Genomic DNA, 57,671 nt, shown 5'->3' on the forward strand with positions numbered 1-57,671 from the left:
TGAAGATGAGGAACATGACAAGGTCGTCTTCGACACCGCCCCCACAGGTCATACGCTCAGGGAGCTGTCGATGCCATTCGATTGGTCAGGCTACATCTCCAACCAGATCAGGAACCGAAGAGAGCTGTCCGAGGCTTTAGGATTCGTATATGATGAAAAGATGGTCGAGGACCTGGCGGCAGAGAAGGAGAGATACGACAGGTCGGTGAAGGGGCTGTCGGACGAGAACATCTCGGCCTTCAACATGGTCCTGCTGCCGGAGAAGCTCCCGATCGAGGAGACGGCCAGGGCCATCGAGGACCTAGGTAAGTTCGGGATCAAGGTCCCCGCCCTGATAGTGAACGAGGTGATCCCAAAGGATGTCCTTAAGGGAAACTGGTTCCTGGAGAGGAGGAGCGCCACGCAGGACAAGTACCTGGAGGAGATCCATAGACGCTTCGAGGGGAAGATAATAAAAGAGGTCCCGCTCTACGAGACAGACATATTCGGCATCGAGAAGATAAGGATGGTAGGGAGGGGGCTGTATGGCGAATAAGTTGAAGCTCACCGTCCTGTCGTTCTCCTGTTGCAACCCGCAGTTCGCGGCCCATGATGCCAGGTACATGAAGCTCATTAAAGATGTCCTGGAGAAGACGGGGATAGAGGCCGACATAGAGCTCGTCACGGTCACCGAGGCGATGATGTCCCTTACCTATGCGTACATGGCCCCGATACGACCATTGTTCCAGAAGTACGGATCGGCGGTGGCACCTGCGCTGTTCATCAATGAGACGTTGGCCCTTTTCGGCGGGGTCCCGACCGAGGAGAAGCTCATTGAGGTATTGAAGAAAGCGAGCCAGACCGACATTTGAGAAGGGCCATTATCAAGATAGTCCGATCCCATGCGTTCCTCTTTGTATTCAAATAGGAACGTCAAAATGAAGTTCATCTATTGCATTTTAGTTTCTGTCTTTATCCTTTAAAACGTCGATATGGATGTTTTATAGGGTGAGGGACATGAACATGTTGTGATGCGTAGGAGCTGCCCTTGGACCTTGCCCGTGACCACTGTCCCATTGGCTATCGCATTGTTTCCTTTCATATCAAGACGGCCATAAATGGGAACCGAAACTCCGATCTTATTTCGCAACGGTCGCTCCCATGTTGACGTTTCTAATTCTAAATAATCGAATTTTTCTCATCAATATCCATCTTCCCATAATTTTGAGCGCCCGCACCATCTTTCAAATCATGATGTTTAAGCTGTTTAAATTAATTATTGAGACCTTGCCATTATCTTTACTTTCTCCCCATGTTGAATATCGCACGCCAGAACCACATCAGACTGATGAACGAGATGATGCCCCAGAAGAATTCTGAGATGCGCTCCCGTTCCCGCTCCCGTCTTTCCTGTTCAAGTCTTGCTATGGCCCTTTGGCGCCCTCTTTCCACCACCGATGCCCAATACGCCTCTTCCGCTCGGTTGTCCTGTCTGGGGACCTTCGTCCCGCAATACGGACAAAAATAGGCATCGCCCACGGTCTTTAAGCACCGTGGATTGCCACAGATATATCTCGGCTCCTCTTCCTCTTTATCCATGCCCCCTCCCGTTAACAATATGAGTTCCTCTCTTTATTATATTCCACGACGAGGTCAATCCTTGTTTTTCTGGGTTTAAAAAAATGATTGCAATGTATCTTTAATCCCGATGGTTCTCTATCAAAGTCACAGTTGTATCTGAAAAATTGAATTTATGTATACATGCTAATATTTCTACCAGACCAACTCTTCAATCTGATTTGATTCCGATTAGACCGAATATATAAAAATTATTGATGATCAACAAGAGGTCATTGAATTTGGCAATAATAACGGGCGGGCCCGTCGGGATTCGAACCCGAGTCTTTGGCTTCGAAGGCCAAAAGGATAATCCAGACTACCCTACGGGCCCGTCAGGATGTGGTAATGACGGATTTCATTGATAAAGATGAGGTTCTAAAAAGGAAAGATTGTTTGGAAGGAGTTTCACCATTTGGTCATCATCGCCACTATGACCGACCCGCTGACAACAAAGGCCGCCGACAATGGTGTGAAGGATCTTTCGCCCATCGACTCTGCATCCATGCCAAGGTACCACAATGGTATGGATGTCTGTCCCTGCTGTGAGGATGTCTTGGCCTTGCCTTGGAAGAGCAGGACCGCGTCCATCGGGACCCAAACCTTTTGGACCTTGGGCGAGGCTATGATGACGCCGTTCAGAATGATGTCCTTGCCGTCGATGGTGATGACATCCTTGTGATAATGCAACCTCATGGTCTTAAGGCCTGGTTTTTCGACGACCAGCACCGGGTTGGCCGGGTCGCTCACATCGAACCTCACGGTCGCCCCCATGGACACGAAGGTCGCGTTCGCATCGATGAACAGATTCTTCGTTGCTTTCCCAAGGTCCAGGTGCAAGGCGGCCGCCGTCAGCTTTGCTATCTCGACGTTCTCGAACAGACCTATCGGTCTTTGCGGACCGTAGGAGTAGAGCGTCACATCCTCCCCAGTGTGACCTGTCGTGGTCCATCCTATGCTGCATCTCTTGCTCATCATCGGGCCGATGACATAATCCATGTTGTTCGGTCCCGCCCTCGCCGCCTTTATGGCCTGGACCTCTTCGACCGTCAGGTCGGTGATACCGTAATAGGCCGCGACCGTGTCCCTGACCTGTTGCTCGGTAGGATCGTTGGGCAGCAGATAGTATAGACCTGACCCAGTGACCTTGGCGCTCATGAGCGCCGGGGTCAGCATCTTCGTGAGGGGGAGCTTGGAATAGGTCGAGTCCGTGTAACCGTTCCCGATGCTCATCCCGCCATTGCCATGGTCCGTGAAGGCCAACAGCATCGTGTGCCTGTCCCTCTTTGCGAAGTCCAAGGCCACCTTCACGGCCGCATCGAAGGCAAGGGTCTCGCTCACCACGCCCACAGGGTCATTGGCGTGCGATGACCAGTCCACCTGACTTCCCTCGACCATCAGGAAGAAACCCTTCGGGTTCCGGGAAAGTATGTCTATCGCTTTGCTGGTCATTTCGCTCAAGGAAGGTTGTCCGTTATTCATCGGCAATGACCTGTCAAAGTCCTTGGCCATCGCATCGGGGGCAAAAAGGCCCCAGACCTTCTCCACATTCTCTGGGTCCAGTGACATCAGCTCATTTCTGTCATCGATGTAGAGATATCCCCTCGTGATCAGAACGTTCACAAGGTTCTCACCGTCGGTCCTCTTCCCTCCCTCACTGATAGGCAAGAGATATTGAGACCCGCCCCCGAACACAACGTCCAGGTCCATGTAGACCTGCTGCTCCGCAATGACGTTGTAGTTGCCACGGTCAGGCCAGTGTGCGGAGAAGCCCGCGGGGGTCGCATGCTGGATGTTTGCGGTGGCGACAAGGCCCACCGACATGCCCTTGGCCTTTGCCGCCTCGACCAGCGATGCCACGGGACTGTACATGAGGTCGCTGCTCGGGACCTCCACGCCCGGAACGGTGACCGTCCCTGGCAAGACCCCTACGTACTTGTCCGATGTCTTATGGCCTGTGGCGAAGGCCGTGGCAGCTGGAGCGGAATCGCTGATGATCGAATCGGCCCCATAGGTCCTTATCATACCAGATGGCATGGAGTCAAGGGCCAGAGGACCGCTGCTGTACCACCTTGCCAATGTGGTGTGGGCGTCCCCGCACCCGTCCGGTATCATCATTATGACGTTCCTGATGTCTGCGTTGGGATCGGGAGATGTTGCCGGTGCGAACATCATCAGCAATGCGGAGCAGAAGAAGACGGCGATGATGGCCATCGTCAGTATCTTCTGCATCCTGATCTTTGATCGTTCTCTAGGTTCGGTCATATTTTACCCGTTGAAAAATGACCAAAGATGGGCTGCATTAATCCTATCTTCATAGAATATAGACCATATTTTTCAGAATGACCGGCATTTCCCCTATTTTCCTAACAGGATAAAACTGATATTAATCACTCCATCGCACCATGAGACCATATATTGACCTGGTCTGTACGGAGAGGTCTGAAGATCCATCGACCGGTCTTCCTGACGTTCTTCTCGCAAGGTTTTAAAAGAGAATGTCCGATGTTCGCCCTCATGAAAAGGGTGACGATGGGGCATGGTGCTGGTGGGGAGCTCATGCAGGAGCTCATAACGAAGCACATCGCCCCTTTCCTTCCAAAGGTAAAGACCGAGGTCCCACTGGACTCTTTTGATGATTCGGCGGTGGTCGACGACGTCGTGTTCACGACGGACGCGCATACCGTAAAACCATTGTTCTTCCCAGGAGGGGACATCGGGTCCATCGCTGTGTGCGGTACCGTCAATGACATATCTGTCATGGGGGGAGAACCATTGGCGATCTCTTCTGCTCTGATACTTGAGGAAGGGCTCGAGCTCGAGGTCCTTGAGAAGGTAATGCAGAGCATGGGAGCGTCCTCAAAGCTGGCAGGTGTTCCCATTGTGACAGGGGACACAAAGGTCATGGAATCTGGTAAGATCGAAAGGATGGTGGTGACGACCTCGGCAATAGGGCGCCGCCATAATTGGCTGGACCACAACCTCGAGGTCGCATCTAGGTCAAGGAAGGTGGACTCCAGGTGGCTCACCGATGATAATCTGAGAGAGGGTGATGTCATCATCATATCTGGCAATGTAGGGGACCATGGGATCGCCCTGCTTTCTTTCAGGGAAGGTTACGGTTTCGAGAGCGAGGTACAGAGCGACGTCGCTCCCCTGAACGGACTCATCTCGGATGTGCTCAGAGTGGGCGGCGTGGTATGTATGAAGGACCCGACCAGGGGTGGCCTTGCGAACGCGATCAATGAATGGTCCTCGAAATCAAAGGTCGGCGTCGAGCTCGAGGAGACGTCCATCCCTATGAGCGAACCGGTAAGGAACGCGGCGGAGATGCTAGGACTGGACCCGCTTACCATCGGGAACGAGGGGAAAGTGCTCATCGGGGTCGTCCCTGAGATGGCAGAGGATGTGCTGAAGGTGGTCAGGTCACATCCGTATGGCAAGAACGCCGCCATGATCGGAAGGGCTGTCTCAAGCACCAAGCATGTATTGCTAAGGACCGAGGTAGGTGGGAAGAGGATATTGGAGCCGCCGGTCGGGGACCCGGTCCCAAGGATCTGCTGATCATACCGCACCGCCGATAATGTAACATATCGCGAAGGCCGCTAGCCCTATCACGGCCATCCTCGCGCCCTTCAGCAATGGGTTGCCCTTGCTGGACCTGCCCATGAAATACCCTGTCAGGAACAGCATGGTTATCGCCAGGACGACGGACACCTCTGCAGCCAGATCGATGTCCTTCTCAGATATCAGAAGAAAGGGTGTTATCGTTACAGCACCAGCCACGAGCGGGGCCATCGAGTTCACCATCGAGATCAGGTTTATGCTCATCTTCGAGGTCCTACCGATGGAGGTGTCCCTCACAGGTGTCAGCATCGCCCTCCCTATCTCCTCGATCCTCCTCCTCTGTTCCAATGTCTCCGCCTCATAGACGCTTGTGCCAGTGGATATCGATAGTGCGATGGCACTTGTCACCAATGTTGTTATTATGATCTCGAGCCTTGGCTCCGACGATAGGGCCGAGCCTATGATGATGCCGAGCATGACGAAGGTGGCATCGAACATGGTGTTCACGAAATATCTTCTCATGGAGGGCAACGTCTCAGGCATTTCCAGGGCCGCCCGTAACTTGCCCTTCAGACGATTCACTGGCAATTGTTCCGCTCCGGACTTTGCATGATATTACATGTTAAATAAGATTGCCCATGGCCAATGATATTATCCTCTGAGGAATGGCTGCGTCAAATTCTTATATTCCAGAATGGTGTATTGATTCTCAATGGCAGCTAGAGGAGACTATTTTCTTCAGCTGCAGGAACATAAGGAGGAAAGCATCGTGTCAAAAATGACATTGAAGATGGCTAGCTTCATGGTGGTGGCCTTGATGATGTTGGCAGGGATCTTGATCTTCGTTCCCTCGGCCGACGCAAAGCCCGTCGATGACCTGGATGGTCGGAGCAGGGCGGTACTTGAGCCTAATGCCATGACGCTTGCGCAAGAGGATCTTAAAACCATGATGACAGGCGGTCTGGACCTGGATGAGGGAGTGGATGTGGTGGCCTCGACCATCGGTGCCGATGAGACCGCGACCTCGGACCCGATCTACACCAACAAGACCTACATCGCTGCGAACCTGTACACTGGCAACTATCATTTGGTCAGCGTGATGAAGATGGGCGAGGGCGAGCATTGCGAGGTCTGGGTCGGAAAGAACCTTTATTTCCCGACGGGGGACCCGAGGAACGTCTACACCTCAAGGTTCAACATCTCCACCGACCAGGTCAACTATATAATGAACGAGTTCGACAACAACATCTATCCGAAGATGTCAGATTTCTTCGGTGTGCCTGGCGATAGGAACGGCTCCGCGGCGATGCTCGCGGAATACTTTGGTCCAGGTTGGGATTACTTCAACAACACAGATGGTGGGAAGGTCATGATAGTGATCTACAACATAAGGGATGAGAACTATTATTACCCAACATATCCGTATTATGTTGTAGGATACTTCTCCAGCACCCTTTCTGATGCATATGACAGGAACATCATCCACATAGACATGTGGGATTGGGCCAACAGGACCGGTGAGCAGCCGTCCAACCCTGCCAGGTCATATCTGTACGAGGCGACCGTGGCGCACGAGTACCAGCACCTCCTGCACAACTGGTATGACCCGCAGGAGGAGAGCTTCGTCAATGAGGGCTGCTCCGATTATGCCGAGCTCGTATGCGGATATGGGGAGATGAGCCTTGCCAGCCACATAGGCAACTTCCTGGACGAGCCCTCGAACTCCCTGACGGTATGGGGGGACGGGGACCAGCTTGCAGATTATGGTGCGGCCGCCCTGTTCACCATATACCTGAACGATAAGTTCGGAGGTGCTGAGACGATCCAGGCGTTGGTGAAGAACACCAAGACCGGCATCGCGGGCATTGAGGACACGCTTGCCGCCCGGGGCTATGGCGATTGGACGTTCAACAAGGTGTTCAAGGCCTGGCGTCTAACGAACCTCATCGATGGGAACCAACCTGGAAATGGTATGTACAAGTATGACACGCTGTCCCTCGCCGACATGGGCGCGCTGTTCATGATCTCTCACGATATGAACAGTGGCACGTTCAACAGAAACGATGATATGGGAGGGGAGATCGGCGAATATGGTACCGATTACATCCAGACCCACCGCGGGTTCATGAGGACCAGGGAGAGGTTCAACACCTATATGACTTTCTGGGGGGACCAGTACGATTACGAAGCCGGATGGCAGAATTTTGGGTCCTATTGGTGGAGCAACCAAGGAGACCAGATGGACAACAGCCTGCAGGGGACCATAGACCTGACCGGGACCATCGGAACCATACACGAGCTGACGATATTGACACGTTGGGACATGGAGGACTATTGGGACTTCGGATTTGTGCAGGTCTCGACCGATGGGGGAAAGACCTGGACCTCGTTAGAGAATGCATACACGACCTATGACCATGACCCGAATGCGATGCAGTCCATCGTCGACAACCTACCAGGGATCACTTCCTACAGCCCGTGGCAGTATGTGACCTGGGACCTGAGCGCATATGACGAGCAGGTCATCGAGGTGAGGTTCCGTTACATGACCGACTGGGCCACATCCTACTCAGGATGGTATATCGACGACGTCTACCTGGACGGCTATTGGATCGATAACGCTGGGTACGAGTACGTGTTCTCACCGGTCAGAGAGCAGACGGACTACCTTGTGACGATGGTTCTCTATAGGAACGACCTTGCGATAGGGATAATCGATGTACCAGTGGACTCATTGTATGATGATGGGTGGTACAAGCCCTTCAAGCTCCGCGCGGTCAACAGCATATGCACATTGATCTCGCCGACCGAAGGGTTCGTCAACTACTGGTACTATGTCGGCAATCTTGAGGTCGCATAAACACCTTACCTCAAACCTTTTTATCGTAACCTTTTTTTAAACGAGCATGGTTCACAGTGCATCCTGGGCTCATGGTCTAGCGGTTATGACAACGCCCTTACACGGCGTAGGCCGCCGGTTCGAATCCGGCTGAGCCCACCTTTTGTCACCGTCCATCAATCTTTGAACGATGTAAAAGGTTAAGATCAAGTATCAGACCATGGTTTGGATATTGTGCTTTTAAAAAGACTCGCTGCTAAAGACCATGTCGTATTTATCACAATCACATTGATCTGGAGCTGGACCTGTCTCTCGCTCGCCATAGGTGCTCAGACCGTAGGGATCGACCTGTTGGTCACGACCTTCAGGATTATGGCAGGGCTGGGGCCGCTATTGACCGCTATCGTCATGCTCCGGGCGGCAAGTTCCGATGAGCGAGCATCGTATGTAATGAGATTGAAGACCCTAAAAGGCATCGGCCCTGTCTGGCTTCTGGTCATCGTTGCGACGGCTCCAGGTCTGACGCTCTTGGCCATATCACTTGACCTGTCGATAGGCGGATGCGGTGGAATGATCGAGAAAGCAGCGTCAGAATATCTGATGTCGCCCTGGGGCTTTATCGGTTTTATCATGCTCGTTCTGCTCTTCGGACCTATGCCGGAGGAACTCGGATGGAGAGGGTACGGAGTATGGAAGGCACAAGAACACCATCCTCCAATTTCGACGGGTGTGATCATAGGCTTCGCATGGATGCTTTGGCATGTCCCTCTTTTCTTCATCGATGGGACGTATCAGGAAGGTCTTGGGCTCGGATCCTTGCTTTTCTATGATTATTTTGTTATGATGTTTTCTCAATCGGTCATAATGGTGTGGATCTATAACAACACTGCTGGTAGCATACCGGCCGCCATAATATTCCATTTCATGGTGAACTTCACGGGCGAGCTGCTCTTCCTCAGCATTACCGGCGATGTGCTCTTGACGTGCCTCTGGTCTGCGATGGCGCTGATCGTCGCCGTGAGATATGGATGTGGAAATATCAGGTCAAGGTCTTCTGGAATGAAAGTTAACCCTTATTGAAATCCTTGCCGATCTTGAATGCGTCCGCAACCTTCGCACCGAACGACATATATGGGCCGCCTGGAAATGAATATAGCAATGGATCGATCTTCCTGATGTCCACGTCATCCCCTGTGAGCGATGAGCTCTCGACATAGACGTCCTCGATCTTCCCTACCACCAGGTCCACACCTTCGAACTCGACGATCCTCTCGAGGGTGCAATCGACCGTGACGGGACAATCGTCGATCATAGGGCTGCCTGTCACACCATAAAATATTCTATCGAACACTTTTGACTTGTCCACATCATATCCAGAACACATCCCTACATAGTCTGTCTTGACGCAAGATGATGTGTCTGGGAGGTTAACACTGAAAGCTTTGGACGCAATGATGCCGTCCTTCGTTCTTCTTTTCTTTCCCATGACAACGCCGATCATCGGCGGTTCATCATCTATCATGGTGAACCATGCTATCGTGCAGAAGTTAGGTCTGCCATCGGTCATCGAGCCTACCATGCAGACGGGCATCACCATAGGAGGTAGCTTCCTTTTCACATTCCTCTTTACCATATGGACCGCTCTGAGATCACAGTGATAGATATTATATCATCCGGGCCCTATGCCTTCAGGATGACCGAGGCAACGAAAAGGACAAGATGCCTTTGGAGGGCCGATGATGGGAGATGTGCCAACTGCAAGGCAAAAAGGTTCAGGCACGATGTCCTTGGGATGCAGGATTATGACAATTGCATATCGGAAAGGGACTATCCATCTTGTGATTTTTTTAAGGAGAAGCCTGTCCCCCCAGGAAAGAGCTGATCTTTCAAAGGGCATGCAGGTCAAAGACAGCGTCGTCAATAAAGTTTAGAACCATAAAGGGATTAGGGTCCCAGAGGCTGAGTCATGGTCGAGTTCCTGCCGTTCAGAGGATTGATACCTTCATTGAAGGGAAACGAGAAGATAGATGACAGGGTCTCACCACCGTACGATGTCATAAGCCCCGAACAATTGGTCAGGTACAGGTCAAGCCCCTTTAATGTGACGAACATCACGCTGGGCGGGAATGATGGGGACTATTCGGAGGCGGGCAGAAGATTGGAGAGCTGGTTGTCAGGTGGTCATCTGGTGCAGGAGCCGGAGCCATATTTCTATCTTTATGAGCAGGAGTTCCTTGAAGATGGAGTGCTCTTGAACAGAAAGGGGTTGGTCGGCGTTCTCAAAGCCGAAGGTTACAGCCCTGATGGCGTCATCCCACACGAGGAGACTTTCTCGAACGTGAAGGAGGACAGATTGAACCTGCTCAAAGGAACCGAGACCCATTGCGAGTCTATCTTCGGGCTGGTCGATGAGATGAGCTTCTTGAATAGCATCTCACCTGAGAAGATGTTCGAGTTCAGGGACGAGGACGGGGTCTCCCATAGAATGTACAGGATACATTCCCAACATGACATCGATATGGTCAGGACGGCATTATCGAAAAAAAGAATGCTGATAGCTGATGGTCACCATCGTTACGAGACGGCATGCAGATATGCTTTGGAGAATCCAAGGGACCCATTGAAGGGCTACGTCCTTGCCACAATAGTTTCCACTGACGACCCAGGGTTGGTAGTGAGGCCCACTCACAGACTGGTGGGGGGGATGAACATCGAGGACGAGCAGCTCCTTGTCGCACTTTCATTGGACTTCGCTCTTTCAAGGGCCACCTCCCTCGATGACCTTTTGGAACGGATGAGGTCCTCTGGAGGACGGGACCTGGGCCTTTACACCAGGTCAGGCATGTCCATCCTCCTTCGACCAAAGTCGGATGGAGAGGGTGCTTTGGGATCGCTTGACGCTTACAAGTGTGAGGAGCTGATCATCAAACCTCTTGTCCATAGAAGGAAGGGGTGGCGGGTCGCATATGACCATGATTCGAAAAGCGCGGCAGAGAGGACGAGGAGGGGGGATTATGATTTTGCGATCCTCCTCAGCGCGCCGAGGCTGAGCACGATATGGGAGGTGGCCATGTCTAGCAAGAAGATGCCCAAGAAATCGACCTATTTCTGGCCCAAGATATGGTCTGGCCTGGTATACTACAGGATGAAATAAGGTCGGTCTGGAATCAACACATCAAGAGACATCCTGTCTCATCATGTAGTTACAGGACCAAATGATTGTCCCTCAATGGCCATCAGATTATAGAAAAATGGAGCCACTGGAGGGAATTGAACCCTCGACCTACGCCTTACCAAGGCGTCGCTATGCCTCTAAGCCACAGTGGCAACGAGCCCCTCCAATTGGATGGTGCTTCATAAACCTTTCTAATGGGGCCGCCGCAAGCATCATCTTCGCCCGTCGCCAGCTCCAAGCGCACATTTTTGAGCACGCCCGGCCTATCAGGTGTCGTCATGAAGAAAGAGATGAACGCGGTCGACATCCTGGCGATGTCCAAAGAGATGCAGGCGCTTGTCGGGGGCTTCGTGGACAAGGTGTTCCATTGGGAAGGCCGGAACGTGCTCATCAGGGTCAACGCTCCAGAAGGAAGGAGGGAGCTGCTGCTCAGAGATGGTAAATGGCTTTACATGCCCAAGGAGCGGCCAGAGACCCCTGATACACCGAGCAATTTCGCTGTCCACCTCAGGAAGATGCTCTCGAACGCCAGGGTCGTCTCCGTTGAACAGAGGGAGTTCGACCGGATCATAGTGATGAAGGTCACGACGAGGACGTCCACCTATGACATCATCTTCGAGGTGTTCGCTGACGGCAATCTTCTCGTCGTGGAAGATAGGAAGATAGTCAATTGTCTGGAGCAGAAGACCTGGAAGCATAGGGATGTCCGCATAGGTGCTCAATATCAGTTCCCTCCGTCCAGGTTCAACCCACTGAGCTCGGACCTGGGCACATTCCTGACAGCGGTCAAAGGAAGCACGGCCGACGTTGTTAGGACGTTGGCCACCAGCGCGAACCTGGGTGGACAATACGCAGAAGAGGTCTGTCTTCGCGCCAACATCGACAAGTCGAGAAAGGCAAGGCAATTGACCGATGATGAATGGGCCATCATCTTCAAGACGATGGCCTCGATGCTGGAAAGTGTTAAAGAGCGGCAGGAGCCTGTCATCTACTATGATGGGGATGTGCCGGTCGACGTCTCCCCTCAGCGGCTGAGCCAGCATTCATCCCTAGAGGCAGAGCCGTACCCCAGCTTATCCGAGGCCATCGACGAATATCTTTATGCCAGGCCATCTGACGAAGAGGAGCTCAGGGATGAGGAGCTCGAGAGGTTGAAGAGACAGCTTGAGCAGCAATCCGATGCGCTCATAAGGCTCGAGGCCGAGGCCCTTGCTCTGAGCGAGGTGGCGAATCTGCTCTACCAGCACTACCCCCAGGTGACCAAGTTCCTTGCATACATGAAAGAAAAGGCCTCATCCTCCTCTTGGGAGGAGCTCAGGGACGCCGTATCGAAGCTTCCTTTCTTCATTTCCTTGGAACCTCAGAAGGACCAGGTCGTGATAAGGATAGATGGGAAGAATGTCAGGTTGAACTACAAAGCCTCGCTGGAAGAGAATGCAGACATCCTTTTCAACGAGGGGAAGGAATTGAAGGAGAAGCTACGTGGGGCCGAGGCCGCCATGGCCGAGACCGAAAGGAGGATAGAGGAGAGGGCCAAGCAGTGCGAGGAGCAGCGCAGGGAAGCGAAGAAAAAGGTCAGGCCAACGAAGCAGTTCTGGTTCGAGACCTACCGATGGTTCGTGACCGTGGGTGGCAGACTGGTCATCGGGGGAAGGGATGCAAGGTCGAACGAGCAGATCGTAAAGAAACACCTCGGCCAGAACGACCGCTATGCCCATGCGGACGTGCACGGGGCCGCGAGCGTGATCATCAAGGACGGTTCTTCAGCAGATGAGGAGGAGATGAGGGAGGTCTGCATATTCGCCCTTGCCAGCTCAAAGGCGTGGACAGCGGGGGTGGGGGAAGGGAGCGCCTATTGGGTCCTTCCCGACCAGGTTTCCAAGACGCCTGTCGCCGGGGAGTTTGTCCCGAAGGGGGGGTTCATCATCAGGGGCAAGCGGAACTACTTCCATCATCTGCCCATGAGATTGGCCATAGGCGAGGTCCAGTACGAGGGGAGCAGGAAGATAATGACCGCGCCGGAGGCTACCATGAAGAGCATGTCCTCGAAGTACGTGGTGATCGAACCTGGTGAGACCGACAGAGGAAGGATCTCCTCACAGCTCTCAAAGGCCTTCGAGGTGCCCGAGGAGGAGATCTCCAGGATCCTTCCCCCTGGCAACGTGAGGACCGTCGAGGCCATAGGCATACAGCTCGAGGAAAAGTGAGGGTGGCGCCCGAGCTGGAATTCGAATCCAGGTCTAGAGGTCCGCAGCCTCTTAGGATATCCAAACTACCCCACTCGGGCCTGTTGCGGTAGGGGGTGCAATGCACTCCATATTAATAAACATCGCATGTAAGCGACTGGCCATATGTATAAATTACCATCGCGACTCCCTTAATAGGTGCTGTTCATGTCCAGCTTTCCCTTCTTCCGGGCAAGGTGGTCGGCATAGCCAAATATTGCAAGCGATACGGCATAGAACATGGCCGTGGTTATGGCCAGGAACATCAATATTTCTATGTCCGTGAACTCCTCAAGTCCGCTGATGCCCTCGAAGTCCATCAAAGGGGCCAATGTCCTCCTCAGAAGCTCCAGCCAGTAGGTGATCGGCAGCGCCATCCCTATCGTCTGCCCCCAGGATGGTAGGACAGATAGGGGATACACCACCCCGCAGAAAAGATAGAAGAGACCGGCGATCCCCTCGTTGATGCCAGAGCTGTGCCTTGCTGTGAGGAATGTGATGCCTGAGAGCGCGACGCCGATCATCGTTATGCACATCAGGCCGATGACCATGGCCGATATGAACAAAGGCCAATCGACCTTGAGCATGTCCACATCGACACCAAGCACCACGATGCCAAAGACCAGCGTTATGACGACCGCCAGTGCCGTTATGGCCATCTTGCTCAACGCCCTTCCTACTATGTAGAGATAGAAGCTCATGGGGGCGATGTAGACCTGCTTCAGGGTCTTGAACCTCTCCCTGTCCTCCTGGACGATGTAGGCGACCCCGAACATCACCTGCGCGACGAACATGTAGAAGGCGTTCCCGATGAACATGTAGGAGAACAACGTCGGGTCCTGCTCCACCCCTCCGGTGATGATGACGAACATGAACACCAGGATGAACGTGGCGAATATCGGTTTGATGATGGAATAGAGCAGGAACAGGAAAGGGTTGGTCCAATTGGATTCCATCTGCCAACCGAGCCATGCCGACCATTTGATCGTCCTCAGGTCCCTCCAGAGCCTCACTGCCATCTCAGGACCAGCCTCCCTTCCCTCTTACCAAGGAACTCCATGTACCTGAGGGCATACCTTGCAGCTGTGATGAACGCAACCGCAAGCATTGTCAGCACTGCAAGCTCGGCCCATACTGGCAACAACCCATTGGCCTCATCCCCGAACAACAGCTGCCTCATCGAATCCAGTCCAAGCGTCATCGGGATTATCGAGGCCGCTATGCCCACATAAAAACCAAGCTCTCGTACAGGAAAATAGAAGCCAGAGACCAGATAGATCGGCTCCTGCATGAGGTTCGAGAGATGCCACGCCCCCCTTCCCCATAGCATATAAAGGGAGGAGAAGAGCATCCCTAGACCATACAGCGCGAGCAAGGTCAACAAGAACGCGAGGACCAGGAGCCAGGGGGATGAGAAGGACATCCTGACATCGAATATGAATATACCAAGGACTATCGTCGATATCGCCCTTACGGATGTGAGGAACATGCCACCCAAGGCCATCCCTGCGAGCACGGACATCTTCGACATGGGGGCCATCATGTAGAGTTCGAGGTTCCCCGTCTCCTTTTCCCAATAGAACTGCGTAGCCATGCTCCAGAGGACGTTCAGCCAATAAGCTGTCATCGCACCCCCTATCACCACATAGCCCTCGTAGACCTCGGGGGCGCCAAGTGATCGATAGTAGTAGATGAACGCCGCTATCCCCAGCAAGGGCAGGAAGATGTCAAAGAACATCCACGATGGTTCTCTCAGCCCACCGACGGCCCTTGGGTACGCCCTTCCCTTGATGGCCCTGAGGTTCAAGACCAGGTCGCTCATTCCAGACCCCTTCCGACGAGGTGTATGAACACGTCCTCGAGCGTCGGCTCGCTCTTCCCTAAGGCCATTATCCTACCTTTCTTGGACTGGATATAAGAGACCACGTCGGCTATGACCGATTCGTCCTGCACGACGAACCTGGTGACGGCCCTGTCACCAACGGTCCTTACCTGGAACCCTTCAATGCCGGGAAGGGAGCCCATCCCATCTATCCCCTCGAACACCGATGTCTCGATGTCGAAGGTCGACGACCTTCTGATCATCTTCTTCAGGTTTGCCGGCGTGTCGCAGGCGAGGATCCTCCCCTTGTCGATTATGGCCACCCGGTCGCAAAGCTCGTCCGCCTCGACCATGTAATGGGTGGTCAAGAGCATCGTCTTCCCTTCCTGTTGCTTGACCCATCTCCTCAGGAAGTTCCTTATGGCGAAGCTGGCGTTGACATCAAGGCCCAGGGTCGGTTCATCGAGGAATATCAGGTCGGGGTCGGTCACGAACCCTCGTATGACGTTCATCTTCTGTTTCTGTCCTGTGGAGATGGTCCTCACCTTGGCATCGGCCTTGTCAGCCAACGAGAACCTTTCAAGAAGGTCGTTTATCCTCATCTTCGCGACCTTTGGCGGCACCCCATAGAACTGTGAGAACATCCATAGGTTCTCCCTCACGGTCAGGAGGCCATACCCGGACACATCTCCCCCAGATACCATGTTTATCCTCGGCCTGATACGGTCCGGGTCCTTTGCGACGTCATGACCGAGCACTTTGGCCGTCCCTGAGGACGGCAGCAGCAGTGTCGCCAATATCTTTATCAGTGTCGTCTTTCCGGCCCCGTTGGGGCCCAAAAGCCCAAAAAGCTCTCCCTCCTCAACATCAAGGGATATGTTATCCAGCGCTTTGGCCGGACCCTCCTTGCCCCTCCCCTCGAAAACACGTGTGACCGAGTCCACCTCAATGGCGTAGCGCATGGCGCTCACCACATCGCATGGGGGGCTTATGGACGTTCAGTTCTTCTGAACGTTCTGCCAGTATCTGGTTATGTAGCCCGCTATGCGGTTCCTCATCTTCACTGACTCGACCGTCGAGAGCTTGTTGACCATGGCCTTGTTGTTCTCGAAGTCCGCACTGAAGACGCGTGGATACTGCTGCACCAGATCTATTGCGACGCGCTTTATGTAAGTAGGACGGATGTTTCCCATTGACACACCCTAAGGTAAGGCGGCCAAAGTGTTCGGCCTATATAAAAGTTGTTCAGCTTGGGATCTTATCGTTGCCAGGCCGGTCTTTTCGGACCGCTATCACCAGATATGCCAAGGAGGATATGAACAGAACTGCCCCGGCCACGGTCCATGCCGCCCCGATCGACCATTCCTTGGCCACATATCCCAGGGTGAAGGTGCCGATCAGACCTCCTATCTGAAGGATCAAGGACTGGAAGGAAAGGAGGGTCGACCTCCTCTCGCTGGGGACCTCGTTGTTATAGATCGTTGAAAATGGCGAGGATTCCATCCCGTTCATCATGAAGGAGACCAGAAAGAGCGATGCGAAACCAACCAATGTGTCCTGGAAGGCAAGCAGGATGACCGATGAGGCCATCAACAGCCTTACAACCAGGAGCACAGGGGCGTATCTCTGCTTCGCCCTGGAACATACCGGGATGCTGACCAGGTTGCCCGCCGCGCCTGCCACGAAATATGCCGCGGCTAAGGCCCCAAAGATCCAGGTGTCCGACCCCTCGCCGACTATCCCCGCCAACCTAGGCTGCCAATAGGTCTCTATCGCCATCAGGGAGAACCCGAGGGCGGCCGTTGCGATGAGAAGCATGAGCACGGTCCTGTTCCTGACGCCATATTCCAAAGACGTGGACAGGATATCCGGCAGATTCTTGGCCCCTTCGACGACCTCTCCATCGATCTTGTGCCTGTGCTCAACGACCAATATCTGAGTGACGATGATCTGGAGGGCGACCGCGATCAGCATGACGACGATGTTCATGTCATAGATGCCAAGGCCAAGCTCATCCCTCCCATAGGCTCCGAGATACATCGGTATCAGGCCACCTACCAATGACCCGGCCGCGATGCCCATGGGCACGATGATGTTCGCCTTGGCCAAGGCCTCCTGCAGGTCCTTTCCCCTGCCCTGGGACCTAAGCTCGTCGACGAACCAGGCGTCGATAGAGCCTGATGACAGGGCGCGGGCGGTGCCAAGCAGGAGCATCCCTATCACTATCGAATAGATATCGAGGTCGATGAGGAGAGCGACCAACGCGATGGCGTAGACGGTCTGCGAGATCAGGTAGACCTTCTTCCTGCCTATGCTGTCAGATAGACCTCCTGTGGGCAGCTCAAGAATGATGACCGTGCCTGAGTAGAGCGCGATCATGGTGCCGGCCAAGAAGATGTCGATCCCCCTGTCCAGCAGAAATAGCATCATCAGGGGGAATATGAGGCCGACTATGAACCAGTGGAATGTCTGGTTGATGATATACGTCGTCAGCAGGCCTGGGCGTTTCAGTGTTCTCCCTTCCCGCTCTGCCTTGATTTGGTTGCATTGGTCCCTTCAAGCGTCTCCCTTAGCCCGCAAGGGTCAAGGAACATCCTTCTATCCTCTTCCTTGACCCTTCCAGATAACCTTTCCCGTAACATTCCGCAGTCAATGGACCGTACCTTAATGACGTCGTTTGGCAGCTCGGGACAGGTCGCGCGGCTGCCAAGACCCTTGGGGTCAGCGCAGTGCTTTATCCTGCGATCGATCTCAGGGAGGACGAACCCATCCAGCGTTGGCGAATTGCATCCCTTGTACCTGTCCATCTCAGGTCCTGTCCCGGTCCCCCGATACTTGTCCCAGCCTTCCCCCGCTCTGTCCTGGCCCTCCCTCGTGGTGATGTTGTCATATAACGCCTTACATTCCGAGCACACAGGCCCGTAGGGAGCGGTCGTCTTCTTGGTCATCTCACTCTTCCTTGTTCTGTCCTTTCGCTCTTCGGGGCCTTCCGCAGGACATCTTGCCCTCTGGGCAGGGGCCTCTGACGCATGGCGCGCCCGCATCCTTGAAAATAGAGGGGGACACCTCCTTCGCCAGGCGCAGCATCTCATCAGCGACCTCGCGTATCTCGGCCTGGGCCCTGTTGCAGCAGCGCAGAGAGAAGAAGTGGATGAGCTCCCTCGCGTTCATGGTGACCACGATATTTGTCTCACATGCATTGGGAAGGACATACCTCGCATCCTCGACCGGGACCCTGGATGCCAACTTCTGGTACGCCTCCCAGGCCTTCTCCATCGCCTCCTCGAAGACCTTCCTGCTCTCCACGTCCTGAGCTATGGAAGAGGGCATGACGTATTCGGGATCGAGCAGCGATACGTATCTTTGCGACTGCTGGCTGAAGGATGCTATACGGTGCCTGACGAGCTGATGGGTCAAAGCCCTGCTGACGCCCTCGACCGAGAAGGTATAGTAGGCATGCTCGATCACCGAGTGGTGCCCCATGCCCACCACGTCCTGGATGAGCTTCCCGGCCTTGTCCGGCGTGACCTTGGATTTGATCTCGCTCGGGACCCCTTTCGAGTAACATGTCTTCGCGGCCGTCGCGCAGAGCACCTCGGCGTCCTTGGTGTAAGAGAGCAGTACTACCTTCATCTAAGGGTCCGTACGCTGAGTGGACATAAAATTGTTGCACACGGCCTCACACATAGAACGATATGTTGACCTCGCAGTTTCCCCTCTCCTCCGAGGTCTCATCCTCTACCTTCATTTCCCTCAGCTCGCGAAGGCGGATGACCGATATGTCCTCCCTTGCGAGGATCTTCTGCACCCCTTCGACATGCCCATCACCTATGACGGCCATAACGTTCCCGAATCTCTGCTCCGCGAGCGCGATCCTCTTGGCCATGACCAAGTTCCTATCATCGATGAGGACCTTCTTCAACGTGGGAAACTCCTTGGCAAGGAGCTCAAGATAGCCCGCCTCGTTCTCCTCGAACTTCTTCAGCTCTGACTCGACCTTCTTCCTCGAGACGATGAGACCGGTCAATCCAGACATGAGCAGCAGCACCTTTTCTTTGAAGGGCATCTCCTCCCAGAGCTTCCTGAACATCATGGCCGCGTCCACATCTATGAATATGACCTGGGCCCCGGTATAGCAGGCCTCGTTCACTGCTGCGAGCATCTCGCTGCCGACGGACCGCTCGTACTGCCTGGCTATCCTCTTCTGCGTCAGGGCGAGGAGCAGATAAGGTAACGGTGCCGACCTTCTCCCCTTGGGGTCGGTCAGCGCCTCATACCTTGCCTTGTCGAGCTCGACCCCCACGGCAGATGGCCTTTGTCTCCTGATAAGGGCCCGGACCTGTCTTTCGATATCGAAAACGTGCCCTACGCCGACCAGGGTGATCATGCCCAAGCCATTGACCGAACGTTATTATATTCTTTGCCCGCTCGCCTTATCATGAACGGTCGTAGGTACGACCTCGTAGCCTTCGACATGGACGGGGTGCTCATCGACTATCCCTCTACCTGGACCTGGGTCCATGACCATTTCGGTGTCAGGAACAGGGAGTCGGTGGATGCTTTCCTCCGAGGGGAGATCGACGATCTGGAGTTCATGCGGAAAGACATCTCCCTCTGGATAGATAAGAGGCCAGGCATCTGTCGAGGTGACCTGGAGAAGATCCTTTGGCCGGTCCCATTGATGAAGGGGCTAGAGGAGACCGTATCGGCCATCAAGGCCAGCGGTGCTAAGTGCGTGATCGTGAGCGGGGGCCTCGACACGGCCGCGGAGCGCATCGCCGACCGATTCGGCTTCGATGGTTTTCTTGCCAATGGGTTCGAGTGCTCTGAAGATGGTCGTCTGACGGGTCAGGGCGTTCTCAGGGTCATGTTGAAGAGCAAGATGAGCTCGTTGATGGAGTTCCAAAGGAGGTTCGGTATCCGACCAGAGCGTACGGCCAGCATCGGCGACAGCTTCATCGACGTGTCGATGTTCGAGCTTTCCGCATTAAAAATAGCATTCAACCCCATCGACGAGCTTGTGGTCGGCAGGGCCGACCATGTCATAAGAGAGAAGGACCTGAGGTTGGTCCTGCCCTACATACTCGGGCCTTCACTTTCATAACCGTGTTCGCCCACCAAGGGAACGAAGATCACAGGCCCCAGGCTCTTTCTGTGGAGCCTACCGTCCTTCTTGGTCATCAGGACAAGGTCCTGCCCCAACGCACCGCCCACCGGGATGATCAAAAAGCCCCCCTCTGCGAGCTCGTCCACGAGCGGCATCGGGATGTTAGGGCTCGCCGCGGCCACCGATATCCTGTCGAAGGGCGCCCTGTCCGGAAGTCCTTTGGACCCGTCACCGATGACCACCTCCACCACGTCATCATGGCCAGACCTCCTCAGGTTCTCCCTCGCCGCCATTGCGAGCTCCGCGATCCTTTCCACGGAGAACACCTTCCCTCCGGGCCTCACCATCTCGGCGATGACGGCAGCGTGGTAGCCTGACCCCCCGCCGACCTCCAGGACCTTCATGCCCGGCCTTAGTTCCAACGCCTGGACCATGATCGCCACCATATGGGGTGCGGATATCGTCTGATCATGACCGATGCCTAAAGGGCGGTCGATATACGCGATATGCTCGAGGCCTTTCGGAACGAAGAGGTGACGTTCGACGGCCTGCATCGCCCTTCGGACGCCGGCATCCCTGATGATGCCGGCCTTCACCAGGCGGTCCACCATTTCCTTTCTTTCCTTCTCCATGGTCATATCAATAGTTCGTCTTCCTCGCCTTTTTGGCATATATCCTGACGATGTCACGGGCCAGGACGGACCCCCTCCGGACCATGCCCGCATGGGTCTTGATGTAGTGTATGGCGACCTCCTCCCGACCGATGGTCATGAGGTCCCCTATGAAGAACTCCTCGTCCGGGGCTGCATCGATGTCGACAGAGACCGTCTTGTGCACATGGTTGATGGCGACCTTCACCCTGACCTTATCGAAACGCTTCGCCCATAGGGTCGTCACCTGAGGCGCCTTGGCCCTTTTCACCCTCTTACCATCGCATTCGATCGAGCTGATGATCACCGGCAGCTCGCCGACGAACATCTCTTCCTCCACCTCGACCTCCTCGTCCTCGGATAGTTCCACCTCGTCCCTCGTGGACGTGCCCATGTCCGACACGATGATAGGGACCTTGATCGTCCTGGGCTCCCTGACAACGACGTTGGATATCTTCCCGCACCCCTGGCATCTGACGGTCGCCTCGATCACGTCCTTGTCCTTCCCGATCTTCCCTTTAAGGACCTCGTGGACCGTCCTTTCATCGCATTCCGTGCATTCCAGCTGGAGCGCGTTCGGTACCGTCATGTTCTCATTCCTTGTTCATCATAATCGTTCTTCGGATTAAAGCGTTGTCAATGGCGGACCATGAAGGGCGGTCCGTGCCCTGGCACCACCACATCGGCCCATCCTACTATCTTCCTGATGCTCTCCATAGCCAGCTCTGGGTCATAGTTAAGGCCCGGGGGCACCATCTTGACATAGTTGTCCTTCGTCGGAAGGGCGTCCCCCGCGATGACGATGCGCTTATCGGCCTCCACGAAAACGCTCACCGCCCCTCTTGTGTGGCCGGGTGTATGCACGATCCTTATCCCTGCCCCCAGCTGTAGCTCGTCCTCCTTCATCATCTCACGGCCCGATGCAGGGCCCTCACCTTCATGGGCTATCTTCCGTGCGCGAGGGAAAAGGTCGTCGTTCGAGACGTGGTCGTGATGAAGGTGGGTGCTGACCACTACCGAGATGTCTTCAGGAACAAGGCCGAGCCTTTCAAGGTTATGCTCGATCTCCCTCCTCATCACACCATCGCTGGTGTCCACCACGATCACATCCTTACCTCCGAGCACGACCGATGACGTCGAGTGGGCCTCGACCACCATACCATGTTCTTTGATGATCCAACCCGTGCAGAGGACCTCTACCCTGAGGCTCATCTCAACCTCACCTCATGACCATTCCTGCAGACCGCCTTGACGCCTTTGAGCTTCATGCCCTCACCGCATTGAGGGCATTTTGCTCTATTGATGAAATGCTCCAACCAGACATCCCTGACGGCAGGTTCGGTCTCGTTCTTGATCCTCTCCAGCTCCGCCCTGAGGTCGTCCGTCGTGGCAAGCTCTTCCAGCGTAGAGAGGTCGGCCTTCTCCCTCGCTCTTGTGACCGGACGGGGAAGAGCAACTGCAAGTATCATCCCCGCCACAAAACCTGCCAGATGCGCACCATATGCCACTCCCCCAGCTGGGCCGCTGCTTATCGATGCCAGGTCAAGCACCAACTGTGTGGCCAGGAATCCACCTGCTGCCAGATAGACCGGTACGTTCAGTAGGAATATAGGGCCCAGTAGCATCGGGATCCTGTCCCGAGGATAAAGCATGAATATCGCGCCAATGAGGCCGGATACCGCCCCCGAGGCCCCTACCATGAGGACCTTGGAGCCAAGGCCCAATATGAAGGACTCCGCAAACAATGCCACCAACCCTGATAAGAAGTAGATAACGAAGGCCCTTGATCTCCCGACCCGATACTCCAGTTGGACCCCTATCAGGAACATGAACAGCACGTTGCCGATGACGTGCACAAAGCTGGCATGCGAGAACATATGGGTCAGGATGGTCCAGGGCCTCTCCCCTGTCGTAAGGTATACTGGACGCGCACCGAGCTCCGGAAGGACGACATCGTCGGTGATGGCCTCACCGACGACCATCACGAAGAAGACCAGGAGGTTGGTGAACACCAACATCTGCACGTATCCGAACCGCTTGTTCCATCCCAATATGATGCCCGCCATGATGATGACGATGCAGGCCAAAGCGACAATGCCCATACCTCACAACGATTGTGAGCGCGTATATTTTATCTTTTTATGGCGCAAATATCAAACTTGAGGAACCGGATATCCTCTGGGAATGGGATGCTGAAGGACGAGAGGCTCAGGTTCAGATACTGCGATGGCGTGTATGTCCCGGCCGAAGACACCTATCTTATGCTGAGCGCTGTCCAGGTAAATAGGGACGATAGGGTGCTTGAGATGGGTACAGGCTCCGGACTGATAGCTGTCCATTGTGCCAGTGCTGGAGCTATTGTGACCGCGGCCGACGTGGACCCTTTGGCCGTTGACTGTGCGAAGGCCAACGCGGCAACGAACGACGTGATAGTGAACGTCGTGGAAAGCGACCTTTTCTCTAACATATCAGGTAAGTTCGACCTCATCATATTCAACCCCCCTTATCTAAGGGGGGAGGCCAAGACCGATGAGGACAGGGCGTGGGCGGGCGGGGCCGAGGGCACCGATGTGCTGCATAGGTTCCTCGTCGAGGCCGTCGAGCATTTGACGGAAGGGGGAAGGATCTTGATTATCACCTCCTCCGACATGGACCAGGGAAGCTTGGACAAGGTCCTGAGGGACTTCTCTGTCAAGGAGCTCTCGTCGATGCGGCTCTTTTTCGAAGAGCTTAAGGTGCTGGAGCTCAGGCCTTCTCCTTCGAAAGGAAAAGTTCGATCCTTCTTCTGAGCAGTTCGTTGGCCTGTCTGCCGTCCACCTTGCCCCTGAGCTCGGCCATGACGAAGGACATCAGCGGGCCCACGGCGCCCATGCCTTTCTCGTTCACAAAGGCGGCCCTCTCGAGTATTATCCTATCTATGGCGGCCTCGATGTCAGATATGCTGAGCGCCTTGGAGCTCAACTCCTTCACGGCCTCCTCGGCCTTTATACCGCCCGCCACCTTCTTTAGCATATCTGGCAATGCCTCCTTGGTGAACCTTCCTTCGTACAATGCCTTGAAGAGAATGTCGATGTCGCCCTCCGAGACCTTCGAGGGGTCGAGACCTTCCTTCTCCATCTCAGGGAAGATGTTCAGCAGCATCCTGGCCGCAACAGAGGCCATTCCATATCTTGAGGCCAGGTCCTCGAACAGTTCTTCATTGCCCTCCCTGACGATCTGTCTTGACTGCTGTTCATGGATGCCGTATCTTTCGACGAAACGTCTGATCTTTGCCTCTGGCAGTTCGGGCAGGGAGGCGCGTATGGAATCGAGCATCTCCCTAGGGACAGGGATCGGTCTTACGTCCGTCTCTGGGTACATCCTTCCGGCCCCTGGAAGGGGCCTGCTGTACGCCGAGGTACCGTCCGGCAAGGGGTCCCTGGTCTCCTCTGGCACACCATCCAAGGCCATATATGCCCTCTCTGCGGCGAGCTTCAACGCTGACGACGCCTTCGCCTCTTCGTCGGCGCAGATGGCGAACGCACATCCCTTGGGCAATCCCAGATGAGACCTCAGGGCGTCCACCTCCTCTTGAAGGATACCGTAGCCAGGCAGCTCATCGGTGTGGAATATCCCTGCCACCCCTTTGGTCTTGGCATACTGTGCCATCTCGGAGCCTAGGCGCAACTTTCCATCAGAGCTCTTCAATAGGCCCTCGAAGCCTGGCAGAGCGACGCCATAGACCTTTCCTCCTTTGGCCAAGGCCGAAGATATCACCTTGGAGCGGCATCCCTTCAAGACCTCCGTGCAATCGACCAACTCGATTGCTACCTTTCTCACACCTCTTGCCTTGAGCTCGTCCCTTATCTTGAGGAGCGATGACTGTCTTTCGATCTCTTTCTCGACATATATCGGGAGCAGCTTCAGCTCCTGCGCCCCCTTGATCTCGACCCTGGCCCCGCCGGGGATCGAGATGTTCAGGTCCTCCCTTATCGTCCCAAGGCCCCTTTTGACCATTTTGGTCGCCCTGAGTATGGATCCGATGCGTACCGCGACGTCCTTGACCTCTTCGGGGTCGTGCATGTCCGGCCCTGTGGCGATCTCAATGAGCGGGATACCGAGCCTGTCGAGCCTGTACGTCACCTCCGACCCTTTAGTCTCCACTTTCCTCGCCGCGTCCTCCTCCAGGCAGATCGACTGTATCCTTACTTTTTTTCCTCCGACCTCGATATGACCGTCAATGGCCACCAAGGCCGTCCTCTGGAAACCGCTGGTGTTGGAACCGTCGATGACTATCTTCCTCATGAAATGGACCTCGTCGATGACCTTGCACCCTGTCATCTCCGCGACCGTCAGCGTGGTGCGCAATGCATCGCCGTCCGCATCATGTGGCGGCTCCTCGTCCGCCTCCACGAGACAACATCTCGAGCTGGGGCATTGATATCTGAAGCTCATCCTTCGGGCTGCCTGGGCCAGTGCAGCCCTGTCAACCTCCCCCATCTCGCTCTGTGAAGGTCTAAGGCGCCTGTATATCGTGGCGCCCTCCTCCTCCACCAGTTCCGATGGGCAGGAGCAGAACAGCTTGTTTGTATCGAGCTGCTGATGTATCTCGATGCCTACGGTGACCCTCTCAGCCATCTATCCCCCTCCTCTGGGACATCTCGCCCCTCAGGTCGGTGGTCATCAGTTCCCTCACAGCCTCAGGTGAGCTGGTCTGGCCCAGCGCCCACATCAGCTTCACGGTGGCCGTCTCCGGCAGCATATCCCCCAGCGGGACAACGCCTGCGTTGATGAGGTCCCGGCCCGTCGCATAGACATTCAGATTGACGCTTCCTCCGAGGCACTGCGTCGTCATGAAAACAGGAACGCCCTTGGAGACCACCTCCCCCAGGACGTTCACCATTGCAGAGGACACGTGGCCCAACCCCGAGCCTGCGATGACGACCCCTTTGTGCGACAGCATCAGCTGCTTGAAAGCAGCGGGGTCCATCCCTGGATAGAACTGCAACAGCACGACGCTCCTCTCGATGCTGTCCTTAAGGACGAGCCCTCCCCCCTTCACTGAGGGGGCGTGCCTTACCTCTATCTTCCCATCGAAAAAGACTGTTGCGACCGGGGAGTCGTTGATGCTCTTGAAGGCATCCCTTCGGCTGGAGTGCATCTTCCTCACCCTTGTCCCCTTATGCACGAAGGCGGTGGTGTCCGAAATCGACCCGTGCATCAGCACATAGACCCCGGGCATGGCCGTCTCGATACAGAACCTGGCCGCCGAGATCAGGTTGGTGTAGGAATCCGACGAAGGCCGGTCTGAGGACCTTTGTGCGCCTACCAGCACGACCGGGCGGTCGAGCCCCTCCAACATGAACGAAAGGGCGGCGGATGTGTATGCCAACGTGTCGGTCCCGTGTGGTATGATCACCGCGTCCGAACCGTCCTTTAGCTCATTGAAGACGGCACGGGCAATGGCCCTCCACGCCTCAGGGTCCATGTTCTCGCTGAAAATGGAGAACAGGACCTTGGCCTTCACATTGCATATCTCCGATATCTCGGGTACGGCGCTGATGAGGTCGTCAGCAGACAGGGCGGGATGTACCGCCCCCGTCCTATAATCCACAAAGGACGCTATCGTACCGCCAGTACCAAGGACCGACACTGTCCTGAGCGCCGGGTCCATTACAAAATGCCTGGAGGGTTTGACCTTCTCCTCCTTTTTTGCCAACACCTTAATGGTCGCTCCCATCTTCAGTCTGACCCCTATGTTGTAACCGCTTTTTTGCTTGATGACGATGACATCTTCGCCGCTGAACTCATGATGGGGCATGAGTATGCCCTGGTACGTTCGCCCATCCGATGTGACCTCAATCAGGTCCCCCTCTTCGGCCTTTGCGGCCTGTAAAAGAACTATGGCCATTTTTGAATAGCTCATTGATTTCGGCTCCGTCCGGACATCGTGTTCGACCCTTAACTCTTTTTTCCAGGGGTCTGGTCGGATCAATATAAAATTGCATCTGCCCTTTCATTGAAAAATGAAAAACCATCCCGAGGGCGACGGCCCTCAGGATAAGGGGGAATAAGGGAATAGGTTTACTTCTTCCTGGCACGCATCAGCAGCGCGACCGCGATCAGCAGGACCGCAACCGCAACGACTGCGAGACCGACATACATGGCGGTGTTGTCCTTCTCGGCTGCCACCTCCACCATTGTCACTGGCTCAGTCACGGCGGCAGTGGTGCTGACCTCACCGTTCTTGAAGTCTACCTTGACCTTGTATGTCTCGGCAGCGCTCTTTCCTGCGTCGGTGACCTTATAGGCCACTACCTCGGTGGTGAACTTGCCGTTCGCATCCGTCTTGCCCTCGGCGATCAGATCACCGGCCGCGTTGTAGACCTTGACGGTCCTTCCCTCGACAGGTGCTCCCTCATCATCGACGGCCGTCACCTCAAGGAAGTACCAGACCGTGATGGTGTTGCTGTCCTCGGACTTGACCTTCTCCATGACCGTGCTCCTCACTTCAACCTCAGAGCCTGCCATGGCGTATATGTCAAAGTCACCAGCATCCAACGTCGAGTTCAACACCTTGGCGTCGCAGTTCTCCAGGACGATGGCGTCGTCAACAACCGAGATCGTTGCTCCGTCCACGACCACATCTGCGTTCACAGCATAGAGGCCGTTGACGTTCTGCACCATTATCTGCATGCTGCTGGTGTTGAGCCCGATGAAGTATGGAACCTCCAGCATTCTCATCTCGATCTTGTCGGAGAAGCTCAAGGTGCCGCCGTTCAGGTATACACACTGGTACAACATGCCGTAGGTGTTGCCGCTCATCTCAATATCGCTGTCCTCAGCGTAGACACCTACCTGCATGAGCGTGCCAATGAGGTCCACCATCGGGTCGTCCATCGGAGGGCTGCTCAAGATAAACGGCAACAGGTCCTCAAGATAAGGCAACATCTCGAAGAAGTGATGGCCGACCAGCTCCAATACAGGTGCATACTTCGCTAGGGCGTCCATATACATGGTCCAGCCTATCTCATTGTCCTCTATCGAGACGTCGCTGTCCTTGAGCATGATGGCCACTCCGTTCAGCATGAACACGTTGTCGTGTATCTTGCCGGTGACGCCCTCTCCGTAGATGCCCGCCATGTAGTTCATCGCGAAGATGGTGTCGTAGACGTTGCCGATGCTAGCGTCCTTGGCATAGATGCCTTGCATCCCTCCCAGGATTATACCGCCTGTTATCGTCGGGTTAGCGTTCGGACCCTGGATCCACACAACTGCCCTGTCGGAGGCGCCGACCATCGTGCACATCGAGAACATTGGAGAGGCGTTGTCTATGAAGATCGTCTCGAGCCAAGCTCCTTTGAACTCGCATTTGCGGAACACTGCCGTCGATCCCTCGGCGATGTACACCTGCTTCATGGCCTCGAAGACCGAGAGCTCGGCGCTGACCGTGCCGTAGATCTCGAACTCAAAGACCTCCTCATAGGCATACATGTAGGTGTTCAGTATGTCCATGGTGCCCTCAACGATCAGCGATGGTGTTCCATCGACGGAGGATTCTCCGAAGCAGAAGGCCTCAGCGCTCTCGACCTTGAGGTGGCCGCCTTCCAAAACCTTCAGCTCACCATAGAACTCCACGCTGTTCATCAGGACAATGGCCTGCTCGTCGACTATCCAGATCAAACCGTGCCACTCGTCGGAGTGGTCAATTTCGCCTGACGACGCGCCTAGCCAAATGCCACCATATGAGTATGCGTACAGTCCATATTCTCCATTGTACGAGAATTCGTTGTTGTACAGGTACCCACGGCCCGAACCGATGTCCATGTACAGACCGAAGCCAAGGTTCTTCTCGAAGGTGTTGTTCCCTATGACGAAGTCGTAACCGTAGTAGAACACGGCACCGTCTCCGCCGTTCTCGCTGAAGGAGTTGCTCTCGATCACGGTCTCGAAGATCTCATAGAAGTAGGCACCACCGTAGGTGTTCTTCTCGATCACGTTACTGATGATCGCGGACGCCTCCGCATTGTATACATACAGACCCCACTGGTTGTTTGTTATCACATTGTTCGAGAAGGTCACGTTGTATATGTACTCGAGCAGCACACCGTACTCATCGTCCAGCCCACAGTACGTGACCGAGTTGTCCGATATGACCATGTCCCAACCGTCATAGACATAGATGCCACAATCGTCAAACCAGGAGACCTGATTATCGGAGATGACACCTGATGAGTACCCGACATAGATGCCGTAGTTCCAGCCCTCATTGACGATGTTGCCTGTGATCGTCAGGTGGTCGGCATAGGCCTCGATGCCATAGTAGTATACGGACCAGATCGTGTTGTCCAGCACATATACCTCAGTGGTCAGGAGTGACTCGTCGTAGACATCGACGTAAATACCGCAATAGGCGTTTGACACGTCGTTGTCCTCGATGACAAATGACATCGTCCCCGTCATTGCGGCATATTGGTCATAGTAGTACCACCAATAATAATACGTCTCGACATAGATACCATATGTTTCATCCAGTTCGTTGTCGACCGTGTTCTGGGCCACTGTGATGGATACTGTGTCGTTCGTCTGGCTCATGCATTCATAGTAGTTGATCATGTATACGTCAACATATGCCGCGATGCCAGCGTAGGTGGAGTTATAGACCATGTTGTTCACGATCATTCCATTAAACGTCGTGTACTCCATTGCGGCGCCGAGATACGCTTCGGTCCACAGGTACATCTCTATACCATACTGGGCACAGTCGACCATGTTGTCCGATATCTCCACTGTAGCATAGAGAATAGATACGGGCGAGTCTAAGAGGTTGTTCCTTTCATATTCAGTATAAGCATCATTCCCAACCTCAACATATATCCCATGATCGAAGTAATTTCCCGCTATGACGTTCTCAACTACCACAATGTCGCTCGTGATGTTGGAGACCGAATCTCTTCCACCCGCGTAGGCACTCTGGTATATCTCGATGGCGTCAATGTCGACATTGCTCATCTGGACTTGGTTACCAGAGACCGCGATCGAGGTTGTCCCAATGACGGATGGATCGGTCAACAGCGTGTTTCCTGGGTTCCAGATGTCAGTATAGAGGTCGATATAGATCGCGCCGTACCAATCGTAGCTGTAGACGCATTCGATGCTGTTGTCCATCACCTCTACGTCGACATTATACTCCACGTTCTGGACTATTTCTCCGCCCTCATATAGGGATGCATACGGGAAGTAGTCATAGAACCCAAAGTCATTGTCCATCTCAATATACAGCGCCGGGCCAGAGTTGACGACGGTGTTCCTGTTCAACCTTACGGCGTCACTTATGGTGATGTCTCCGGCAACGTTCTCTACCTCCCTCCCCAGTGCGATCCTCGCACCGAAGATCATGCCTTCGAGATAGTTGTCCTCCACCACATAAACGCCTTCGATGCTGGACTCCTTGGTTGCCACGTTGTTCAATCCAAAGTATGCCTCGGAATCGATCAGCACCCCGAACGACTCTATCGTTTCATCCACGAGCGTGTTATCGGATACGATGACTGATTCGCTTATCCCGACGTCCCCCTCATAGGTGTTCAGGTAGGACGCAACATTGACCAGCGGACCGCTCGAACTGGATTCCTCGATCGCCACAATGTTGTCCATGATGGTGGTCGATATGTCCGCTGTCAACTGCTCCCCGCTGAACCATAATGAGGTGGACACATCGAACGCGTTCGGATAGTGGAACAAAATCCCACCGTCATCCCAGAACGGCAATCCAGGCAGCTCAGAGAACTCGTTCCCGGTCACCGTGACTTGTTTTGTCAGGGAGTCCTCGAACACGCTATCGTAACTATAATAGTTCGTTTCAGACTTGAACATGGATGCGTCCCAATATGACCAATCCAACAACGGGAGGTCCCCGATGAACAGAACGGTCTCGAAGGTGTTGTTCATGTATTCTTCTTCGATCGTCACATCGGAACCGCCCTCATCGAACAGATTGATGCTAGTATAGAAGTATACAGCACCAGAGTCCAGGAGCATGTTGTCATTGAACGAGGTTCTTATCAGCATCTCCGAGGTGTTCTCCATGGAGTCGGCTATGTTCACCCATGTCCCTACGTAGGCGACCATGAAACATTTTACGAACTCGTTGTCGAGAATGTCGACGAACACATCATCGGGCTCCTCCATGTAGGACTCGATGTAGAACACCATGTCGTAGACCTGATAGAAATAGTTGTTCTGTACCAGGACATCGACGGCCCCGTAGTACGCCAGCAGATTGACCGCGCCCTCATAATCATAGTTGTTGATCCAGGAGATCTCGCTGTCGGACATCTCGAACATCACATAGCCTTCCTCTGAGAGGGCATATATGGCGCCCTGGTCGAAGCTGCTTATTGTGCTGTCTGTCATGGTGATTGTAACCTCACCGAGCAAGGTCACAGCGGTCACACCGGTGCCTGGCGATAGGCTCTGACCAGAGAGCAGATAGCTCCTATAGTCTTGGTCTGAGGCGGAACCGATCAGGTCACTGATCACATAGTTATAGTATCCTGTCACCAAATTAATGGCCGACCATGATGTCGATTCCATGACATTGTAGTTCAATTGTATATCGCCGTTCGCCCACAGGATGACCTCGTACAGGTTCAATCTGCTGTTCTCATACATCAGACTCTGAGACCATTGGAAGACGGCCCTGTCATCATAGACCTTGAACCCATAGAAGGTAGAGCCCCCATTGACCTCCACATTCGAGTTATAGGCTGGATATACATACCCTCCTTGGAGATAGAGATAATCGTTTGTCATGAAGACCTGGTCTATAGATACGCCGGAGAACACGAAGTCAAATGGCAGTTCGGCCACCAGCATCTCATTGGATGTTGTCTGGTTCTCATCCTCAGAATCGTATGGAATGACCTCGAACTCATACTCTATCTCGGTCATTGTGTAGATCCAGGAATCATCATTTGAGTTCGAGCCGTCGATGATGCTCCCATCAATGACCAGCTCCACCGACCCGAACAATGAGTCGGCCGCTACCGATACGTCCTCTTGAGCGGTGAATGTGCAATCAACAACCAACAACTGGATGTCAAGGGTGGCAAGCACGTTCACGGCAGAGAGGCCGCCGTCGATCTTGACGTTGCTGATCGCTGCATAGACGGTACCATTCAGGTCGTCGCCCGCCTCTATCATTACACCGTCCGCACTATTCCCATTCTCCATCTCGCTGTCGGAAAGACTGAATCTGATCGCCTGGTCCAGGTTCCTTACATGGATACCATAGGTCCAATAGTTATCTATGGTAATGTCAGAAAGGGTCAGATTGGTCTCAGCCTCGGACTCGATTATACGGACACCAATGTAGGTATCGGCAATGTAGACATCCTGCACCGCGATGGTCCCATCTTTGACAAACAGAGAGATGTACGCATAGGTGATGTTGACGTTCTTCAGCGTCGCTACACCGGTCGAGTTGACAACGATGCCATCCCAATAACCGACCCAGGGGGTTGAGCTGTTAGCACCGAATATTATCGTGCCATTGCCTGCCCCGTCAGCGACGAGCGTCCCATCGACTGCAAGGATGGCACCGTTGTCGAATAGTATCGTGGTGCCCTCCTCGATCGTAAGGGTCTCACCCTCCGCGACCTGGATGTCTCCTGTCACATAATACACATTATCATTTGTCCAAGTACCACTGACCTGACCTGGTTGCACATAGACAGGTGTCGGGGAGTCCGCTGCCGCCGCATTGGAGTTGAACGCGAACAGCATGGCGAACACGACCGCCAATATGCCCAGGAGGAGAATGGTACGTTTCATAATAGCCCTTCCCATCAATGGATAGGCCTGATCAATTGCTTGTTCCATTTTTTAATCCCCCTTATGAAGGTCTTTTCCTCCTAAATGGACCTTCAGGTAGTGCAAATGAATCATCCTCTTCATTACTTATAATTAATCGTGCCATTGTATGAACTGTAATTTTGATAATTGACTGTTCGATAGATGCTCTAATCATAAATGGCGTGTAATGAACAAATTAATTCATAATTCACAAACGACCGTTTCTGATCTGTACATCGGTCGAGGATGCTCAGCAAAGATATTTTCGAAGGGTTAAAGTAAGGCGGTCGGGTTTCCTGATCGTGCACAAGGTCACCGATATCTCGATGGAAATGGACGTTTTAGAAGAGAACAAGCACCTGGCCGAACATAATCATGAGAACTTGAGGGCGAGGGGCATTAGGTCAGTGGACGTAATGGGTTCCATCGGCTCAGGTAAGACCGCAATGATAATCGCCTTGGCCAAAGAGCTTAGGAAAAGAGGTGTTGATGTTGCGGTCATAGCTGGGGATGTGACCGGCCAAGATGATTTCGATCGTTTTCAAGATGCCGGGATTAGAGCATATAATATCAACACCGGCAAAGAGTGTCATCTTGACTCCCGCATGATCGACCATGCCCTGGACCACATGGACCTTGAGGGTGTCAAATTCCTTTTCATAGAGAACGTTGGGAACCTTGTCTGTCCAGCGGATTTTCCGTTGGGTACCGACCATCGGATGGTGGTCATATCGGTGACCGAGGGCGATGACATGGTGAGGAAACATCCGATGATCTTCAACGACTCTGATATCGCGGTTCTGAACAAGATCGACCTCGCCGAGTATATGCAGGTCGATGTCGAGAGGATCAAAAGAGATTATCGCTCCCTCCGACCAGGTAAGGAACTGTATCTGACAAGCGTGAGGACAGGAGCGGGACTGGACCGCCTCCTGAAGGCATTAGGTTTCGATAAGTGAGGACCAGGCGGGATTGGACCAGACCAACATGTGTCAATTTTAATATGGAATAAGCGGTTGACCTTTCAATGAAAGAAAAGGTCTTGGTGGTCGGTGGCGGTGGGCGTGAGCACGCCATCGTGACCGCATTGGTCCGTTCGGACGCCGAGGTCTATGCGGTCATGAAGAATAAGAACCCGGGGATCGTCCGGGCCGCAAAGGACCATGCTCTGATCAAGGAGACCGATGTCGAGAAGGTCGTATCGTACGCGAGGTCGAAGGGCATAGAGCTTGCGATCATCGGTCCAGAGGCGCCTTTAGAAGCGGGATTGACCGATGCCCTCAGGAAGGATGGGGTGGGCTGCGTGGGACCGTCGAGGTCAGCCGCCCGCCTTGAGACCTCTAAAAGTTATGCCAGGGAGCTGATGGAAAGGAACAATATACCTGGAAATCTCAGGTTCAGAACATTCGTGGAGGCCGCTCCTGCGAAGAAATATATCGATGAGATCGACCACGAGGTGGCGGTCAAACCGGTCGGCCTGACCGGAGGTAAAGGTGTAAAGGTCCAAGGGGAGCATCTCCTTACGAAATCAGATGTGAAGGCTTACATCGACGAGGTCTTCGAGAAGAGGATCGGAGGGGCCGGGGTGGTATTAGAAGAGAAGGCCATAGGCGAGGAGTTCACAATGCAGGCCTTCTGTGATGGAAAAACATTGGTCCCAATGCCGTTGGTCCAGGACCATAAACGTGCTTATGAGGGGGATGTAGGACCGAACACGGGAGGCATGGGGTCATATACGGATGCGGACCATCTGCTGCCATTCGTGAAGAGGTATGAAAGGGATGAGGCGGAGAGCATATTGCAAAAGGTCGTCTCTGCGATGTCCAAGGAAGGGTCACCATATCAGGGTATCATCTACGGTCAGTTCATGCTGACAAAGGATGGACCTAAGGTCATCGAGTTTAACGCAAGGTTCGGGGACCCGGAGGCGATGAACGTACTTACCATATTGAGCTCCAATTTCACAGATGTGGCCTGGAGCATCGCCGATGGTTATCTCAATGCCAACAAAGTGAGCTTTTTGAACAAGGCCACGGTTTGCAAGTATGTCGTGCCTCAGGGATATGGCACGACGCCAAGGTCGGGTCTGCCCATCAAGGTCAATGAGAGCGCGATCCATGAACTGGGGGCAGAAGCGTACTTCGCCGCGGTAGACGAGATCGACGGAAAGATATTGACCGGCACGTCCAGGTCAGTGGGGGTCGTTGGCGTTGCCGACACCATAGACGGGGCTGAAAGGATCTGTGAATCGGCCTTGAGATATGTCGAGGGCGAAGCCCTTTATGTGAGACATGACATCGGTACCAAGGAGCTTGTTGAGAAAAGGGTCTCTCACATGAACCTCATCAGAGGTGGTGCGAGATGAGGAACATCGAGCAGATCGCCAATAATATCCAGGCAAAGCTTGACGACAAGGACACCGTCAGAGAGATCGCGATCAAGTCGTCGAGGGCGATCATAAGGATCGCAGGCAGCGTGAACCATGGTGTTCACAAGCACGAGAACATGGAGAAGGAGATGCATGAGGCCCTGGACGAGGCAGAGAGGTTGCAGAGCCTGTTGGAGGACCACCAGGAGATATGGAGCTCAGGGATAGTGCAGGACGCCCTCCAGGAGATGGTTGAGGCCGCGATCGTATTAGCGCTTCTCGGAGGCCATGACCTGCCTGAGCCAGAGGATCTGAAGGTGCCACCTACGACCTATCTTCTGGGATTCGCTGACGCCATCGGGGAACTAAGAAGGTTCGCCTTGGAGTCCCTGAGGCAGGGGAAGGTCGAGGAGGCCGAGCGCTACCTCGACACCATGGAAGAGATGTTCCTAGTGCTGATGAGGTTCGATTATCCAGATGCGATCGTTTCGATCAGGCGGAAACAGGACATCGCCCGCTCGATATTGGAGAAGACGAGGGGCGAGGTGGCCGTGGCCGTGAGCTCCATGAGGTTGGAAGAGAAGATATCCCAGCTGAAGGATGTCCTTGACAGACAGGGAGGGGCCTGACCGATATGAATAATTAGACCGAAGAGGGCGCGGTCCTTCACTTCTTCTTTCTCTTCTTTCTCTTCGGCGGTCTCCTGTAGATGACGTAGACCAATATTGCCAGCAGTACGACGAATGCCCATAGCCACGCATTTATCGGACCAAACCCGCTGACATTGTAATAGATGGTCGTCGTGGATTCCTTCCCTTCATCATTGACCGTGATGAGCTCTGAATCGGGGTCTATGACCACCTTTATCTCATGCTTCCCTCTGGACAGGTCATACGAGGTCCAATTGTACCAGACGGTCCGTTGGCCTAAGGCCGGGACGGAGACGGTCGTGTTGTATATCTCTTCAGGCGAGTCCTTGTCGTCATTGAGATAGAAGAAGACCGGCACGTTGTTGATGGTCACATTCCCAGCATTCTTCAGTACGGCCTTGATGACGATGGGGTCGACCGCCTTGAGGTCGACCTTCAATGTCTTAGAGACGTTGGTCGAGACGTTGAACGACTTCGCCGTTATCTCTACATTGAACTTACCGGCGCTCTTAGGTGCGGTGAGGTTGAAGAAGAACACCCCTGTTCTAGACGGTCCTCCCATCGATGGTGTCAACCTCGCCTCGGTCCCCAGATCGCCGCCCAGCTTTGCCGACCAGGTATAGTTGCCCCCAGTGGTGTTACCAGGTCCGCCGCTGACGACGACCTTGTATTGTTGCTTGACGCCCACCCCGAGGGTCCTCGGCCCGATGAGCTCGATCTTGACGCTGTTGTCCTCCTCCTCGGCCTGCGCGCTGAGCGGCATGAGCGCCAGACCTATGAACGCAAGGAGCAGGATGGCCGTTATCACTTTCTTCGTCCGAACACCCCCCTCTGGTAGCTATAGTAGACAGCCAGCGCGGCCAACAACACCAACACGGTGAACGCCACATACGTCTCGAGCGGGATCTCGGGCAGCTTGTCCTTCACCCCGACGCCTTCGACCGTCAGACCTCCATCCTCAGGTATCGTGAGGTCTGGGAATACGGCTGTCATGGTAAGTTCCTTCATCCTTGCTGAGTCGTCCCTGGACTTGACCATCAACGTTATGTTGACGTTCGGGTCTTGGCTCTCCCCTACCCGTGTGAGCGATACCTCGACGTTCCTTGACCTTCCAGCGTCAAGGCTCATGTTCACATATCTGCTGAACCCTCCGGTCTCCCCGACCCTTATGGTCGCGTTCCAGCCCTTCGCCAACAGCTCGGCGGCGTTCGCGACCTCGACGTGGTAATTGTCATCGGCATTGCCTGTGTTCTTCACAAGGTACTTGTAGACATGGCTGGATGCGTTCTGGGCGTTGGCCTGCACATATGTTATGTTGATATCATACCTCGGCTCTATGTTAACGTCGAGCCCGAGCTGTGCGCTCGCACCTGACCCTGTGATGGACTTCGCCTTGAGGACCACCATTGCGTGCTTGACATAGACGGTGCTTCCAGGCGTGAGAGTGACGGTCACGTTGACGTACCCGTCGGTCCCATAGGGGACGTTCTCGATGACCCTCTGCGATATCGAGATGTTCCAACCGCTCGCTGTCGCATTGAGCTCGTATGAGTCGATCGCATTGCCTGTGTTCCTGACCCTCACGTTGTAGGCCGCAGACCCGCCCGCACTGACGGTCTGCTTGATGCCGTCCCATGATAGGCTGACCGAGTATTCGACCACCTTGGTCACGTCTATGTTGACGACCGATGCCGAGCTTAGGTCGACGTCCTTCGTCCCTTTGTACTTGACCAATATGCCCTGGTCCGTCTTGTTCGCCGTCGCGGTCACCGTATAGGTGCCCGCAGGCAGCCATACCTGATAGCTTCCATCCGCCTCGGACTCGAACTCGTGGTATGCCTCGCCTGATGATACCTTGACCTTTGCTGGAACGGCCACACCGTCAAGCCTCACGACCCCGCTCAGGGAGGTCCCTGGGCCAAGTGCGACCCCAAGCTCATTGTCAACATAGGGCATGATCTCGATCTTACCAAGGAATGTCTCGTTCATCGGCGATCTCGCGTATAGGCTATAATTGCCAGGCGCCAGGTCGATAGAGCCTGAGCTCGCGGTGAACATCTTATCGATGGCCGTGCCGGACAATGCGATGAACCGGTATTCGACATCGGCCAGGAGACCATTGACGGTCGAATTGTCATAGCTCCTCGTCAATGGTATATCGACCGATTTGGCGACCATGTCAAAGGCGAGGTTGATATCGGCCGTGTAACGCATGTACTTATAATCTGTCTGGCCTGGCAGCCTGGTCAGCATCCTGTGGTCCACGGTCACGTTGTATATGCCCTCTGCCATGTAGAGCGTCAATGTACCTGTCAAGGACGTGAACGCCGTGTACTCCGCTCCTGTTGATGGGTCCCTGAGAGCGACTTTCACCCTGGCCATCAAGGCACCGTTGTTGTGCTCCACGGTGGCATCTATGCGCTTGGCCAGGACCGCGGTGAGGTCGAGGCCCAGAGGCGCGCTGACATTGACCTTTTGGAACACCACGTAGCGGGTGGTGTTTGACACCATCAGCGCATAGAGGCTATAATTCCCCTGCCTGAGATAGACGGTGTATTGTCCAGTTGTGTTGAGGCTCACGCTGTCGCCCTCATTGGCTATGAAGGTCATGCTTCCGCTTCCAGGCGTGATCACCCCTGTGACCTTGTACCGCACGACCGCCTCCAGGTCCATAACGACCGGGTCCTGCCCGACGGTGATGTTCAACAGATAGTTCCTGATGAACTGGTACTGGGACCCGTCATCTCCAGCCGTCACGTCCTGGGCGAGTACCAGCCTGTAATTGCCCGGCCTGAGCTGGACCGAGTAGCGCCCTTCGGCGTCCGTCGTCACGTTGACGCTGACGGCGGCCCCGCCGTTCTTCTTGAACTCGAAGGTCATGTCCCCAAGCCCGCTCCCGCCAAGGTCGATCTTTCCAGACACGTCCCTTACCGAGCCGACCAGGTTGATGTTGTTGGACAATGTCCCGCTGACATTCGTCATCGGGATGACCACATCGTCGTAATACTTCAATGAGACCTTCAGCTCGAGGTCGGTGCCGTTCGGGACGGCCACGCTGTAAATACCGGTCTTGCCGCTGACCGTTCTTATGTACCAGCCATTGCTGTTCGTCACGGTCAAAGTGATGTTGCCCCTCAGCTCCGAGGTCTGTATCTGTCCATCGCCGCTCACGTCCGACCAGACCTTGCCCGTCAGGATTGCCCCTTTTGTGAGGGATATGTTGACATTGGCCGCCGCGACCTTTTCGCCCCAGAAGACCTTGTCGCTCTTATATGCATAGACCACATAGGTGCCCGCCGGGACCGCCAGGCGGTATTTTCCTGCGGCGTTCGTCTGGCCATATATCACCGCCCCAGCGGGGGCCCTCAGCGCGATCGAGGCCGATGGGACGGAGTTGTTCCCATCTTTGACCGTGCCCTCCATTATGACGGCCTTCGACAAGGCCAGATTGACACTGGCCACATCGGTCGCCGCCAACATCTTAAGGGCGACGTTCTCTTGGCCGTCCTGCACGCTCAGAGCATACACTGTGTAATCGAGCTTAGGGACCACTGCACTGTAATGCCCATTGGCATCTGCGACGGTCCATATCGAGACCTGCTCTGTCATGAACGCGACCCGGGCATAAGGCACAGGCAGGGATGCAAAGGTGACCTGCCCGCTGACGGCCATGGCATTGTAGAGCGTGACCGTCTCGACCACCGTCTCACCTGCAGATATCTGGTATCGCTTCTCGCCCAACGTATAGGCGGAATCGTTCGCCCTCAGGGTGTAGTTGCCCTCCAAAAGGTTCTCGAACAGGACGTAACCATTGCTATCGGTCGTCTTTGTGATGACATCACCATTGGTCTCGTCGACAAGGTCGATCGAGACGTTGGGGGCGGCCGAGCCCCATGGTAGTATGACAGTGTTGGATACCTTGGCCGGTCTGGGCGCGATCTGGACGGTCCTGTTCCCACCAGATTCGATAAGGGCGGTGGTCCTTCCCACCACATGTCCATTGAACTCCGCCCAGAGGGTCCCGCTCATCGGAGGTAGCGCGGAGAACGAATAGGACCCTCCATATGCGACCGTGCTCCTGGTGTATCCTGAGACCGGGTCCCTGATGGTCACTGTGGCGTTCTCGAGCAAGATATCCGTGGGATCGTAGATCTTATTGTTGTTGAGGTCGATGAAGACCTTCCCCTGGAGCTTCCCACCCATGATGACCGTGGTCTGATTTATGACCCAGCCCTCCTCAGCGTTCGCCGATGGCGACTGAGATGGCCCGACCGGGACTGGTTCTTTCCGCATCGCCTGTTCATATGTGATGTTGTAGGTGTCGCTCCTGATCACCGTCGCGGTCAAGGACCTCAGGTTCAGCTTTCCATACGAGTAGGTGACGGTGATGTTGTTACCGAATGGTAATATCACGCTATAGTATCCGTTCTCGTCGGTCTTCACCAGATTGTGCGGGATGCCATATTCATCTGATGCGGTCACCCATATGCCTGACATCGGCTCATCTGCCTCGGAGACCACCCTTCCCTCCAGGATCACTCCGTCGTAATACTGGATGAAGACGACCCCTCCGGCAAGGACGCTGGTGGTCATGTCCACGGTGGCATTCAGGAGGCCGTCATCGATGAGCTTCTGCTTAACTAGTGCCTCATCATAGCTTATCGCGGTCCAAGCATCACTGTGGTTCCTGACATCCCATTCTGGATATGGGTTGTAGTAGGCGGTCCTGTAGACCATCCTGAAGTGGGACATGTTCCATGCCTGCATCGAGTTGTAGCTGGCCAAGGAACCGGATATCCCTGGGACCCCTTGCTCTTTCAGCCCGACATCCGAAGGGCCGAAGCCCATGAACGCACGGTACAGCATGGTGTCGTAGAATAGCTCGGTGTACTGTATCCTATAGTCAACAATGGTCGTTCCTTCGGGCACATCATCAAGGTCATACTCATTACCATACAGGTCCACCGCCTTGATCGAGTAGTAGTCCACCGGGTCCCCTGTCTTCGGGTCTACGACCCTGTCCGAAAGCTTGGCAGGCGCATAGAATATGTTCTGCGTATAGGCATTGAACGGGAACAGACGAGAATCTATCGCAAAATAGCCGATGTCCAGGTCCGTGATCTCCCTTACATCATGGTATGCATTGACGACCGTCTCCATACCGTACTTGGAAAGCTCATGGCTCGCCGCGACGTAGAGCGCGTTGGCCGCGCTCAGGTCCGTGTCAAAGTTGCCATATATCTCAGGATGATCGAGTATCTCCTTGATATAGTTCGATGGGTTCCTTATAATGTCCAGATAGGCATCGACATCGATCCCGTAGGATGCCAAGGCCTCATAAATGTGTGACTGGTCGGTGCCAGCGGTCACCTCTTTCCATACCAGCTTCTCGACGATCCTGGTCAACATCAATGCGACCGCCTGCGTCTCGTTCTGGGCCAGGATGAACGTCCCAGCGAACGGATAACCGTTCTGGAAGTTGTCGGCCACCGTGGGGTGTTTCCCCTTCTGCACAGCCTCGAAACCATAGTCCCACCATGACACAAAGGCAGGTCTGTCGCCGATCTCCTTTCCCGTATCACGCCCAGCGTACCAATCCCACGCCGCGGGCCAGTAAGTGGACGGCAACGGCATGCTGTAACTGAAGGCCCCGAGGTACCATGAGGATCCGTTCTTTTCATCATAACCATCCGGCCTCAGGAAATCTGGCATGAAATTGTAGATCTGGAGGTCATACTTCTTCTTCTCCTCGGAAGGTATCGATGCGTCCATGGCCGTCCATACGTTCGGGACCACGAGCAACAGGGCGAGAAGGACCGTGACGACCACCACCCTGGCCTTGAGCATCTTCCTGAAGAGGAGCTTCGGGCTCCTTAATACTGGCCACAGGGACCTGAAGTACTCATCGAACTTGACCCAATCGATTATCATCATCAGGGCCCAGCCACCTAACAACGCGAAGGCCGGGGCCGCGTTGAAGAGGAACCTGCCGGCCGATGCGGCCATGTATATCGAGACGGCCCCATAGATGACCATGAAGACGAAGTGCGGGCTTGACGACCTCGGTATCTTGACCGCCGCATAGCCCACCCCGAACAGCGCGAGCCAGAAGGTCAATGCCCCGAAGGACATGACAAGGTTGGAGAACGAGGGGGCCTGTGCCTCAGAGATCGTGGAGTAAAGCTTGCTCTTCACGAGGTAGCCCTGACCAGATATCACCGCGTTGAAGATCTCTGGGGCGAGAAGCCACATGACAACGAGCGATACCGCCGCTATTCCAAGTATGACCGGGACCATCAGGACCCACGGGTAGTCCCTGGTGGTTATGAACAGAATTCCCACGACAAGACCTATCATCAGCAGGATGAAGGGCATGTCGAACCAGACATACCAATAGTCCATCTGGTAATAGAGCGGCGCCATGACGGCGAAGGCCACCAACCACATCGTCATGACGCTGATCATGACGCCCATCGAATCTGAGCTCTTGAAGCGGTCGATGAACAGCTGCGCGATGTAGTAGACGAGGATGATGATCAATATGTACGTATAGCCTGTCCAGATCATGCCTACTGCAGAAACGCAGACGCCGCCCAATGCCGCATAGAGCATCGATATCTGGTTCTGCCTGATGTAGGACCTTAGCCCGGGCAGGACCGTCCTCCGGTCCTTCCAATCGGCAACCCATTTCGTCCCTTCTATTGTCTGGAGGGACCTCATGAAGAAATAGAACGCGAAGACGACGAAGAACAGCACCATCGCATCGTGGTCAGCGTTTGAGAAGATGCTCCTCTCTATGTGACCAGGCATCAGCGCGAAGAGGAATGCGGACAGTAGGCCTGCTCTCCTGCCGAACAGCGTGTTCGTCATCATGAAGATCGGTATCACCGTCAATGCGCCCCAGACGGCGGTCGAGAACACGAGGGAATAGCCCACGCCGTCCTCAAGGGACATGCCCAGGGCTTTCAATGCCAATCCGCTCACCGCGACCGACCAGTCATATAAGGGAGGTCTGGCGTTCCTCATGCCGAACGGATAGTTCAGCTCAAAATCATACACAAGGTGCTGGCCGGTGCCGGTTACGTGGTCGATGACCCTCTGATGATAATACGAGTCGGAACCTCCTGAGACGAGGAATCCATTGTCGACCGATAGGGGATACGCGAAGTACGCCCTGACGAAGAAAGCCAATAGGATCACCATCACCAGGACCAAGGCCGTCTGCCAATTCCTCATGACCCAGGAATCCTTTATCCTGACCATCATGGGCTTGGCGGTCGTCCCGCCTATGGTCTCAGGCGTGGTAACCATCCCTCCCTTTTTCGATGCCATCTAGATTCTCCTTGTGTGATGTTGAAAATCTGCTTCACATAATGCACCGCCTATATTAACATTATCTGCCCGATGACCTTTTTTTTGAATGTCTGGACAGGCCTCATGGTCGATATTTTTGCCTACTTGTGCAAGGAAGCGTACCTGGCCTCGTCAACGATCGCCTTGGCCGCCCTCCTTGGGTCATTTGAGCCGTAAATCGACCTTCCAACGATTATGTAATCAGCGCCGTTCCTCAACGCGTCCGAGGCGTTTCCGCCCTGGGCCCCTACGCCAGGTGACAGGATGAGGAGGTCCCCGATGATATCGCGTATATGCTTGATCCTGTCCGGCCTTGTCGCTGGGGCGATCACCCCCCTTGCCCCGCTCTCGACCGCTATCCTTGCCAACCTTTCAGCGTTCGGTGCAGTGAGCTCTGTCCCGCCGGGGTGGCTCATCTCCGTGACGACGAATATGTCCGCGTGCTTTGCTGCGGCCACCGCCGCTTTGACGCTGTCGCTGCCTGCGAACCCATGGACGATCACGCCTGACGCCCCGAGCGAGACCGCCTGCTCGACTATGAGCCTGTTGGTGTTCGGGATGTCCGCGACCTTGAAGTCACATATGACCGGTGCGAGCCTGGAGAGCTCGGTGATCGTCCTGGGAGAAGTTGAGAGGATGAGGGGCCAATTGATCTTGATCGCATCGACGAGGTCGGTGACCTGCTCAACCACGGCCATGGCCCTCTCCCCATCGGTCTCGTCCAATGCAAGGATCAAACGCGTGCTGCACCTCATATCGCTCAAAGGGCCATGACCTAAGGGGTTAGTATCCCTTTCGGACCGCATGAATTATTAGGACGTTCGTTGCTAGGTTGGTCCATGCACGTGCATCCATTTGGGGCCGGATCTCTATATACCCGCCTGCTTCCCATGGGCTGCAGACATTGCCGTCGCGGCTCCAAGATGGTCCTTTTCATCACTGGGAGATGCGATAAGGGTTGTTTCTATTGCCCTTTGTCCTCAGCGAAGAAGGGGAGGGACGTGATCTACGCGAATGAGCTTAGGACAGATGACGAGAAAGAGGTCCTGAGGGAGGCCGAGCTCATAAGGGCTACGGGCACTGGGATAACCGGCGGGGACCCTCTCCTGGTACCGGACCGCACCATCAGGTTCATCAGGCTCCTTAAGGAGAGGTTCGGAGGTGGCCATCATGTCCACCTTTACACATCGACGGTGGACCCGTCGATATTCAAGGAGCTGGAGAGGGCAGGGCTGGACGAGCTGAGGCTGCATCCGATGGTCAAGGAATGGAAAGACCTGGGGAGGTTGAAGGTCGCGGAGGCGTTACAAGAGCTCGATATACCGGTGGGGTTCGAGGTTCCTGCGATACCTGGTATGATGAGCGAGACAAGGATGCTCCTCAAGTATGCTAGCGAGAATGTCCTCGATTTCGTCAATCTGAACGAGCTTGAGTTCTCTGAGACGAATGCTTCCAAGATGAGGGAGAGGGAGTTCGAGGTGAAGGACGAGCTTTCCTCCGCCGTCAAAGGGAGCGCGGAGATGGCGGTGGCATTGGCCCTCGACCGTTCATTCAAGGTGCCGGTCCATTTCTGCTCATCGAGCTTCAAGGACCGGGTCCAGCTCAGGAACAGGATCCTGAGGAGGGCGAGGAACGTTGCGAGGGCGTTCGACGTGGTGACCTCCGAGGGCATGCTGGTGAAGGGCGTTATCGAATCGGATGACGTTCGGGCGGTTACGGGAATGCTGGAGACATTGGATGTGCCGTCGGACATGTTCATGTACGACAAGGAGAAAGGGCGCATGGAGATAGCCCCGTGGATACTAGCAGAGATTGCTGAGGAGCTGCCCTGGAACGCGTACCAGGTGGAAGAATATCCCACGGCCGACCGTCTCGAGGTGGAAAGAGAGCCCTTGAACAAAATGAGAAGGAAAATTAAGAAATGATATGTGAGGGGAAGAGGTTTTCAGGCGACGTTGATGCTCTGGACATTGTGATGCCTGTTGACAATGTCCCTGGCGATCTTCAGGTTGCGACCGTTCTTCCCGATGGCCCTTCCCTTGACCTTAGGGTCGACGGTCACGGTCGCATGTACGATATTGCCCCGGTTCTCGAGCACGACGCTCTGGACATTATAGTTGTAAAAGACGTTCTTTATGAAGGTCTCAGCATCGTCCGAGTACTCGATGACCTGGATGTTCTTGCCCGTCCTGTTCTTCAGGTTGATGACGTTCTCCCCTCCCTTGCCAACGGCACGGTTGGCCTGGCCCGGGTCGACGACGAAGACGAGCTTGTCCTCGGTCTCCATACAATCGCGCACCCTCGTCCTGGTCATATCCTCGAACAGGCGGATGTACCGCAACGTGTCCTCAGTGAAAGTTATGTCTACCATGGCGATCACAGCGAAAGGATGTTGGACGCGCCCTTGTCGATAACGGCCAGCGCGGAGACCGAGTGGGGTTTCCCGGCCAGGGCACCAAGTTCCATATTGCTGCCTTCAAAGACATGGACAGGGACCTTGTGGCTCTTGGACTTTAGGAATTCGTTCGGGCAGTTGCTCGAGATGATGACCATCTTGGCATCTCCGCTCTTGACCGCCTTTATCGCCTGCTGCACACCGAACACCACCTTTCCGGTGGATGCTGCGGATTTCAATTCTCTTCCCAGATCAATCATTCTTCGACCCCCTGCGTACAGGAGTATATACTAGATTAACAGCCCCGGTACCGAGCGTAACCGGCTGCCCTACTATAATGTTTTCTGCCACGCCATCGAGGTGGTCCTCCTCTCCCGTCAGTGCGGCATGGAGGAGGTGGGCGGCGGTTATCTCGAACGCCGCCCTCGCGAGGACGCTCGACTTGCGACCCGAGATGCCATGCCTCCCTATCGCCTTCACATCCCCGTCGGCCGTCATCAGGTCAGCTACCAGCATGATGTGCCTTATGTCGACGGTCAGACCTTGTTCGTCCAACGTCTTATAGGCCTCATCTATGATCGACTGCCTCGCCGCCTCTACGCCGAGGACGTCATAGATCTCCTGTATGGAGTTCGTCGTCGTACGGCGCTTGTCCACCTCTGGCACGCTGAGAACGTCCCTCAGGTTCGACCCCTCTGTGTATATGACGTACTCGTCACCAGTCTTCTTTATGATGGCCCTCGAGATCTGGTCGACCCCTTTTATCTTGGCATCCCTGACCATGTCGACAATGTTCTGAAGCCTCTTGAAGGAAGGTTCCTCGGAGTTTATGATGATCACATCATCATCAAGCTCGACCACTGTCTTCAGCCCACGCAACCTGCCGATGCGGTCATAGACGTCCTTTGGTGTCAGCTCATGCTGTTCCAGGCGGTGCACGTCCATCTTGACCAATATCCGCATGTTCGTCATGTCGGTCTCGATGTCCGCTATCTCACCGACCGTGGTGGTCTCGATCTGGGAGGCGATCCTCTTCACCTTGTCCCTGTCGTTCCTGTACTCCTCGGTGAGGTATATGTTCATCATCGGTGTAGATGGGACCCTTCTAGCATCTACGATCTCTATCAATCTCGGCAGACCTAAGGTGACGTTGATCTCAGCGACACCGGCATAGTGGAAGGTACGCATGGTCATCTGGGTCCCTGGCTCACCTATTGATTGTGCCGCTACTATCCCTGCGGACTCGTTAGCGTCCATCCTGTGGTCCAGGTACTTTTCGTTCGCCTTCCTCAGGATCGCCTTGACCTTCTCATCGGGGACATCGATACCCTCGATCCTCCCGGCGATGGTGCTGATCACTCTCCTAGGTAGCTCAAGACCGAGCTCCTCTGCGATCTTGCTCAGCTTCTTCTCATACTCGCTCTGGGGCCTGATCTTGTCGAGCGGCATCTTGAACTCGTCCTTTTCCTCCTCCACCGGCTCGGCCTTCTTCAGGGACTTCTTACCAACGGCGACCTTCTTGGTCTTCTTGACGCCCAGGGCCCCGAGGACCTTCTCGACCTCTGCCTCATCCAGACCCGCTTCGAAAAGCTGGTCCTTGCTGGCGGACTTGACCTCATCGATCTTGTTGAACCTCGCTGATATCTTCACTATGGTGGCGTTGTCGAGGCCCTTGCGCTGCAGCGCCTTCTCGAAATCCTTCTTTGCCATCACTCCTCACCTCCGGCCTCGAACTCGGGCTCCTCGCCCGCCTCCTCAAACTCCTCCTCTCCTGTCTCCATGAGGTCCTTCTCGACCGTCGCGTAGCCGCCGACCTTCTTCTCCTCGATCTTCGCAAGCAGCTCGGCCTCTTCGCCCAGCACCTCTGTGAGGATGTCGTCGATGTCTATCGCCTCGCCCGCGACCGACCTCGTTGGATCGATACCGTCCTCGCCATACTGGAACTGTATGATGCTGTCCGCCGTGTTCCTGACCGTGCCGTCCTGCTTCATCTTCAGGTCCTCCAGCGCATTGATGAGCCTGCGCTGCATATATCCTGACCTGGATGTACGTACGGCGGTATCGACCAGACCTTCACGTCCTCCCATCGAGTGGAAGAAGAACTCGGTCGGAGTGAGACCAGATTTATAGGAGTTGGTGACGAATCCTTTCGCCTGTGCCCCAAGGTCCCCCTTCCTGAAGTGCGGGAGCGTGCGGTTCCAATACCCTCTGCTGAGACGCTCACCACGGACCGCCTGTTGGCCGATGCAGCCTGCCATCTGAGATAGGTTGAGCATAGAGCCGCGGGCACCGGACCTTGCCATCGCGACCGCCGCGTTCTCGATGCCCAGATGCTTGCCTGCTATCTTACCGGCCTCGTCACGAGCTTTTCCCAGGACGCGCATGACCTCGACCTCAAGTGTCTCTCTCATGGAGCGTCCTGGCATCTGTTCGAGCTCGCCGTTCTTATATGCCTCGACGAGCCTGTTGACCTCGTCGATCGACTCCTGGAGCATATCTTCTATCTGGCGCTTCGCCTCCTCTGGGATGTCCTCATCGTCGATGCCGGTGCTGAACCCGCACACCATTATCGCGCCGATGGCCATCCTGGTGACGTTGTCAAGGAACATCCTGGCCTGCTCTGCGCCATAGTCCCTTGCTATCTTGTCAAGTATGCGGCCTTTGAACGAGCCGATGGCCTTCTCGTCGATCGTACCGGACAATAGCTGTCCGTTCCTGATGCGGACGTATGCGTCCTTGTCGCATTTGTCCTTCTTGCAGCTCGAGCACTTCTCACATATGCTTGCCTTGAAGGTGATTCGGAAATCCTTGGGCAATATCGTGGAGAACAATCTCTTCCCGCTCCAGAGCGGTCCGTTCTTGTCCGATGAATCTGGCTCCGGGAGCTGGACCCCCTCGAGCTTCGAGAGGATCGCAAGGGCCTGGGCCCTGTCGAACTTCCTGTTCATGTAGGTCAGAATGAAGCATCCGGTGATATGATCGTGGATCGCGCCTATGACCGGGCCCCCGAACCTGGGCGACATTATGTGCTCCTGCACCTTCATCAATATCATCGCCTCGGCCCGCGCCTCCTCGCTCTGTAGCACATGGAGGTTCATCTCGTCCCCGTCAAAGTCCGCGTTGTAAGGCGGGCAGACACAAAGGTTCAACCTGAAGGTCTTTCCAGGCATGACCCTCACGGTGTGCGCCATCATGGACATCCTGTGCAGCGAGGGCTGCCTGTTGAAGAGGACTATGTCACCGTCCTGGAGATGTCTTTCGATGACGAAGTTGGGCTCGATGGTCTCAGCGACCGTCTCGGCATTCTTGTCCGTGACCCTTATCCTGCGGCCATCAGGCCTGATGACGTAGTTTACGCCCGGCACATAACGGTCCCCAGATGGTGTTGGGCCACGCTTCACGAGCTCCTTGAGCACCTCGATGTTCGCCTTCGTGACATTGACAGGGACGGTCAGCTCCCTTGCCGCCTCCTCTGGGACGCCGACCTCGTTGATCGATAGCCCGGGGTCCGGGGAGATGACGGTACGCGCCGAGAAGTTGACGCGCTTACCTGACAGGTTCGAACGGAAACGGCCCTCCTTTCCCTTAAGGCGCTGCACCAGGGTCTTCAAGGGCCGACCGGACCTGTGCCTTGCAGGCGGTATGCCAGATGTCTGGTTGTCGAAATATGTGGTGACGTGGTACTGGAGCAGCTCCCACAGGTCCTCGACTATCAGCTGTGGGGCGCCAGCATCACGGTTCTCACGAAGGCGCTGATTGATCCTCAGCACATCGACGAGCTTGTGGGTGAGGTCATCCTCAGACCTGTCGCTCGACTCCAGTGTGATCGATGGTCGGACGGTCACGGGGGGAACTGGGAGCGCTGTGAGCACCATCCACTCAGGACGGCAGGACTGGGGGTCGATGCCTAGCGGCACCAGGTCCTCAGCTGGTATCCTCTCCAACCTCTCCCTGACCTCCTTCGGGGTCAGCTTATGACCGTCCTCTCGGAAGGTGGTCGGCTTGTCCAATGTTATCTTGAGCTGTTCCTTTCCGCAATGAGGGCATATCTGTTTCTGTGCGTCCTTGGCCGTGTCCTTGGAGAGCTCGCGTATGTCGGTCGTGTCCCCGCCCAGCTCCTCGAACTGTTCCATCTTCGACCTGAAGCCCTTGACCTCCTCCTCGTTGAGCATCAGGCGGCCGCAGCTCTTGCAGGTGGCCTGCAACAGCTTCTTAATCTCCTTGACATAGCCCACGTGAATGACGGGCATGGCAAGGTCTATGCTGCCAAAGTGGCCGGGGCATTCGTCCACCTTGTGCCCGCAGGTCTTGCACCTGAGGCCCGGTTCGATGACCCCGAGGTGAGGGTCCATCAGGCCCATCTCTATCGGGAAACCGTCATCGTCATAGGTGTCGGCCGTTATTATCTTTGCAGCGGACATCTTGCGTATCTCATCAGGGGACAGGCAGGCGAACTTTATCGACCCTATCCTCTTGGAAACCCCTCTCTTCATCGCAAATCCTCCAGCTGAAGGCGCATGGCGACCCCAAGCGATAGCAGCTCATCGAGGAGCAGTTTGAACGCATAGGACGTCTGCACCAGGTGCACGTTCGTGTTGTTTCCGCATACAGGGCAGCGGAGCGCCCCTCTTCGGTCCAATATCGCTATATGGCCGCAGTTGGGGTTGCCGCATACATATTGATAGGTACCATCGGACTCGTCGAGAAGCCGGTCCTTTATGACCATGGCGGCACCATGGCCTATCAGGCAGTCACGCTCCATCTCACCGAACCTGAGACCGCCCTGTCTGGAGCGGCCTTCTGTCGGTTGCCTCGTGAGTATCTGCACAGGCCCGCGGGACCTGACGTGCATCTTCCCTGAGACCATGTGATGGAGCTTCTGGTAATAGATCACGCCCATGAATATGTCGGCCTCTATCTTCCTTCCTGTCTGGCCATCGTACATGACCTCTCTTCCGGAGTGCATGAAGCCGGCCCTGACCAAGGACTCCCTGATCGCCTCCTCCTTCTCTCCGCTGAACGGGGTGCCATCGATGGTCCTCGCCTCCGCACAGCCGACCTTTCCACCGATCATCTCAAGTATGTGCGCCACGGTCATACGGGACGGTATACCGTGCGGGTTGACGACCAGGTCGGGAGTGAGCCCTTCTGCTGTAAAGGGCATGTCCTCTGCAGGTTGGATCAGACCGACGACCCCTTTCTGCCCATGCCTTGAGGCGAACTTGTCGCCCAGCTCTGGAATGCGCTCGTCCCTCACCTTCACCTTGACGAGCCTGGAGCCGTTCTCGGACTCGGTCAGCATGACCGAGTCGACCCATCCGGTCTCGCCGCCGCGGCAGGTGACCGATGTCTCCCTGCGCTTCTGAACGGAAAGGAAGTCACCGACATCCTCCTCAAGGAACCTCGGCGGCGAGGTCTTCCCTATCAGCACATCGCCGGCATTGACCGCTATCTCAGGTGAGATCAGACCGTCGTCAGGGTCAAGGTTGACATATGACTGGTCCTGCCTTGCGCCACGGACGTCCGGCTGGGGGATCTCGAAATGGTCCTCCTGTCCCCCTGGGTATCTGCGTTCCTCGGCCCTGTATGTTCTCATGAATGTGGACCTGCCGAGGCCGCGCTCGACGCTCGCCTTGTTGAGGATCAATGCGTCCTCCATGTTGAAACCATGATAGGACAGGACGGCCACGACAAAGTTCTGCCCTGCGGGCCTCTTGTTGAACGCAACGAAGTCCATCGTCTTCGTCTGGACCAACGGCTTCTGCGGATAATGCATGATGTGCCCACGGGTGTCCGGCCTCATACGGTAGTTGGAGGCGGCCAGGCCCAACGATTGCTTCGCCATCCCTGCCCCCATGGTGACACGCGGTGACGAGTTATGCTCTGGGTATGGCACCAGTCCGGAGCAGACCCCGAGTATGCACATCGGATCTACCTCCATGTGGGTGTGCTCCTTGGTGATCAAAAGCTTGGATGAGATCATCCCTCCGCAATGCCTGCATTTGAGCTGGGCATCCTTGTCCGCCGTGCCTGGGTTCATCCAATCAAGGTCCATAGGTGATAATGCACGCCCACAATGGTCACATCTCTCAGGGACCTCATACGGAGATACGGCGATGAACGCGTCCTCTTCCTCCTCCGCATCGATCCATTCTATGACGCCCTCGCGGACGAGGTCGTTCCAGCGGAGCTTGCCCTCGCGGATCTCCTCAATATGCCTCCTGGTAAGGGCGATCTTCCCATCATTGACAACGATGAGGCTCCTCCGGAGACGCCCCTCATCGCAGTTGATTATGACCTCGTCCATCTCCTCATCATAACGGACGTTTATCTCATGTGAGAGGAGCCCTGACCTGCGCCTCTGGCGCATCTCGTTGATGAGGTACTTTGCCCGGTCATGGACCCCCTTCAGGTCCCCATTTACATAGACCCGGGTGCCCGCCTTCTGCTGGCCTCTCACCTCTTTTACCCCAAGGTCCTTCAGCAGGTATGTGACGTCCTCCTCACGGAACCCTTCTGAGACGTCGATGATAAGCGCGGCATTCTTGACCAGACCGCAGTTCTGCCCCTCGGGGGTCTCGTTGGGGCATAGACGGCCCCACTGGGTGGGATGTAGGTCACGCGCCTCGAAGTGTGGCTGGCTCCTGGTCAAGGAAGACGTAATACGCCTGAGGTGGGAGAGCGTGGACATGTTCGAGGTCCTGTCCAGCAGCTGGCTCACACCTGCACGACCACCGACCCAATTGCCGGTCGCCAGGGCGTGCAGGAGACGGTGTGACAAAAGGTCTGGCCTGATTGCGCTCCCTATCCGAAGGTCCTTCTTCCTTGCATAGGACCTCTCCAGCTGGTACTTCAGGTCTTTCATGAGGTTTGTGAAGGCGACGCGGAAGAGGTCCTCCATCAGGTCGCCTGCCAGCTTCAGCCTCTTGTTGGCATAATGGTCCTTGTCATCCTCGTTCCTCATGTTCAATGAAAGCTCAAGCACGGACCTTGCGATGCGGCCGAGGAATATCGCCTTCTTCATGCGGTCATCGGGCGTATCGCCAAGGTGCGGGAGCAATGAGCGGTCGATGATGGACTCGACCTTCTTGACGCGGTATTCCTTTGCCTGCCCGGTAGCGAACTTGCGTTCCAGGTAGGCGATGGCGTCGTTCGTGGTGAAAATACCGTTGGGGGGGTAGACCTTCTTATCATGGATCTCCTCGATGTTAGCGTAAACGATGTTGCTCATCCTCGGATCGGACGCGATGGCCTCGAATATCTCCTGGTCGTTCTCCATGCCTAAAGCCTTCATCAGTGCGACGAGGGGTATCTGGCCAGATGCCGCCGGGACGGTGACCATAAGCACCCCATCCCGCTTCTTCTCGACAAGCGTCAGGGCTCGGTGCCCTTCCTTCTGCGAGAACACCTTAGCTACTTCCAGCTTCGTGCCATAGCGCTCGTTGAACTCCACCATGACACGGTTAGGCGCGAGGTCCTCGAGGGTGATAAGAACACGCTCCGTACCTCCGATGATGAAATAACCGCCTGGGTCCATCGGGTCCTCGCCCTTTTTCTGAAGGGTCCTGTTATATTCCTCCTCTGTCAGCTCCCGCTCCTCTTCAAGGTTCTCTTTATAAAGGTTGCACTTTTTGCTCTTGACCATGATCGGGAGGTCGCCTATGTGGACCGTCTCCGACTCCTTCTCTATCCCATCCTCTATAACCGTGAACTCGAGAAAGATCGGGGCCAGGTAGTTGAGGTTCCTCAACCTGGCCTCCATCGGGGTCAGCTCATGGACGTAACCATTGGCCTCCCGGGTCTCAGGGAGCTTGACATGGATCGTAGGCTTGGCGCTCTGGTCGATCGCTCCCGTCTTCTCATCCCTCTTCCTACCGACGCGGATCTCGACGATCCTTCCGTCCGTCTTGTCCTTGTCCAATCTTATGATGCCCCTGTCAAGGTCCTCAGCGGACACACGAAGGTTGTCAACGATCTTCTGCATCCTGCTGTTAGGATTGTCCATTGTGGACAGGAAGTCATTGAAGCTGGATATATGATGGTTGACGATGCTCCTGTCCTTAAAATAGAGTTCGACTAGATCTCGCAATTAATTCACCCTCTGACCAAACGATAGGCGACCGCTACCTCCGCGGTCTTGCTCTTGCGGGTTATCTGGATGATAGACCCCTCCTTGATGTCTGTATGACTGATCTTCTCGAGGACCTTGATGCAGGCGTCGTTCTTCCTAATCTTTGGAAGCTGATCCTTGGAGATCTTGAGCTTCGCTAGGACGGCCTCGGCCTCTTCATCCGATAACAAACGATGCTCGGGCACGAGATTGTGCTCTAATACGTTGAACTGTGGCGTTTCGACCAAAAAATCACCTCGTCAATGACCCGCGACCTGTTTTCATCCTATAAGGTATAGATATTAATAGGCATCGGTGTCGGATTATGTTCTCCTGTTCGACTCCCATATTCCATTCACCTACCCAAGCGGGCCCGCGGGGATTTTCGACGCCACGGAGTTACCGTGAAACGATTCGAACCCCGGACCACCTGGTTAAAAGCCAGATGCTCTTTCTAGGGACCGCTGTTGCCAACGGTCCTACCTAGCTGAGCTACGGGCCCTTTTGGATGTGTGCGCCGGCGCTGCGCCGCCGAGCATAAATGCTGCCCTTATTTAAGTGTTCGCCAAGTAATCCTTTCTTCCGACGCCGGACGGATAAACTATTTCATCTATTGTGAATGGGAATTGTCACATGCCCAGTTCTTACCCAATCTTTATATTTCCTTTCGAGGATGGTCTTTTTAGACCATACAGTCAGGGCCCTGTGACCGCCCATTCCAAGTTCATTTATGTTCTCTTTGACCTAGGCTGAAATTTTTATATAGGGAGCCTAATCTCGCTACCCTCGCAGGTGCGATACATGCAGAATGAAAAGATTTGCAGTTCATGCGGCATCAGGTTGACCGGGACCGGTATTACATTCTTCAAATGCCCTGGTTGTGGGCAGGTAGAGGTCGGACGATGCTACAATTGCCGCGACCAGAGCGTCAAATACGTTTGCCCTAGATGCGGGTTCACAGGACCATAAAGGTGTTCATATGGGGCAGGTAGCTTCAGTTCACACCTTGATGTCAGAAGACCCTGACTTCAATTATGAGAAGCTAGGTAATGATCTTCAGAGCTTGGTGCCGTCAGGCATCAAGGTCATCAGGACAGAGGTCAAGCCTTTGGCCTTTGGACTGAAGATGTTGGAGGTCACCTGCATCATGCAGGACGCAGCGGGACTCATCGAGGAGCTGGAAAAGGTCTATAGCTCCATCGAAGGCATCTCCAACGTCGAGGTCAAGGAAGTCGGCCTCATTTGAGCGCAGGGTCGTTCAATGTCATGCTGATAAACGCCTTCCGCTTCGGATTTTTTATTAATGTTGCTCAAGCACCTAGTATCTAAGGTCCTCGAGGTTTGGAGGTCTATGATATGAGGGCGACGGTCATCGACTGCTATATTGACGAACCTGGTTCCCTGGGAGTCCCACCGTTCATACACCCAGGGGTCCGGGCCGTATATGGCGCGCTCGTCGATGCCGGCTGCGACACCTCGTACGTAACTATAGATGACATCAGACAGGGAATGCACCTTGACAACGCGGATGTGTACGTGGTCATGGCTGGATGCGCAGTTCCTGGCAGATATATCAGGGCGATGCCTGCCTCGGCCAAAGAGGTGCTCTCATTAGCAAGGACTTTGCCAGGCATCAAGGTCCTGGGCGGACCCGCTGCCCTTGAGAAAATGGATTGGTCGAGCGCCTTCGATGTCATAGGAAAAAAGGACGCCGCCTCCGCTTCCTTCGATCTCGTGAGAAAAGGGTGGGGGACAGACCGTTGGAGGACGGTCTCGGAATGGGAACGGTGGTTACTGAAGGGTGCGGAGTGTGTTATGCAGCACCCTGACCATCCACAGCCATTGATAGCAGAGATAGAGACGTACAGGGGATGCGTAAGGTACCGAAGCGGAGGATGTTCATTCTGCATCGAGCCACTTAAGGGAGAGCCTGAGTTCAGGGATGCGGGCAGTATAATAGAGGAGGTCGCTCGCCTGCATGAGCTTGGCGTGCGCAACTTCCGTCTTGGAGCGCAGACCTGTTTCATATCCTATAAGGCCCATATGGATGGAACGGACAGGCCAAGACCTAACCCCCAGGAGGTCGAGCGCCTTCTTTCGGGGATCTCCTCGGTCAGACCGGACGTCCTGCACCTTGACAATGCCAACCCGGCGATCATCGCTCAATGGCCAGATGAGGCCAGGATGGTCCTTGAGAGCATAGCTGAGCATTGCACGAGCGGTAATGTTCTGGCTTTGGGGCTAGAATCGGCCGATCCTGTCGTGAGGGAGGCCAACAACCTGAACGCCTCGGCCGAGGAGACCATGCAGGCCGTGAGGATGATCAACGAGGTGGGAGGTGAGCGTGGACCCAACGGGCTCCCCAAGGTCCTCCCAGGCATCAATTTCATAGTTGGTCTGGATGGTGAGCGGAAAGAGTCGCTCTTGCACAACATGAGGTTCTTGAAGGGAGTTATGTCCGAAGGCCTCCTCCTGCGGAGGATCAACATCAGGCAGGTGATCGGCATCCGCAGACAGTTCAGACAGAACCTTACCCATGGGGAGTTCCTTAAATTCAAGGAATGGGTCAGGCAGGAGGTCGACCACGTGATGCTCGAAAGGATGCTTCCCAGGGGCACCCTTCTCAAAGGAATATATACCGAGCTCAAGGAGGGCAAGGTGACGTTCGGTAGGCAGATAGGTACTTATCCCATCCTTGTGGGATTCGAGCATCCTGTGGAGATGTCCCGCCTCTATGACGCCAAGGTCACAGGCTGGGGTTTCAGAAGCATCACCGCGGTTGAATGGCCCTTGAGCATCAACAGGTGCCACATATCTGCGATCGAGGCCCTTCCGGGCGTAGGGAGGAAGAGGGCCATGAGGGTGTTCAGGGCAAGGCCTTTCAAAGGACCGGAGGACTTTGTTGCAAGCTTCGACGATGTTGAGCTAGGAAGATACCTGCTGGATTACGTGACCTTCGATCGGTTGTAATGTAAGTTTTTTATCGGCACATAAGGATGGACAGGACATGGAGACCCAACTCCTGTCCCGATATCCGTTCTTGAAGGCGGCCTCCGAGCTGGTCAGGTCCAGCAATGTCTCTCTCGATGAGCTATTGACGCACAGGGCGTATGAGGGTCCAAGGGCCAGGGGAAAACAGCGGGTCATGGACGCGTTGAACGACCTGAAGGTCGGTCTTGTACCTACCTCTTCGGACGAGGGGGCGATATTGCTGGAGGTGCTCAGCTATCCCGTCGCGAGGGTCCTGGTATCTTGTGTGGCCGATGAGTTCCTCGTAAGAAGATATGCCTTGGCCGAGGCGAAGACCATGCACGAACGCCTGGAGACGGAGGATCTTGATATCGTCGTTGAGGTGGCCGAGGACCTGGGCGTCACTGCGCACAGGGATGGCGATGTGCTCAGCATGCATTTCTGTGATTTCTTGCGGTACACCTCTGGCCTCAGGGGGAAAGAATGGAAGCTGGTCAACCATGAGCTCAGGAAAGGGTTCGTGGTCCTCCCAAAGAAGAAGTTCGCAAGGGTCCTTGAGCAGGCCCTCGCTGAGAAGATCGGGATGGAGCTTCCATTGCCCGTGTCTGATGATATAATGGAGGCGATGGCCAAGGACGTCGCTGAGATCACGGCCGTCGTGTCACAGATGAGGGAGAGGATGAAGGAGCAGGGGTTCGGCGAAGTGAGCATCACCAAGTTCCCTCCCTGCATGAAAAAGCTGACGGTAATGGCCGAGAAGGGGGAGAACATGCCCCATGCCGGGCGATTCGCCATCACCACTTTCCTCAGCGCCCTGGGAATGTCGAATGATGACATCGTGAAGACCTTCTTCTCTTCTCCTGATTTCGATAATTCCATGACGGTCTACCAGGTCAGGCACATCACGGGGGATGGGATGGGTAAAAGATATTCCTGTCCAGAGTGCGCGACCATGCGAACGAACGGCCTGTGCATCGATATGGACGATCTATGCCGGAGCGGTAAGGTC

46 protein-coding genes and 5 tRNA genes (2 of these 51 only partly in view) are annotated in these 57,671 nt (G+C 54.9%); 19 read left to right on the top strand and 32 right to left on the bottom strand.

The annotated features are described in order from the left end of the window. Positions 1–535, top strand: the 3' portion of a protein-coding gene (locus HPY73_04495; protein ID QLH74776.1) for a TRC40/GET3/ArsA family transport-energizing ATPase. Its footprint begins 386 nt before the window's first position; only the last 535 of its 921 coding nucleotides appear in the window; the start codon falls outside the window, past its left edge; the stop codon is at positions 533–535. Further along, complete coding sequence (locus HPY73_04500) at positions 525–851, top strand: thioredoxin family protein (protein ID QLH74777.1); 327 nt, start codon at positions 525–527, stop codon at positions 849–851. The genes HPY73_04495 and HPY73_04500 overlap by 11 nt, the downstream gene beginning before the upstream one ends. A gap of 427 nt (positions 852–1,278) precedes the next feature. Here HPY73_04500 and HPY73_04505 read toward each other — a convergent pair whose 3' ends face one another. The 3 genes from HPY73_04505 to HPY73_04515 form a co-directional block, all read right to left on the bottom strand. Further along, complete coding sequence (locus HPY73_04505) at positions 1,279–1,578, bottom strand: hypothetical protein (GenBank protein QLH74778.1); 300 nt, start codon at positions 1,576–1,578, stop codon at positions 1,279–1,281. A 277-nt stretch (positions 1,579–1,855) separates the two neighbouring features. Further along, a tRNA-Arg gene (locus HPY73_04510) sits at positions 1,856–1,930 on the bottom strand. 74 nt (positions 1,931–2,004) lie between these two features. After that, positions 2,005–3,771, bottom strand: a complete 1,767-nt coding sequence (locus HPY73_04515) for an alkaline phosphatase (GenBank protein ID QLH75667.1) — start codon at positions 3,769–3,771, stop codon at positions 2,005–2,007. Between the two features lie 342 nt (positions 3,772–4,113). Here HPY73_04515 and hypE point away from each other — a divergent pair, with 342 nt between their 5' ends. After that, complete coding sequence (gene hypE, locus HPY73_04520; GenBank protein ID QLH75668.1) at positions 4,114–5,160, top strand: hydrogenase expression/formation protein HypE; 1,047 nt, start codon at positions 4,114–4,116, stop codon at positions 5,158–5,160. Here hypE and HPY73_04525 read toward each other — a convergent pair whose 3' ends face one another. Next, on the bottom strand, positions 5,161–5,751 hold the full coding sequence (locus HPY73_04525) for a VIT1/CCC1 transporter family protein (protein ID QLH74779.1): 591 nt from the start codon (positions 5,749–5,751) through the stop codon (positions 5,161–5,163). Between the two features lie 124 nt (positions 5,752–5,875). Between HPY73_04525 and HPY73_04530 the strand changes: the two genes are divergently transcribed. The 3 genes from HPY73_04530 to HPY73_04540 all read left to right on the top strand — a co-directional run bounded on the left by HPY73_04530 (position 5,876) and on the right by HPY73_04540 (position 9,082). Continuing rightward, on the top strand, positions 5,876–8,023 hold the full coding sequence (locus tag HPY73_04530; GenBank protein ID QLH74780.1) for an immune inhibitor A: 2,148 nt from the start codon (positions 5,876–5,878) through the stop codon (positions 8,021–8,023). A gap of 65 nt (positions 8,024–8,088) precedes the next feature. After that, positions 8,089–8,161: transfer RNA gene (locus HPY73_04535), tRNA-Val, on the top strand. 129 nt (positions 8,162–8,290) lie between these two features. Continuing rightward, the gene (locus HPY73_04540) at positions 8,291–9,082 is read left to right on the top strand and encodes a CPBP family intramembrane metalloprotease (GenBank protein QLH74781.1); all 792 of its coding nucleotides are present in this window, start codon (positions 8,291–8,293) and stop codon (positions 9,080–9,082) included. Here HPY73_04540 and HPY73_04545 read toward each other — a convergent pair. Next, the gene (locus HPY73_04545) at positions 9,069–9,635 is read right to left on the bottom strand and encodes a flavin reductase family protein (protein QLH74782.1); all 567 of its coding nucleotides are present in this window, start codon (positions 9,633–9,635) and stop codon (positions 9,069–9,071) included. The genes HPY73_04540 and HPY73_04545 overlap by 14 nt on opposite strands. A gap of 60 nt (positions 9,636–9,695) precedes the next feature. Here HPY73_04545 and HPY73_04550 point away from each other — a divergent pair, with 60 nt between their 5' ends. Next, positions 9,696–9,884 carry a hypothetical protein gene (locus HPY73_04550; protein ID QLH74783.1) on the top strand — a complete coding sequence of 63 codons (189 nt, stop codon included), beginning with the start codon at positions 9,696–9,698 and terminating at the stop codon, positions 9,882–9,884. An 84-nt stretch (positions 9,885–9,968) separates the two neighbouring features. Next, positions 9,969–11,156 carry a DUF1015 domain-containing protein gene (locus tag HPY73_04555; protein QLH74784.1) on the top strand — a complete coding sequence of 396 codons (1,188 nt, stop codon included), beginning with the start codon at positions 9,969–9,971 and terminating at the stop codon, positions 11,154–11,156. 98 nt (positions 11,157–11,254) lie between these two features. Here the strand turns inward: HPY73_04555 and HPY73_04560 are convergent. Then, positions 11,255–11,329: transfer RNA gene (locus HPY73_04560), tRNA-Thr, on the bottom strand. A 126-nt stretch (positions 11,330–11,455) separates the two neighbouring features. Here HPY73_04560 and HPY73_04565 point away from each other — a divergent pair. Beyond that, on the top strand, positions 11,456–13,384 hold the full coding sequence (locus HPY73_04565; GenBank protein ID QLH74785.1) for an NFACT family protein: 1,929 nt from the start codon (positions 11,456–11,458) through the stop codon (positions 13,382–13,384). Positions 13,385–13,387: 3 nt separating this feature from the next. Here HPY73_04565 and HPY73_04570 read toward each other — a convergent pair. The 9 genes from HPY73_04570 to HPY73_04610 form a co-directional block, all read right to left on the bottom strand. After that, positions 13,388–13,464: transfer RNA gene (locus HPY73_04570), tRNA-Arg, on the bottom strand. 90 nt (positions 13,465–13,554) lie between these two features. Then, a complete protein-coding gene (locus HPY73_04575) occupies positions 13,555–14,421 on the bottom strand; it encodes an ABC transporter permease (GenBank protein ID QLH74786.1) in 867 nt (288 codons plus the stop codon). After that, entirely contained in the window at positions 14,412–15,224 is an 813-nt protein-coding gene (locus HPY73_04580) for an ABC transporter permease (protein ID QLH74787.1), read from the bottom strand. The genes HPY73_04575 and HPY73_04580 overlap by 10 nt, the downstream gene beginning before the upstream one ends. Further along, entirely contained in the window at positions 15,221–16,186 is a 966-nt protein-coding gene (locus HPY73_04585) for an ABC transporter ATP-binding protein (GenBank protein QLH74788.1), read from the bottom strand. The genes HPY73_04580 and HPY73_04585 overlap by 4 nt, the downstream gene beginning before the upstream one ends. 36 nt (positions 16,187–16,222) lie before the next feature. Continuing rightward, entirely contained in the window at positions 16,223–16,417 is a 195-nt protein-coding gene (locus HPY73_04590) for a 30S ribosomal protein S17e (GenBank protein QLH74789.1), read from the bottom strand. Between the two features lie 52 nt (positions 16,418–16,469). Continuing rightward, complete coding sequence (locus HPY73_04595; protein ID QLH75669.1) at positions 16,470–17,654, bottom strand: MFS transporter; 1,185 nt, start codon at positions 17,652–17,654, stop codon at positions 16,470–16,472. Positions 17,655–17,731: 77 nt separating this feature from the next. Beyond that, complete coding sequence (locus HPY73_04600) at positions 17,732–18,172, bottom strand: hypothetical protein (protein QLH74790.1); 441 nt, start codon at positions 18,170–18,172, stop codon at positions 17,732–17,734. Between the two features lies 1 nt (position 18,173). Continuing rightward, positions 18,174–18,857, bottom strand: a complete 684-nt coding sequence (locus HPY73_04605; GenBank protein QLH74791.1) for an FAD-dependent thymidylate synthase — start codon at positions 18,855–18,857, stop codon at positions 18,174–18,176. 46 nt (positions 18,858–18,903) lie between these two features. Beyond that, a complete protein-coding gene (locus HPY73_04610) occupies positions 18,904–19,611 on the bottom strand; it encodes a TraB/GumN family protein (protein ID QLH74792.1) in 708 nt (235 codons plus the stop codon). A 51-nt stretch (positions 19,612–19,662) separates the two neighbouring features. On the opposite strand from HPY73_04610, the gene HPY73_04615 reads away from it, so the two are divergent. Next, a complete protein-coding gene (locus HPY73_04615) occupies positions 19,663–20,328 on the top strand; it encodes an HAD-IB family phosphatase (GenBank protein QLH74793.1) in 666 nt (221 codons plus the stop codon). Here the strand turns inward: HPY73_04615 and HPY73_04620 are convergent. The 4 genes from HPY73_04620 to HPY73_04635 are packed head-to-tail and all read right to left on the bottom strand — an operon-like array spanning position 20,301 to position 23,083. Beyond that, the gene (locus HPY73_04620) at positions 20,301–20,969 is read right to left on the bottom strand and encodes a protein-L-isoaspartate(D-aspartate) O-methyltransferase (GenBank protein ID QLH74794.1); all 669 of its coding nucleotides are present in this window, start codon (positions 20,967–20,969) and stop codon (positions 20,301–20,303) included. The two genes, HPY73_04615 and HPY73_04620, sit on opposite strands and share 28 nt — an antisense overlap. A gap of 1 nt (position 20,970) precedes the next feature. Then, positions 20,971–21,570: a hypothetical protein gene (locus tag HPY73_04625; GenBank protein ID QLH74795.1), complete on the bottom strand. Its 600-nt coding sequence runs from the start codon at positions 21,568–21,570 to the stop codon at positions 20,971–20,973. Between the two features lie 47 nt (positions 21,571–21,617). Continuing rightward, positions 21,618–22,193: an MBL fold metallo-hydrolase gene (locus HPY73_04630; GenBank protein ID QLH74796.1), complete on the bottom strand. Its 576-nt coding sequence runs from the start codon at positions 22,191–22,193 to the stop codon at positions 21,618–21,620. Then, positions 22,190–23,083: a rhomboid family intramembrane serine protease gene (locus tag HPY73_04635; GenBank protein QLH74797.1), complete on the bottom strand. Its 894-nt coding sequence runs from the start codon at positions 23,081–23,083 to the stop codon at positions 22,190–22,192. Before HPY73_04635 ends, HPY73_04630 begins: the two co-directional genes overlap by 4 nt. Before the next feature lie 87 nt (positions 23,084–23,170). Here HPY73_04635 and HPY73_04640 point away from each other — a divergent pair, with 87 nt between their 5' ends. After that, the gene (locus HPY73_04640) at positions 23,171–23,770 is read left to right on the top strand and encodes a methyltransferase (protein QLH74798.1); all 600 of its coding nucleotides are present in this window, start codon (positions 23,171–23,173) and stop codon (positions 23,768–23,770) included. Here the strand turns inward: HPY73_04640 and gatE are convergent. The 3 genes from gatE to HPY73_04655 form a co-directional block, all read right to left on the bottom strand. Further along, positions 23,727–25,598, bottom strand: a complete 1,872-nt coding sequence (gene gatE, locus HPY73_04645; GenBank protein QLH74799.1) for a Glu-tRNA(Gln) amidotransferase subunit GatE — start codon at positions 25,596–25,598, stop codon at positions 23,727–23,729. The two genes, HPY73_04640 and gatE, sit on opposite strands and share 44 nt — an antisense overlap. Beyond that, positions 25,591–26,886 (bottom strand): Glu-tRNA(Gln) amidotransferase subunit GatD, encoded by a 1,296-nt coding sequence (gene gatD, locus HPY73_04650; protein QLH74800.1) that lies wholly within the window; start codon positions 26,884–26,886, stop codon positions 25,591–25,593. Before gatD ends, gatE begins: the two co-directional genes overlap by 8 nt. A gap of 158 nt (positions 26,887–27,044) precedes the next feature. Next, entirely contained in the window at positions 27,045–32,795 is a 5,751-nt protein-coding gene (locus HPY73_04655) for a right-handed parallel beta-helix repeat-containing protein (protein QLH74801.1), read from the bottom strand. 323 nt (positions 32,796–33,118) lie between these two features. Here HPY73_04655 and hypB point away from each other — a divergent pair, with 323 nt between their 5' ends. From hypB to HPY73_04670, 3 genes are all read left to right on the top strand, one after another. Then, the gene (hypB, locus tag HPY73_04660) at positions 33,119–33,775 is read left to right on the top strand and encodes a hydrogenase nickel incorporation protein HypB (protein QLH74802.1); all 657 of its coding nucleotides are present in this window, start codon (positions 33,119–33,121) and stop codon (positions 33,773–33,775) included. A gap of 68 nt (positions 33,776–33,843) precedes the next feature. Continuing rightward, positions 33,844–35,181 carry a phosphoribosylamine--glycine ligase gene (gene purD, locus HPY73_04665; GenBank protein ID QLH74803.1) on the top strand — a complete coding sequence of 446 codons (1,338 nt, stop codon included), beginning with the start codon at positions 33,844–33,846 and terminating at the stop codon, positions 35,179–35,181. After that, the gene (locus tag HPY73_04670) at positions 35,178–35,813 is read left to right on the top strand and encodes a translin family protein (protein ID QLH74804.1); all 636 of its coding nucleotides are present in this window, start codon (positions 35,178–35,180) and stop codon (positions 35,811–35,813) included. Before purD ends, HPY73_04670 begins: the two co-directional genes overlap by 4 nt. 37 nt (positions 35,814–35,850) lie before the next feature. On the opposite strand, the gene HPY73_04675 is transcribed toward HPY73_04670, so the two are convergent. From HPY73_04675 to pyrF, 3 genes are all read right to left on the bottom strand, one after another. Beyond that, complete coding sequence (locus tag HPY73_04675) at positions 35,851–36,642, bottom strand: hypothetical protein (protein QLH74805.1); 792 nt, start codon at positions 36,640–36,642, stop codon at positions 35,851–35,853. Continuing rightward, complete coding sequence (locus HPY73_04680) at positions 36,639–43,166, bottom strand: glycosyltransferase family 39 protein (protein ID QLH74806.1); 6,528 nt, start codon at positions 43,164–43,166, stop codon at positions 36,639–36,641. Before HPY73_04680 ends, HPY73_04675 begins: the two co-directional genes overlap by 4 nt. A 122-nt stretch (positions 43,167–43,288) precedes the next feature. Next, entirely contained in the window at positions 43,289–43,942 is a 654-nt protein-coding gene (gene pyrF / locus HPY73_04685; GenBank protein ID QLH75670.1) for an orotidine-5'-phosphate decarboxylase, read from the bottom strand. 84 nt (positions 43,943–44,026) lie between these two features. On the opposite strand from pyrF, the gene HPY73_04690 reads away from it, so the two are divergent. After that, on the top strand, positions 44,027–45,112 hold the full coding sequence (locus HPY73_04690; GenBank protein ID QLH74807.1) for a radical SAM protein: 1,086 nt from the start codon (positions 44,027–44,029) through the stop codon (positions 45,110–45,112). A 20-nt stretch (positions 45,113–45,132) separates the two neighbouring features. On the opposite strand, the gene HPY73_04695 is transcribed toward HPY73_04690, so the two are convergent. The 7 genes from HPY73_04695 to HPY73_04725 all read right to left on the bottom strand — a co-directional run bounded on the left by HPY73_04695 (position 45,133) and on the right by HPY73_04725 (position 54,194). Further along, a complete protein-coding gene (locus HPY73_04695; protein ID QLH74808.1) occupies positions 45,133–45,558 on the bottom strand; it encodes a NusA-like transcription termination signal-binding factor in 426 nt (141 codons plus the stop codon). Positions 45,559–45,563: 5 nt separating this feature from the next. Continuing rightward, positions 45,564–45,842: a 50S ribosomal protein L30e gene (locus tag HPY73_04700; protein QLH74809.1), complete on the bottom strand. Its 279-nt coding sequence runs from the start codon at positions 45,840–45,842 to the stop codon at positions 45,564–45,566. Further along, entirely contained in the window at positions 45,835–47,292 is a 1,458-nt protein-coding gene (rpoA2, locus tag HPY73_04705; protein ID QLH74810.1) for a DNA-directed RNA polymerase subunit A'', read from the bottom strand. The genes HPY73_04700 and rpoA2 overlap by 8 nt, the downstream gene beginning before the upstream one ends. Continuing rightward, positions 47,292–50,075, bottom strand: coding sequence for a DNA-directed RNA polymerase subunit A' (locus tag HPY73_04710; protein QLH74811.1), 2,784 nt, complete (start codon positions 50,073–50,075; stop codon positions 47,292–47,294). Before HPY73_04710 ends, rpoA2 begins: the two co-directional genes overlap by 1 nt. Then, positions 50,072–53,671: a DNA-directed RNA polymerase subunit B gene (locus HPY73_04715; protein ID QLH74812.1), complete on the bottom strand. Its 3,600-nt coding sequence runs from the start codon at positions 53,669–53,671 to the stop codon at positions 50,072–50,074. The genes HPY73_04710 and HPY73_04715 overlap by 4 nt, the downstream gene beginning before the upstream one ends. 5 nt (positions 53,672–53,676) lie before the next feature. Continuing rightward, a complete protein-coding gene (locus HPY73_04720; protein QLH74813.1) occupies positions 53,677–53,940 on the bottom strand; it encodes a DNA-directed RNA polymerase subunit H in 264 nt (87 codons plus the stop codon). A 120-nt stretch (positions 53,941–54,060) separates the two neighbouring features. Continuing rightward, a tRNA-Lys gene (locus HPY73_04725) sits at positions 54,061–54,194 on the bottom strand. Positions 54,195–54,493: 299 nt separating this feature from the next. On the opposite strand from HPY73_04725, the gene HPY73_04730 reads away from it, so the two are divergent. The 4 genes from HPY73_04730 to HPY73_04745 all read left to right on the top strand — a co-directional run. After that, a complete protein-coding gene (locus HPY73_04730; GenBank protein ID QLH74814.1) occupies positions 54,494–54,661 on the top strand; it encodes a DUF1610 domain-containing protein in 168 nt (55 codons plus the stop codon). Between the two features lie 10 nt (positions 54,662–54,671). Next, entirely contained in the window at positions 54,672–54,938 is a 267-nt protein-coding gene (locus tag HPY73_04735) for an elongation factor 1-beta (protein ID QLH74815.1), read from the top strand. Between the two features lie 110 nt (positions 54,939–55,048). Next, positions 55,049–56,662: a radical SAM protein gene (locus tag HPY73_04740; protein ID QLH74816.1), complete on the top strand. Its 1,614-nt coding sequence runs from the start codon at positions 55,049–55,051 to the stop codon at positions 56,660–56,662. A gap of 37 nt (positions 56,663–56,699) precedes the next feature. Continuing rightward, positions 56,700–57,671, top strand: the 5' portion of a protein-coding gene (locus tag HPY73_04745; GenBank protein ID QLH74817.1) for a DNA primase large subunit PriL. It continues 105 nt past the right edge of the window; the window shows 972 of its 1,077 coding nt (coding positions 1–972); its start codon is at positions 56,700–56,702; its stop codon lies beyond the right edge, outside the window.

The sequence above is a fragment of the Methanomassiliicoccales archaeon genome (assembly GCA_013415865.1).
Classification (GTDB): Archaea; Thermoplasmatota; Thermoplasmata; order Methanomassiliicoccales; family UBA472; genus MVRC01.

Excerpts from the sequence above, each read along its gene's own strand:
- HPY73_04500 (QLH74777.1), top strand. The coding sequence starts at position 525 with ATGGCGAATAAGTTGAAGCTCACCGTCCTGTCGTTCTCCTGTTGCAAC.
- HPY73_04505 (QLH74778.1), bottom strand. The coding sequence starts at position 1,578 with ATGGATAAAGAGGAAGAGGAGCCGAGATATATCTGTGGCAATCCACGG.
- HPY73_04515 (QLH75667.1), bottom strand. The coding sequence starts at position 3,771 with ATGATGTTCGCACCGGCAACATCTCCCGATCCCAACGCAGACATCAGG.
- hypE (QLH75668.1), top strand. The coding sequence starts at position 4,114 with ATGAAAAGGGTGACGATGGGGCATGGTGCTGGTGGGGAGCTCATGCAG.
- HPY73_04530 (QLH74780.1), top strand. The coding sequence starts at position 5,876 with ATGGCAGCTAGAGGAGACTATTTTCTTCAGCTGCAGGAACATAAGGAG.
- HPY73_04545 (QLH74782.1), bottom strand. The coding sequence starts at position 9,635 with ATGGTAAAGAGGAATGTGAAAAGGAAGCTACCTCCTATGGTGATGCCC.
- HPY73_04550 (QLH74783.1), top strand. The coding sequence starts at position 9,696 with ATGACCGAGGCAACGAAAAGGACAAGATGCCTTTGGAGGGCCGATGAT.
- HPY73_04555 (QLH74784.1), top strand. The coding sequence starts at position 9,969 with ATGGTCGAGTTCCTGCCGTTCAGAGGATTGATACCTTCATTGAAGGGA.
- HPY73_04565 (QLH74785.1), top strand. The coding sequence starts at position 11,456 with ATGAAGAAAGAGATGAACGCGGTCGACATCCTGGCGATGTCCAAAGAG.
- HPY73_04575 (QLH74786.1), bottom strand. The coding sequence starts at position 14,421 with ATGGCAGTGAGGCTCTGGAGGGACCTGAGGACGATCAAATGGTCGGCA.
- HPY73_04580 (QLH74787.1), bottom strand. The coding sequence starts at position 15,224 with ATGAGCGACCTGGTCTTGAACCTCAGGGCCATCAAGGGAAGGGCGTAC.
- HPY73_04585 (QLH74788.1), bottom strand. The coding sequence starts at position 16,186 with ATGCGCTACGCCATTGAGGTGGACTCGGTCACACGTGTTTTCGAGGGG.
- HPY73_04590 (QLH74789.1), bottom strand. The coding sequence starts at position 16,417 with ATGGGAAACATCCGTCCTACTTACATAAAGCGCGTCGCAATAGATCTG.
- HPY73_04595 (QLH75669.1), bottom strand. The coding sequence starts at position 17,654 with ATGATGCTATTTCTGCTGGACAGGGGGATCGACATCTTCTTGGCCGGC.
- HPY73_04600 (QLH74790.1), bottom strand. The coding sequence starts at position 18,172 with ATGACCAAGAAGACGACCGCTCCCTACGGGCCTGTGTGCTCGGAATGT.
- HPY73_04605 (QLH74791.1), bottom strand. The coding sequence starts at position 18,857 with ATGAAGGTAGTACTGCTCTCTTACACCAAGGACGCCGAGGTGCTCTGC.
- HPY73_04610 (QLH74792.1), bottom strand. The coding sequence starts at position 19,611 with ATGATCACCCTGGTCGGCGTAGGGCACGTTTTCGATATCGAAAGACAG.
- HPY73_04615 (QLH74793.1), top strand. The coding sequence starts at position 19,663 with ATGAACGGTCGTAGGTACGACCTCGTAGCCTTCGACATGGACGGGGTG.
- HPY73_04620 (QLH74794.1), bottom strand. The coding sequence starts at position 20,969 with ATGACCATGGAGAAGGAAAGAAAGGAAATGGTGGACCGCCTGGTGAAG.
- HPY73_04625 (QLH74795.1), bottom strand. The coding sequence starts at position 21,570 with ATGACGGTACCGAACGCGCTCCAGCTGGAATGCACGGAATGCGATGAA.
- HPY73_04630 (QLH74796.1), bottom strand. The coding sequence starts at position 22,193 with ATGAGCCTCAGGGTAGAGGTCCTCTGCACGGGTTGGATCATCAAAGAA.
- HPY73_04635 (QLH74797.1), bottom strand. The coding sequence starts at position 23,083 with ATGGGCATTGTCGCTTTGGCCTGCATCGTCATCATCATGGCGGGCATC.
- HPY73_04640 (QLH74798.1), top strand. The coding sequence starts at position 23,171 with ATGCTGAAGGACGAGAGGCTCAGGTTCAGATACTGCGATGGCGTGTAT.
- gatE (QLH74799.1), bottom strand. The coding sequence starts at position 25,598 with ATGGCTGAGAGGGTCACCGTAGGCATCGAGATACATCAGCAGCTCGAT.
- gatD (QLH74800.1), bottom strand. The coding sequence starts at position 26,886 with ATGAGCTATTCAAAAATGGCCATAGTTCTTTTACAGGCCGCAAAGGCC.
- HPY73_04655 (QLH74801.1), bottom strand. The coding sequence starts at position 32,795 with ATGAAACGTACCATTCTCCTCCTGGGCATATTGGCGGTCGTGTTCGCC.
- purD (QLH74803.1), top strand. The coding sequence starts at position 33,844 with ATGAAAGAAAAGGTCTTGGTGGTCGGTGGCGGTGGGCGTGAGCACGCC.
- HPY73_04670 (QLH74804.1), top strand. The coding sequence starts at position 35,178 with ATGAGGAACATCGAGCAGATCGCCAATAATATCCAGGCAAAGCTTGAC.
- HPY73_04680 (QLH74806.1), bottom strand. The coding sequence starts at position 43,166 with ATGGCATCGAAAAAGGGAGGGATGGTTACCACGCCTGAGACCATAGGC.
- pyrF (QLH75670.1), bottom strand. The coding sequence starts at position 43,942 with ATGAGGTGCAGCACGCGTTTGATCCTTGCATTGGACGAGACCGATGGG.
- HPY73_04690 (QLH74807.1), top strand. The coding sequence starts at position 44,027 with ATGCACGTGCATCCATTTGGGGCCGGATCTCTATATACCCGCCTGCTT.
- HPY73_04695 (QLH74808.1), bottom strand. The coding sequence starts at position 45,558 with ATGGTAGACATAACTTTCACTGAGGACACGTTGCGGTACATCCGCCTG.
- HPY73_04700 (QLH74809.1), bottom strand. The coding sequence starts at position 45,842 with ATGATTGATCTGGGAAGAGAATTGAAATCCGCAGCATCCACCGGAAAG.
- rpoA2 (QLH74810.1), bottom strand. The coding sequence starts at position 47,292 with ATGGCAAAGAAGGATTTCGAGAAGGCGCTGCAGCGCAAGGGCCTCGAC.
- HPY73_04710 (QLH74811.1), bottom strand. The coding sequence starts at position 50,075 with ATGAAGAGAGGGGTTTCCAAGAGGATAGGGTCGATAAAGTTCGCCTGC.
- HPY73_04730 (QLH74814.1), top strand. The coding sequence starts at position 54,494 with ATGCAGAATGAAAAGATTTGCAGTTCATGCGGCATCAGGTTGACCGGG.
- HPY73_04735 (QLH74815.1), top strand. The coding sequence starts at position 54,672 with ATGGGGCAGGTAGCTTCAGTTCACACCTTGATGTCAGAAGACCCTGAC.
- HPY73_04740 (QLH74816.1), top strand. The coding sequence starts at position 55,049 with ATGAGGGCGACGGTCATCGACTGCTATATTGACGAACCTGGTTCCCTG.